The sequence below is a fragment of the Pantoea sp. nfd-35 genome (assembly GCF_056892255.1).
In genome coordinates this window covers 173,015-230,685 of sequence record NZ_CP122404.1, presented here as the reverse complement: position 1 = coordinate 230,685, position 57,671 = coordinate 173,015, and the positions used below count along the sequence as shown (strand labels likewise).

Annotated in this window: 51 protein-coding genes and 1 pseudogene (2 of these 52 running past the window's edge); 26 read left to right on the top strand and 26 right to left on the bottom strand. The window is 52.1% G+C overall.

The genetic code is table 11. From position 1 onward, the window contains the following. On the bottom strand, positions 1-41 hold the beginning of the coding sequence (locus P9J57_RS21485; RefSeq protein ID WP_014333202.1) for a carboxymuconolactone decarboxylase family protein. It extends 274 nt beyond the left edge of the window; only the first 41 of its 315 coding nucleotides appear in the window; it begins with the start codon at positions 39-41; the stop codon falls past the left edge of the window. Positions 42-141: 100 nt separating this feature from the next. Here P9J57_RS21485 and P9J57_RS21480 point away from each other — a divergent pair, with 100 nt between their 5' ends. Further along, entirely contained in the window at positions 142-1,020 is an 879-nt protein-coding gene (locus P9J57_RS21480) for a LysR substrate-binding domain-containing protein (RefSeq protein ID WP_014604659.1), read from the top strand. 280 nt (positions 1,021-1,300) lie between these two features. Here P9J57_RS21480 and P9J57_RS21475 read toward each other — a convergent pair whose 3' ends face one another. Genes P9J57_RS21475 through P9J57_RS21455 form a run of 5 tightly spaced genes read right to left on the bottom strand, consistent with a single transcriptional unit; the run spans position 1,301 to position 6,364 of the window. Beyond that, positions 1,301-2,209, bottom strand: coding sequence for a metallophosphoesterase (locus P9J57_RS21475; protein WP_104933842.1), 909 nt, complete (start codon positions 2,207-2,209; stop codon positions 1,301-1,303). Between the two features lie 11 nt (positions 2,210-2,220). Next, positions 2,221-3,039, bottom strand: a complete 819-nt coding sequence (locus P9J57_RS21470; protein WP_013027924.1) for a carbohydrate ABC transporter permease — start codon at positions 3,037-3,039, stop codon at positions 2,221-2,223. Next, the gene (locus P9J57_RS21465; RefSeq protein WP_210476279.1) at positions 3,036-3,953 is read right to left on the bottom strand and encodes a carbohydrate ABC transporter permease; all 918 of its coding nucleotides are present in this window, start codon (positions 3,951-3,953) and stop codon (positions 3,036-3,038) included. Before P9J57_RS21465 ends, P9J57_RS21470 begins: the two co-directional genes overlap by 4 nt. A gap of 4 nt (positions 3,954-3,957) precedes the next feature. Continuing rightward, positions 3,958-5,235 carry an ABC transporter substrate-binding protein gene (locus P9J57_RS21460; RefSeq protein ID WP_072139163.1) on the bottom strand — a complete coding sequence of 426 codons (1,278 nt, stop codon included), beginning with the start codon at positions 5,233-5,235 and terminating at the stop codon, positions 3,958-3,960. A 25-nt stretch (positions 5,236-5,260) separates the two neighbouring features. Beyond that, positions 5,261-6,364 (bottom strand): ABC transporter ATP-binding protein, encoded by a 1,104-nt coding sequence (locus P9J57_RS21455; RefSeq protein ID WP_014333208.1) that lies wholly within the window; start codon positions 6,362-6,364, stop codon positions 5,261-5,263. A gap of 501 nt (positions 6,365-6,865) precedes the next feature. On the opposite strand from P9J57_RS21455, the gene P9J57_RS21450 reads away from it, so the two are divergent. Continuing rightward, a complete protein-coding gene (locus P9J57_RS21450; protein ID WP_104933840.1) occupies positions 6,866-7,453 on the top strand; it encodes a TetR/AcrR family transcriptional regulator in 588 nt (195 codons plus the stop codon). Next, positions 7,453-8,385, top strand: coding sequence for a DMT family transporter (locus P9J57_RS21445; protein ID WP_014333212.1), 933 nt, complete (start codon positions 7,453-7,455; stop codon positions 8,383-8,385). The genes P9J57_RS21450 and P9J57_RS21445 overlap by 1 nt, the downstream gene beginning before the upstream one ends. A 456-nt stretch (positions 8,386-8,841) precedes the next feature. Here P9J57_RS21445 and P9J57_RS21440 read toward each other — a convergent pair whose 3' ends face one another. Further along, positions 8,842-10,506: a methyl-accepting chemotaxis protein gene (locus P9J57_RS21440; protein WP_104933839.1), complete on the bottom strand. Its 1,665-nt coding sequence runs from the start codon at positions 10,504-10,506 to the stop codon at positions 8,842-8,844. 341 nt (positions 10,507-10,847) lie between these two features. Here P9J57_RS21440 and P9J57_RS21435 point away from each other — a divergent pair, with 341 nt between their 5' ends. Next, a complete protein-coding gene (locus P9J57_RS21435) occupies positions 10,848-11,405 on the top strand; it encodes a GNAT family N-acetyltransferase (protein ID WP_014333214.1) in 558 nt (185 codons plus the stop codon). Between the two features lie 194 nt (positions 11,406-11,599). Here P9J57_RS21435 and P9J57_RS21430 read toward each other — a convergent pair whose 3' ends face one another. Beyond that, complete coding sequence (locus P9J57_RS21430) at positions 11,600-12,232, bottom strand: LysE family translocator (protein WP_013027933.1); 633 nt, start codon at positions 12,230-12,232, stop codon at positions 11,600-11,602. A gap of 317 nt (positions 12,233-12,549) precedes the next feature. Between P9J57_RS21430 and P9J57_RS21425 the strand changes: the two genes are divergently transcribed. Continuing rightward, complete coding sequence (locus tag P9J57_RS21425; RefSeq protein ID WP_014333215.1) at positions 12,550-13,290, top strand: nitroreductase family protein; 741 nt, start codon at positions 12,550-12,552, stop codon at positions 13,288-13,290. Between the two features lie 60 nt (positions 13,291-13,350). Here the strand turns inward: P9J57_RS21425 and P9J57_RS21420 are convergent, their stop codons facing one another. From P9J57_RS21420 to P9J57_RS21405, 4 genes are all read right to left on the bottom strand, one after another. After that, entirely contained in the window at positions 13,351-14,892 is a 1,542-nt protein-coding gene (locus P9J57_RS21420; RefSeq protein ID WP_014333216.1) for a sensor domain-containing diguanylate cyclase, read from the bottom strand. A gap of 265 nt (positions 14,893-15,157) precedes the next feature. Beyond that, a complete protein-coding gene (locus tag P9J57_RS21415) occupies positions 15,158-16,516 on the bottom strand; it encodes a c-type cytochrome (protein WP_019105914.1) in 1,359 nt (452 codons plus the stop codon). Continuing rightward, positions 16,509-18,113 carry a GMC family oxidoreductase gene (locus tag P9J57_RS21410; RefSeq protein ID WP_014598283.1) on the bottom strand — a complete coding sequence of 535 codons (1,605 nt, stop codon included), beginning with the start codon at positions 18,111-18,113 and terminating at the stop codon, positions 16,509-16,511. Before P9J57_RS21410 ends, P9J57_RS21415 begins: the two co-directional genes overlap by 8 nt. A 24-nt stretch (positions 18,114-18,137) precedes the next feature. Beyond that, complete coding sequence (locus P9J57_RS21405; protein ID WP_014604669.1) at positions 18,138-18,641, bottom strand: sugar dehydrogenase complex small subunit; 504 nt, start codon at positions 18,639-18,641, stop codon at positions 18,138-18,140. Between the two features lie 458 nt (positions 18,642-19,099). Here P9J57_RS21405 and lplA point away from each other — a divergent pair, with 458 nt between their 5' ends. After that, positions 19,100-20,116, top strand: coding sequence for a lipoate--protein ligase (gene lplA, locus P9J57_RS21400; protein WP_104933838.1), 1,017 nt, complete (start codon positions 19,100-19,102; stop codon positions 20,114-20,116). A gap of 87 nt (positions 20,117-20,203) precedes the next feature. On the opposite strand, the gene P9J57_RS21395 is transcribed toward lplA, so the two are convergent. Then, positions 20,204-21,094, bottom strand: a complete 891-nt coding sequence (locus P9J57_RS21395; protein ID WP_029569643.1) for an ABC transporter six-transmembrane domain-containing protein — start codon at positions 21,092-21,094, stop codon at positions 20,204-20,206. A 94-nt stretch (positions 21,095-21,188) separates the two neighbouring features. Between P9J57_RS21395 and P9J57_RS21390 the strand changes: the two genes are divergently transcribed. The 5 genes from P9J57_RS21390 to P9J57_RS21370 all read left to right on the top strand — a co-directional run bounded on the left by P9J57_RS21390 (position 21,189) and on the right by P9J57_RS21370 (position 26,387). Further along, a complete protein-coding gene (locus P9J57_RS21390; RefSeq protein ID WP_014333223.1) occupies positions 21,189-21,773 on the top strand; it encodes a TetR/AcrR family transcriptional regulator in 585 nt (194 codons plus the stop codon). A 466-nt stretch (positions 21,774-22,239) separates the two neighbouring features. After that, entirely contained in the window at positions 22,240-23,622 is a 1,383-nt protein-coding gene (locus P9J57_RS21385; protein WP_014598279.1) for a diaminobutyrate--2-oxoglutarate transaminase, read from the top strand. A 14-nt stretch (positions 23,623-23,636) separates the two neighbouring features. Then, positions 23,637-25,103, top strand: a complete 1,467-nt coding sequence (locus tag P9J57_RS21380; RefSeq protein WP_072137399.1) for a pyridoxal phosphate-dependent decarboxylase family protein — start codon at positions 23,637-23,639, stop codon at positions 25,101-25,103. A 305-nt stretch (positions 25,104-25,408) separates the two neighbouring features. After that, positions 25,409-25,879: a DUF1203 domain-containing protein gene (locus tag P9J57_RS21375; protein ID WP_019105907.1), complete on the top strand. Its 471-nt coding sequence runs from the start codon at positions 25,409-25,411 to the stop codon at positions 25,877-25,879. A gap of 220 nt (positions 25,880-26,099) precedes the next feature. Then, on the top strand, positions 26,100-26,387 hold the full coding sequence (locus P9J57_RS21370; protein ID WP_014333227.1) for a VF530 family protein: 288 nt from the start codon (positions 26,100-26,102) through the stop codon (positions 26,385-26,387). A gap of 80 nt (positions 26,388-26,467) precedes the next feature. Here P9J57_RS21370 and mqo read toward each other — a convergent pair whose 3' ends face one another. Beyond that, the gene (gene mqo, locus P9J57_RS21365; RefSeq protein WP_483279519.1) at positions 26,468-28,117 is read right to left on the bottom strand and encodes a malate dehydrogenase (quinone); all 1,650 of its coding nucleotides are present in this window, start codon (positions 28,115-28,117) and stop codon (positions 26,468-26,470) included. Between the two features lie 380 nt (positions 28,118-28,497). Continuing rightward, positions 28,498-29,442, bottom strand: coding sequence for an Rpn family recombination-promoting nuclease/putative transposase (locus tag P9J57_RS21360; protein ID WP_013027946.1), 945 nt, complete (start codon positions 29,440-29,442; stop codon positions 28,498-28,500). A 268-nt stretch (positions 29,443-29,710) separates the two neighbouring features. Here P9J57_RS21360 and P9J57_RS21355 point away from each other — a divergent pair, with 268 nt between their 5' ends. Together P9J57_RS21355 and dcuR are read left to right on the top strand one after the other, a co-directional pair. Then, positions 29,711-31,342 (top strand): sensor histidine kinase, encoded by a 1,632-nt coding sequence (locus P9J57_RS21355; RefSeq protein WP_483279518.1) that lies wholly within the window; start codon positions 29,711-29,713, stop codon positions 31,340-31,342. Next, positions 31,339-32,058 carry a two-component system response regulator DcuR gene (gene dcuR, locus P9J57_RS21350; protein ID WP_013027948.1) on the top strand — a complete coding sequence of 240 codons (720 nt, stop codon included), beginning with the start codon at positions 31,339-31,341 and terminating at the stop codon, positions 32,056-32,058. The genes P9J57_RS21355 and dcuR overlap by 4 nt, the downstream gene beginning before the upstream one ends. Here the strand turns inward: dcuR and P9J57_RS21345 are convergent. Then, positions 32,052-33,020, bottom strand: a complete 969-nt coding sequence (locus tag P9J57_RS21345) for an FAD:protein FMN transferase (RefSeq protein WP_483279517.1) — start codon at positions 33,018-33,020, stop codon at positions 32,052-32,054. The two genes, dcuR and P9J57_RS21345, sit on opposite strands and share 7 nt — an antisense overlap. A 66-nt stretch (positions 33,021-33,086) precedes the next feature. Beyond that, positions 33,087-35,864, bottom strand: a complete 2,778-nt coding sequence (locus P9J57_RS21340; RefSeq protein WP_207806255.1) for a flavocytochrome c — start codon at positions 35,862-35,864, stop codon at positions 33,087-33,089. 590 nt (positions 35,865-36,454) lie between these two features. Here P9J57_RS21340 and P9J57_RS21335 point away from each other — a divergent pair. Together P9J57_RS21335 and fumA are read left to right on the top strand one after the other, a co-directional pair. Next, the gene (locus P9J57_RS21335; RefSeq protein WP_013027951.1) at positions 36,455-37,963 is read left to right on the top strand and encodes a DASS family sodium-coupled anion symporter; all 1,509 of its coding nucleotides are present in this window, start codon (positions 36,455-36,457) and stop codon (positions 37,961-37,963) included. 156 nt (positions 37,964-38,119) lie between these two features. Next, positions 38,120-39,766: a class I fumarate hydratase FumA gene (gene fumA / locus P9J57_RS21330; RefSeq protein WP_014598272.1), complete on the top strand. Its 1,647-nt coding sequence runs from the start codon at positions 38,120-38,122 to the stop codon at positions 39,764-39,766. 53 nt (positions 39,767-39,819) lie between these two features. Here fumA and P9J57_RS21325 read toward each other — a convergent pair whose 3' ends face one another. Together P9J57_RS21325 and P9J57_RS21320 are read right to left on the bottom strand one after the other, a co-directional pair. Next, on the bottom strand, positions 39,820-40,473 hold the full coding sequence (locus tag P9J57_RS21325) for an SDR family oxidoreductase (RefSeq protein WP_105082620.1): 654 nt from the start codon (positions 40,471-40,473) through the stop codon (positions 39,820-39,822). An 87-nt stretch (positions 40,474-40,560) separates the two neighbouring features. Then, a complete protein-coding gene (locus P9J57_RS21320) occupies positions 40,561-41,625 on the bottom strand; it encodes an SDR family oxidoreductase (RefSeq protein ID WP_210454122.1) in 1,065 nt (354 codons plus the stop codon). Positions 41,626-41,724: 99 nt separating this feature from the next. Between P9J57_RS21320 and P9J57_RS21315 the strand changes: the two genes are divergently transcribed. Next, positions 41,725-42,627 carry a LysR family transcriptional regulator gene (locus tag P9J57_RS21315; RefSeq protein WP_483279516.1) on the top strand — a complete coding sequence of 301 codons (903 nt, stop codon included), beginning with the start codon at positions 41,725-41,727 and terminating at the stop codon, positions 42,625-42,627. A 296-nt stretch (positions 42,628-42,923) separates the two neighbouring features. Further along, complete coding sequence (locus P9J57_RS21310; protein ID WP_105082619.1) at positions 42,924-43,709, top strand: CDP-diacylglycerol diphosphatase; 786 nt, start codon at positions 42,924-42,926, stop codon at positions 43,707-43,709. A 5-nt stretch (positions 43,710-43,714) separates the two neighbouring features. On the opposite strand, the gene P9J57_RS21305 is transcribed toward P9J57_RS21310, so the two are convergent. Further along, the gene (locus tag P9J57_RS21305) at positions 43,715-43,894 is read right to left on the bottom strand and encodes an alpha/beta hydrolase (protein WP_019105900.1); all 180 of its coding nucleotides are present in this window, start codon (positions 43,892-43,894) and stop codon (positions 43,715-43,717) included. A gap of 21 nt (positions 43,895-43,915) precedes the next feature. Continuing rightward, positions 43,916-44,404 carry an alpha/beta hydrolase gene (locus P9J57_RS21300; protein WP_483279515.1) on the bottom strand — a complete coding sequence of 163 codons (489 nt, stop codon included), beginning with the start codon at positions 44,402-44,404 and terminating at the stop codon, positions 43,916-43,918. A gap of 346 nt (positions 44,405-44,750) precedes the next feature. Here P9J57_RS21300 and P9J57_RS21295 point away from each other — a divergent pair, with 346 nt between their 5' ends. Both P9J57_RS21295 and proP read left to right on the top strand, forming a co-directional pair. Beyond that, on the top strand, positions 44,751-45,953 hold the full coding sequence (locus P9J57_RS21295; RefSeq protein ID WP_014598266.1) for an MFS transporter: 1,203 nt from the start codon (positions 44,751-44,753) through the stop codon (positions 45,951-45,953). A gap of 362 nt (positions 45,954-46,315) precedes the next feature. Next, positions 46,316-47,791 carry a glycine betaine/L-proline transporter ProP gene (gene proP / locus P9J57_RS21290; protein WP_210476277.1) on the top strand — a complete coding sequence of 492 codons (1,476 nt, stop codon included), beginning with the start codon at positions 46,316-46,318 and terminating at the stop codon, positions 47,789-47,791. Positions 47,792-47,851: 60 nt separating this feature from the next. Here proP and P9J57_RS21285 read toward each other — a convergent pair whose 3' ends face one another. Continuing rightward, positions 47,852-48,388 (bottom strand): YbhB/YbcL family Raf kinase inhibitor-like protein, encoded by a 537-nt coding sequence (locus P9J57_RS21285; protein ID WP_014598264.1) that lies wholly within the window; start codon positions 48,386-48,388, stop codon positions 47,852-47,854. A 368-nt stretch (positions 48,389-48,756) separates the two neighbouring features. On the opposite strand from P9J57_RS21285, the gene P9J57_RS21280 reads away from it, so the two are divergent. Further along, positions 48,757-48,930 (top strand): GhoT/OrtT family toxin, encoded by a 174-nt coding sequence (locus tag P9J57_RS21280; RefSeq protein WP_014333244.1) that lies wholly within the window; start codon positions 48,757-48,759, stop codon positions 48,928-48,930. Between the two features lie 326 nt (positions 48,931-49,256). Here P9J57_RS21280 and P9J57_RS21275 read toward each other — a convergent pair. Beyond that, positions 49,257-49,454 (bottom strand): annotated as a pseudogene (locus P9J57_RS21275) (VasL domain-containing protein); the annotation flags it as partial. 77 nt (positions 49,455-49,531) lie between these two features. Beyond that, entirely contained in the window at positions 49,532-50,950 is a 1,419-nt protein-coding gene (clcA, locus tag P9J57_RS21270; protein WP_024471503.1) for a H(+)/Cl(-) exchange transporter ClcA, read from the bottom strand. A gap of 258 nt (positions 50,951-51,208) precedes the next feature. Here clcA and glsB point away from each other — a divergent pair, with 258 nt between their 5' ends. Next, positions 51,209-52,129, top strand: a complete 921-nt coding sequence (glsB, locus tag P9J57_RS21265) for a glutaminase B (protein ID WP_014598235.1) — start codon at positions 51,209-51,211, stop codon at positions 52,127-52,129. Between the two features lies 1 nt (position 52,130). On the opposite strand, the gene P9J57_RS21260 is transcribed toward glsB, so the two are convergent. After that, entirely contained in the window at positions 52,131-53,072 is a 942-nt protein-coding gene (locus P9J57_RS21260; RefSeq protein WP_013027987.1) for a D-2-hydroxyacid dehydrogenase, read from the bottom strand. A 185-nt stretch (positions 53,073-53,257) separates the two neighbouring features. Between P9J57_RS21260 and P9J57_RS21255 the strand changes: the two genes are divergently transcribed. Together P9J57_RS21255 and P9J57_RS21250 are read left to right on the top strand one after the other, a co-directional pair. Beyond that, positions 53,258-53,686, top strand: coding sequence for a DUF2946 domain-containing protein (locus tag P9J57_RS21255; RefSeq protein WP_024471501.1), 429 nt, complete (start codon positions 53,258-53,260; stop codon positions 53,684-53,686). 63 nt (positions 53,687-53,749) lie between these two features. Further along, complete coding sequence (locus P9J57_RS21250; RefSeq protein ID WP_207806231.1) at positions 53,750-55,486, top strand: DUF2534 family protein; 1,737 nt, start codon at positions 53,750-53,752, stop codon at positions 55,484-55,486. 59 nt (positions 55,487-55,545) lie between these two features. Here P9J57_RS21250 and P9J57_RS21245 read toward each other — a convergent pair whose 3' ends face one another. Further along, positions 55,546-55,764 carry a MerR family transcriptional regulator gene (locus P9J57_RS21245; protein WP_042676311.1) on the bottom strand — a complete coding sequence of 73 codons (219 nt, stop codon included), beginning with the start codon at positions 55,762-55,764 and terminating at the stop codon, positions 55,546-55,548. Between the two features lie 149 nt (positions 55,765-55,913). On the opposite strand from P9J57_RS21245, the gene P9J57_RS21240 reads away from it, so the two are divergent. The 3 genes from P9J57_RS21240 to P9J57_RS21230 form a co-directional block, all read left to right on the top strand. Further along, the gene (locus P9J57_RS21240) at positions 55,914-56,462 is read left to right on the top strand and encodes a YtfJ family protein (protein ID WP_207806232.1); all 549 of its coding nucleotides are present in this window, start codon (positions 55,914-55,916) and stop codon (positions 56,460-56,462) included. Between the two features lie 243 nt (positions 56,463-56,705). Next, positions 56,706-57,614, top strand: a complete 909-nt coding sequence (locus P9J57_RS21235; RefSeq protein ID WP_014333254.1) for a polyprenyl synthetase family protein — start codon at positions 56,706-56,708, stop codon at positions 57,612-57,614. A gap of 9 nt (positions 57,615-57,623) precedes the next feature. Then, on the top strand, positions 57,624-57,671 hold the start of the coding sequence (locus P9J57_RS21230) for a glycosyltransferase (RefSeq protein WP_019105893.1). 1,248 nt of this gene lie beyond the right edge of the window; the window shows 48 of its 1,296 coding nt (coding positions 1-48); the start codon lies at positions 57,624-57,626; its stop codon lies off the right edge, out of view.

Here is a 57,671-nt window from a genome sequence, read left to right as displayed (position 1 = left end):
ATTCCGGCCATATTTTCCCGACTCACCTTTATCGTGTTCATTTTTGTTTCTCCTTGAGGATGTGGTAGAAAGATAGGATGCTTTGACGATCTATAAAATCAGAAATATTGGGACCCTGAATCCCATAAAACGGGATGAAAAATGGCGAAAAGACCGGTTACGTTCGATGCTGAAACATTACGAACCTTTGTCACCGGTATTGAGTTGGGTAGTTTTGCTGCTGCTGCAGAGCGCCTGGGGCGTTCAACATCGGCGGTAAGCGCTCAGCTTAAAAAGCTTGAGCAGCAGGCAGGCGCCGCGCTGGTGCAAAAATCAGGACGACATCTGGTCCTTACTGCCCAGGGGGAAATGATGCTTGCCTATGCGCGCAGGCTGATGAGTCTCAACGACGAAGCTTACCAGGCAGTGAAATCGGTGGGCATCCGTGGCGAGGTTCGGCTGGGATTGCAGGAAGATTTTGGAGAATCACTTCTCCCCTCTCTTCTTGGGCAATTTTCACGTGCGCACCCCGACGTACAGGTCTCCGCGACCGTGACCCGCAACAAGCCTCTGCTGGATGCAATACGTCACAATGAACTTGATGTTGCCCTGAGCTGGCAGGGTGACGAGAGCACCGCCTACAGCGAGTCGCTCGGGTCATTACCACTCTGCTGGATTGGCGCAAAAGATTTCGATATCGGCGCATTTATCGATCGGAACCGACCTCTGCCGTTACTGGTTTTTGAAGCACCCTGTCTGATGCGTAGCGCGGCGACAGCGGCCCTGGACAGCATGAATATCCCCTGGCGCATTGCGTTTACCAGCAGAAGCCTGAGTGGGATATGGGCGGCCGCGGCGGCCGGGCTCGGAATGACGTTGCGAACACAAACGGGCATGCCGTCATCACTCGCGATATTTGACCAGCAAAAATTGCCAGATACTGGCGCGATTGGCGTTCGTCTGCATCAGTCTGAAAAAAACGTATCAGCCGCAGCAGCCTCGCTTTGCCAGATGATAAAAACGCACTTTCATGGCACATAAGCCAACTACCGCGCCTGAAGAAATCCAGCCAATAGACAGCATCAATCGATGACCGGACAGGCAGGTATTTCTGGCGGTTGAGGCTGAGCACAGGGCTGTCAGATTGTGGTCGTTTAAACAACGCCCTGCTTTTTGTCCGGCCCGGCTTTGGCACCTCTCCTGCTTGCTGCATTAATCCTGACGCGGGCACCTGAGTAAGGCCACTTAGAGTATGATGTAACTAAAATCGTTACAGAAGATACTGTGCTCACACTTTTGTGACATTCATCGCAAATGCTGTTTACCCCCGGCTTATCTCTCCACCATAGCCTTGTACGCTGAGCGTATCACCGTCTGCTTCCACCCACGCGAAGGGCACAACTGAAGGGCCGTCGAGCATGCCCTTCATGATAAAAAAGTCGGTGTCCAGAATACGGGCATAGCCTCCGCGATGATCGTGTCCGGCAAAACAGGCGCGCACCCGGTAGCGGGTGAATAAATTAACCAGCGCGTCGGCGTTCATTAACATATGCGTATTCCCGGGAGCCAGCGGATAATGCCCGAATACCACGATGCTTTCTCCGCACTGCTGTGCCGCCTGTAACTGCTGCTCTATCCACACCAATTGTTGCGCGCCCACGGCACCGTTCCAGGGCTGCGCGTGGGGTTGATGCTCATGTTGCAGCCGGGCCAGCAACGCTGCCGCCTGTTGGCGATCGGTGCCGTTGAGCGCATTGCAGTAAAGACTCATATCATTGCCATCGTAGACAATGAAGCGCCAGCCGTTAAAACGGAAAGCGTAATAGCTCTTGGGTAGGGGAACCTTACCTTCAAGTCGTGTGGCAATCGTCTGCGCATCATGATTACCCAGCACCACGGCATGGGGATGCTTTAATTCTTGATATACCGGCAATACCGCAGCATAGCTGTACCAGTCGCGATCGACGAGATCGCCCAGGGTCACCACAAAATCGAGCGGCTGCGCGTTGAGCGCCGTGATGGCCTGGTGCAGTTTTTGTAGTCCGTTGCGATAGTAAAGATGGTTGTCAACATCCGGTTCGATATCCGCATATTGCGGGTCGGCGATCAAACCAAAACGAACAACGTTGTTCCGCGCAGGTAAGGGACGCAGCAACGGCGGTTGATACAGCGGTGCGACGTCCGCCAGCAGTTCGCGCTGCTGCAGACTAAGCGAGTGAGGCGTTAACATTGGCGTTCACCTTAACGTATACCGGCACGCATGAAAGACTGAATAAACTGACGCTGAAATATCAGAAAGAGCAGCAAAAGCGGCAGCGTTGTCATCAATGTTGCTGCACCAATAAGCGCCCACTGCACGCCCTGCTCTGGCGCGGAAAATAGCTGCAGCCCGACGGTTAAGGGCCGTACCTTAACCGAGTCGGTAATCACCAGCGGCCAGAGAAAATCATTCCAGTGAAAGCTGACAGAGACTAACGCAAAGGCGATATAAATCGGTCTGGCCAGCGGGATGTAGATCTTACGTAAGATATAAAACCGGCTGGCGCCTTCCACGATCGCCGCCTCTTCCAGCACTAAGGGGATGCTTTTAAACGTCTGGCGCAGCAGGAAGATAGCAAAGGCAGACGCAAAATACGGTAAGGCAATGCCGGTCAATGTATCGCGCAGGCCCAGTGCGCCAATGGTTTTATAGTTATTCAGGATCAGCACATCGGGGCTGATCATGAGCTGCAACAGGATAAGGGCAAACAACATGCCCGAATACTTCAGGCGAAAACGGACCAGTGCGTAAGCCGCCATCGTGGCCAACACCAGCTGGACTGTAACGATCATCATCACCAGCAAAATCGTATTCATGAAGTAACGGGCAAAGGGGGCAGCATGCCAGGCGTTAATAAAATTTTGCAGCGTCAGCGGCGCAAAAAGCCTGAAGCTGCCCTGCTCTGCCGCGGGATGTACCGCAACCCACAGCGCCACCAGGATAGGGAGCAGCCATAGCAGCGCCGCTAACCAGATAATCAGATTCAGGCCGAGGCGGCCAACAGAAAAGGAAGGCTTCATTGATAATGGGCTCGTTTATCCATCAACTTAAATTTAACTAGCGCAATCGCCGCCAAAATCAGCAGCAATACCACGGTCATGGCCGCCGCTGCCGGTAAATCCCAGTAACTGAATGCTGTGCGATAGATGTAAAACAGCAGCAGGCTACTGCTGTTGTCCGGGCCGCCGTTCGTCATCGCAATAACCTGATCGACGATGCGAAACGCATTCATGGATGCATTGATCAAGACAAATAACGTGGTCGGCATCAGCAATGGCCACTGGACGCGCCGGAAGAAATAGCCCTTTGATGCCCCTTCGATTTCCGCCGCTTCACGCAGGCGCGGATCAATCTGCTGCAGGGCAGCAAGATAGAAAATCATAAAGAAACCGGCCTCACGCCAGACTGAGACCGCCATCAGGCACCACAGGGAGGTGCCCGGCTCGCCAAGCCAGTTAACCGGAGCAATGGAAAACAGCGACAGAAGTTTGTTCAGTAAGCCCAACTGTGGCGTGTAAAAAAACAGCCACAGGTTAGCAATCGCAATCATTGGCAGAAGAGAGGGAATAAAAAAAGCCGCACGTATCACGGCGTTAGCCGCCAGTCGTCGGTTAACGGCCAATGCCATGAGCAGAGCCAGCATCACCGCCAAAGGGATAGTGACCAGGGCATAAAGCAGATTGTTCCACAACGACCGGATAAACACATCGTCATCCAGCAGCGCAACGTAGTTATCCAGCCCAACAAACTGGGCCGGATGACCGTTACGTGAGGCGCTGAACAGACTTTCCCACACCGTCGCCAGAGCAGGATAATGGGTAAACAGCAATAAAAAACCCAGTGCCGGTAAGATCAGCAAATAGCCGCACAGCTGTAATGATCCGACGCCTGAGCGTAAAGCAGGGGATGCTGTTGCAAGTGTGTTCATCGCCATCGTATTACTGGTAAGCCTTCAACAAACGATCGGCCTGCTTCTGGGCGGCTTCCAGTGCTTCTGCCGGTGTTTTCGTCTGGGTTATCGCGGCTTCAATGGCGTGGTTCAGCGCCTCCTGAATTTGCACGCTGTTATAGGTCGAGAGTTCTGGCTGGGCATAGTTAAGTTGCTCACGTGCCACCAGCGCCTGCGGAACCTGTTTCACATAGTCTTTCATGGCTGGCGTTTCCCAGGCGGCGGGTGAAGTCGCGACATAACCGGTAGCAATACTCCAGCGAGCAGCCTGTTCAGGGGCGGTGACCCAACGGATAAACGCCATGGCGGCTTTCTGCTGTGCCGGGGATGCATTTTTGAAGACATACAGATTACCGCCACCGGTCGGGCTTCCGCGCTGTGTCTTTTCAGGAAGCATCGCGACACCAAACGGGAACGTCGCATTTTTACGCACCACGCTCAGATTACCCGTGGTGGTCACCATCATCGCGGTTTTGCCACTCAAAAAATCTTGTGGCGTGGTGCCCCATGCCACGGCGCCTTTAGGTGAAACGCCCTCTTTCTGACCGAGATCGGTTAGCCACTGTAGCGTTTCAATGTTCCCAGGCGTATTAAAATACACGGCCGTGCCCTTGCCATTATCAAGATGCGCGCCGTTGGTCGCAGCAAACCCCTGAAACACCCAATAGCCATTTGGCGTAGTCGGGATTTCGATGCCCCACTGGCTGACGTTTTGCCCGTCTTTCACGACCAGCTTTTTGCCAAAGTCCACCACCTGCTGCCAGTTCGCAGGCGGCGTATCAGCATCCAGACCCGCTTTTTCAAACGCCTGCTTATTCCAGTACAGCACCACGGTCGAGCGCTGAAAAGGAACGCCCCAGACTTTTCCATTGATATGGCGTAAGAAAGCAGGATAGAAACTGTCGATCCATTTTTTACCCTCATCGTCTTTGGCCAGATCGCTGGCCGCGACAATCGCCCCCGCATCCATCAGTGAATAAGCTTCGATATCGCCAATAACGGCCATTTGTGGCGCATTACCGCCACGAAAAGCGGTCAATGCTTTGGTCACCGTCGTGGCGTAGTCACCGGTATAGACCGGCTGAATACTGACTTCGGGATGAATTTTTTCGAAATCGGCAACCAGTGCTTCAACGGTGTGGCTGATCGCGCCTCCCACTGCGATGGGATAATACATTTGCAGTTTTACCGGATCGGCAGCAAAAACTGACGCGCTGGTTGCGATAAGCAATGCAGGAAGCAGATGTGACAGACGAATAGCAGACATGATTTTCCCTTAGGTAAAAAGATCGTTAAACCGCGTATTTTTTGGACGAAACAGACATCAGCTGTTCTGCATGCAAACAGCGTTTACCGCTATCGGTGGAAAACAGGTATTGCTTATCAGCAGGCCATTGCAGCCCCACCAGGCTTCCCTCACTGAACCGTTTCATTCCTGCTACCGTCACCGTTAATGTTTCGTGGCTGTGAGCAAGCTGGCACATTAATAAGGTATCAGCCCCCATATATTCGTAACTCACCACGCTGGCCGTCAGCACCGCGCCATCAGCGTTAATAAGCTGAATATCTTCAGCCCGAATGCCCAGACTGAGTGCGCCGGCGGTGAAACCTTCGACGACAGGCTCCCTGAGCGGACTCAGATAGTGGTTCGCGTTGTGGCAGGCGAGCGGCAGGATGTTCATGGGCGGTGCGCCAATAAACTGTGCCGCGAACACGCTGGCAGGGTTGTTGTAGAGATTATCAGGTGTGTCGTGCTGCTCAATTCGTCCCGCGTTCAGCAAAATAATGCTGTCCGCCATGCTCATGGCTTCTGTCTGATCGTGGGTGACATAGATCATTGTCAGACCCAACTTCTTCTGTAAGGCACGGATCTCACGGCGCATGCTTTGGCGTAGCTTGGCATCAAGGTTAGAAAGGGGTTCATCCATCAGGCAGAGCGTATTGTTGGCGATAACGGCTCGCCCCAGTGCCACCCGCTGTTGTTGACCACCGGACAACTGGGACGGCAAGCGATCCAGCAACGCCTCCAGTTCCATCAACTTACTGACCCGACTCAGACGATCGGCAAACGTGAGCTTATCTTCACCGCGGGCTTTTAAGCCAAATAACAAATTTTCTTTAACGCTCAGGTGAGGAAAAAGCGCATAAGACTGAAACACCATGGAGAGCTTGCGTTGGGAGGGGGGCAAATGGGTGATATCCACATGATTGAAACTCACCGAACCCGTGTCGGCCGTCTCCAGGCCGGCAATAGTGCGCAGCAGCGTCGATTTACCACAGCCTGAAGGCCCCAACAGTGCAACGAACGTCCCTTCGGCGGCGTCAAAATGGATATTATCCAGTGCGATTTTCTCGCCCCAGCTCTTGGTGATGTGATGAAGCGCCAGATGGCTCATACATGCGCCGCTTTGCAAATAAGAATTGCAGTAAGCTAGCCGAGAAAAATGAACGATTTATGGCTGAAAAATGACAGAAAAAAGATGCACCCATTGATTAATCATGCGGGCTTATCCTTCCCTGCCTTACCAGGCCGCCGTCGCGACCGAGCTTTTCCTCTTGTTCCTGACAGCGAATGAACGCAGAAAGCGGCCTCCTGACAACCTGTCGTGCCCATAAGTGACGTTGAACGTCTTGATTGACCAGCCGAGACTGCATGCGATTCTGCTGCACGACAGGGCTGGGGCTAACGTAATACGTTCGGCAGCACCCCGGATGCTATAAGAAATGACCAGACGCACGCAAAGCGCCAGAGACTCACACAACGTCTCGGAATCCTCGCTGCAGCCACAGAGAAAGAGCTACAACGACTGTTCACTGCCGGAAACAGACACAGGTTGAATATTTCCGCTTAGTAGGTAGACTGGTATACATACATACCACTAACAAAGGTTATCGTCATGCCAACTCAATCTGCCAGCGCAGAAACTGCTTATGATAAGTTGCTCTGTGCGGCGCGCGTGCTGTTTTACAACCACGGCATTAACGGGACAGGTATCGATGCCATCGTAAAGCGGGCCGGGGTCGCCAAAAAAAGCTTATATAACAACTTTGCCTCTAAAGATGAGCTGGTCGCGATTTATCTCAGGGTTCGTCACGAGGAATGGCTTGCCTTGTACAAAAATCGTCTGGACCTTGCCATGACGCCGAAAGAACGGGTACTGGCCGTATTCGCGGCTTATGAGGACCATGCTGAATTTGCCTATGAAAACGGGTTTCGCGGATGTGGCCTGCTGAACGCAGCGGCAGAGTTGCCCGCCAGCGCGCCGGGACGACAGGCCGTTCGTGAGCACAAGGAGGAAGTGGAGGCGATTCTGACCGCGCATCTGACAGACCTGATGATGGGTGATGCAGAAAGCGCGCGCAAGATGGCACGGCACTTCGCTTTTCTACTGGAAGGCAGCATTTCACGAGCCGGGCTGGAAGGTAACAGCGACTGCGTGAGTCAGGCCAGTATAATTGCTGAACAACTGATGGAGGCATACTGATGCCTGCATCCGGACACCAAACGGGTGGCGCAACGGCCGTCATTATCGCGGCTGTGCTCTGGGGAACGACCGGTACAGCCGCCACCTTTGCCCCGGCTTTAAGCCCGCTCGCCGTGGGCTCGGTGGCAATGGGCATCGGTGGACTGTTCCAGGGACTTATCGCTGCAACCCCGCTTATTCGACAGCGGCGACTGATTTTTCGGCATTGGCCTTTTCTGCTGACGGGCGCCCTCGCAGTGGCGGTTTATCCGCTCGCTTTTTATGCGTCTATGCGCTATGCCGGGGTCACTGTCGGCACTGTCATTTCCATCGGCTCTGCCCCGCTACTGTCAGCCCTCATTGAGTACCGTCTTGAAGGCGTACGCCTCACAAAGCAGTGGGCAGGCGGTGCCGCTACAGGGCTTGCCGGCATGATCCTGCTTTGCCTTGCGGAAAGCGGTGGGCACAGTACTGGACAAGGTTCTGCAATGACGGGCATTACGCTGGGGCTGCTGGCTGGTTTTACCTATGCCCTTTATTCGTGGTCTGCGCGGCGGTTAATGCAGGGCGGCATAGCTCCACGCGCGGCAATGGGGGCGACCTTTGGGGCGGGCGGTATCCTGCTTGTCCCTGTCCTTCTGATGACCGGCGCACCGCTTCTGGAAACCTGGAATAATGCCGCCGTCGGGATATATATGGCGCTGGTTCCAATGTTTCTGGGATATCTCTGCTATGGCTACGGACTGGCGCGCATCCCGGCCAGCATGGCAACCACGATCACGCTGCTGGAGCCGGTCGTCGCCGCTCTGCTGGCCGTTCTGCTTGTCGGGGAAAGGCTGCCGCTTTCAGGTTGGGCCGGTGTAGGACTCATTATTGCCTGCCTGGGTGTGATCACCTTTCCAGCGGGCAAGCGCGCCTCCCCTTCAGCCCAACGCCGGGCTGATAACCTTTAATCTGGGGGCAGGAAAAAGGAGGAAAAAGCGGCCTTCGATGCATCCTGGGCTCTCGACGTACGCACGGGCGCTCTCATTAAGCTTGAGGAAAGCAAAACCCGCCTGGAGAATGATAACTGACTCCATCCCTGAACCTGAGCAGAGGTGTCCTGTGGCGCCTGTATCAACAATAACGTCCAGGATTTACAGGGCCCCAGGGTAATCTGCATAGTCAGTCCGGGTACGATGAAGACAGGACCAGAGAAATCGAATGTTCTCCTGCCTGGCGTCTCCGAGGGTTCAGGCGGGACGATACCTTTCGCTTTTTGCTCATGGCTGACATTACCAACATCAGCCGCGATGTCTCAGCCCTCTCGGTCTGCACTTATCAAATATAAAACGCCTGTTGCAGGGCATCAGGCGTTTAAAAGCTGCCAGATTTCGATCCTTATCAGAACCTTTTATGGCCTACTTTTATCAGAACTGCTCCCAGTTTTGATCCTGTCCGCCAACCACTGCGGTCTGCGGTTTCTTAAAAACCGGCGACGATACCACTGCGGCGCGGTTTTGCTCCCGATTATTACTGGATAACTGACCCGCAAGCGTAATCGTGAAGGCACCCACTAAATGACCCAGCGTGGAGGCCTGATCTATCAGAGAACGCGATGCTGCGGAGGCCTGCTCAACCAGTGCGGCGTTTTGCTGTGTCGCACCGTCCATCTGATTTACGGCCTGATGGACCTGGCTGATGCCTTGCGACTGTTCTCCGGCGGCTACGGATATTTCATCCACCAGATCAGTGACCTGCCGCACCGCATCATTCATGCGTGACATGTTAGAGCCTACCCCTTCCGCCTGCTCAGAACCGGCCTCGACAAAGCCCATTGATGACTCAATCAACTCCTTGATTTCACGAGCTGAAGAGGATGAGCGCTGTGCAAGATTACGAACCTCACCCGCCACGACCGCAAATCCCCGCCCCTGCTCACCAGCACGTGCAGCCTCAACGGCGGCATTCAGCGCCAGGATGTTGGTCTGGAAGGCAATCCCTTCAATGAGTGCAATGATGTCAGTGATTTTGGCTGAGCTTGCCCTGATGTCACTCATAGTGGACAGTAGTGTGCGGACACGACCAGCACTGTCTTCTGAGATATCCCGGGCGTTTTTCGCCAACTGACTGGCAAGACGCGTATTTTCAGCGGTCTGACGGACGGTTTCGCTAAGCTCGGACATACTCGCTGCTGTCTGCTCCAGGGAGGCCGCCTGCTCTTCCGTACGGGAGGACAGGTCTTCATTACCCGCCGAAATCTGTGCAGAAGCAGAGCTTACCGACTGAGCAGAAGCTTCCACCTTAGACAGTGAATCTGAAACATTCTCAATCAGATGGTTGAAGGCCCTTGCCGTCAGGCCGATTTCATCATGACGTGACTCATCAACCCTGAGAGTCAGGTCGAGTTTTTCACTGGCCTCTTCCATGGTCTGACGCATGCCGTTCAACTGACGGCGTATAGACATGATGGTTTTGATCGTGAAAAAACCCAATACAAGGATGACGGCGCCAGAGCCGGCAATCAGTCCCCATAGAGTCGTATAGTAGATATGGGTATTGGTTTCATCCAGTTGAGTGCCGATATCAATATTTATCTGCAGTTGCTTACGGTAACTGCTTGTAAGCGTGCGAATGGCTTCACTCAGATTTTTACTGCTTTCATCTGAGTTCGCCGTCGATGATGACTGGGGAATCCTGTTGGTCTGCAGGAAAGGCAGCAGCCTGTCATGAATGTTTTTAATCATGACGAACGCCTCTTTGGTCAGCCGCAGATCTTCGTCGCTGGATATATCATTCTCAAGATAATGCTGATTGAGGGTATTAAGGCGCTCAACCGTTTTGTTCATGTCTGATTCAATTTGCCCCTGCCTGGCAGGGTCTTTTGCGCCCTGATAGTCGTATAGCTTAATGAGAAGTTCATTGTTCTCATCAATCAGTACGTTTAAGTCGATGATCGAAGGTATGGCGTTAATCTGAACATAGTGAAAGCGATACTGGAAGCCAGTAACGACCACGATGGAAATAATAACCATAGAAACGAGAGAAGCTGAGAGCAGAGAAAACGTAAGATAAAGTCGCTGTGAAATTGTCATAACTCACCCTGTGTGTATTTAAAAAATAAAAAACCAACGCTTAGTAAATCGTCGAAATCAACTAAAACTTGATTTTTTTAGAGAGAGGCTGGTGAGTTATGGAGATGAGTAGAGTGAGAATGTGCAGGGCCTGAACATAAACGTGAATATCGCGTAAAACCCAGGGCTAACAAAGCCGCGAAAGGCTGCTCAAGTTTCGCTTTCTGCTGAATGTGGACATTGCGCAATAAGCTGGCTGTTTTTTGCCTGAATGGGCACGGCTCACCCTTTTCACTCAGTTAGGCTAATGCCGCTTTTCATCGCTTATGATAAAAAAGATAACCCGCACTAAGGAGATTTTTATGTATCTGGATGATATTCCTTCTTCTTTTCGGCAGCATGACATGCTTTATCTGACAGCGCCTGACCTGGGCCGTGCAGAAGAAATGCAACGAAAACTGAATGCGTTCAGCTCACTTCATCATGAGTTCTTACTCTGGTCTCCGGGTTTTCACTCTATTGATTCAGTTGAGAAAAACATGGCAGATGCCGCAGATAACTTCCTGAATGACAGAGACGAATATAAGTTTTTAATCATTGAACGCAAGTCAGATGAACTCTTAGGCTGCATAAGCTTGTTCATCCGCAATCAGGCTATCCCTTACGTCGAAATCGGCTACTGGCTTGCAACCAATGCACTGGGCAAAGGCATCATGCCCGAAGCGTGCAAATTGGCCACTAAAATAGCCTCCGATTTTTTGCACGCAAAGAGAATTGAAATTCGTGTCGCGGGACGTAATGTGCGGAGTCAGTCCGTTGCATTAAAATGCGGTTTCAAACTGGAAGCCAGACTGGTTAACGAGCGCCTCGACAGCATGGGAATGACTGACGATACCTTGATCTACAGATATGGCGGTTGACTCTCCCCATCCTGTGAAGTCAGCCTTTCGCTGAGCGCGGCTCTAGACTGTTACGCATGTCCGCTTTATGCCGGGACGGGTCGTTACCCTCAAATCAACCCATCTGTGTCCTCTCACCCACGGTTTCCCTTTCCGGCGAGCCACAGGAGAAAGAACGAATGATTAAGCGCGCCCAGGGTAAACAGTCAGGCTGCTTATTTGGTGAATGATGAGGAGATTAGTTTGATACCCAGTATGCCCAGGACCGCTGAGGAAACGCGATCAACTGACGTCTTGATACGTAAATATACCTGACGCGGTTTCTCGGCAGACAGCGCGACAGAAACGATGGAGTACCAGACAAAATCGATCAAAAAGCTCATCAGAGGGATGACGACATAAAACAGTAGCGGGATATTTTTAGGCAAAAGGGCACTAAAAATAGAGGCAAAGATAATGGCTGTTTTGGGATTGCTCAGTTGTGTTAATAACCCATCTCTGAATGTTTTTAGCCATGTCTTGCTGTGCCCATTTTGTCCATTCAACGCGAGGTGTACAGGCTGAGATGCACCTTTGAAGATGTTAAAAGCCAGCCATAATAAGTAAAACCCGCCCGCCACCTTCATAACCACAAACAGTTCCGGCACCAAAAGTAGCAGCCTCTGTAGCCCAAGCATCGCGACCAGGGCAAAAATCGCAGCACCAACGCCAGTGCCTAAAGCGGTCACGATTCCGTGAAGACGAGAATGCACAACAGCATTTCTGGCAACATAGATAAAGCTTGGGCCGGGGCTTATCACCCCCATAATCAGAACGGCAGCAATGGCCATAAGGCTTGAAATCAACATCCTGGACCTCGGTAGGGAATAATCAGAGCGGCTATTCTAAAGGAAATGATCCGTTTTCACAGGGTGGATTGTGTTGTCTCCGGGATTCGAAAACGAAACAGGCCCGCTGAAGCAGCTTCTTGCTCGTCACCATCGTTCATCGCTCACCACCCAGGCGCATCGGTTTAATACCTTTGCTGGTTACCCACGAACAGCCTGACTCACCTGTTAAATTTGTTATTAATCGGCAGCTTAAAGCCAGTGCGGTTAAAGAGGTGCCAGTCTGTATTTGCTATCCTTGGAAAACGAATTCTTGGGTTACCCTTTTTGGAGCAATAATGAGCGATATTATTAATCTGTTCACCAGCCATAAAAGTGAGCGCAGCTTTGCCGATAAACCTGTTGACGATGCCATCCTTGATCGCATTATCAGCACCGCCTATCGCGCCCCTACCTCCGTTAACTCACAACAGGTTTCACTGGTCGTTACGCGGGATGCCGCTCAACGTCAGGCCATTTCAGAGATTGCCGGTGGACAGCCCTGGATTGCCAAAGCGCCCGTGTTTATCACCGTCGTTCTCGATATGCATAAATCCCGGGTCGCCATGGCGGCTGTGGGCAAAGAGCAGGTTGCTCAGGACAGCATTGAAAGTATTGTTTCTGGCGCGACTGACGTAGGCATTGCACTAGGCAGTATTATGGCCGCTGCGCGGGCGGAAGGTTTAGGCATCGTGCCCATCGGGGGAATTCGCCGCGATCCGGACGCGATGATCGAACTGCTTAATTTGCCGGAATATACTTTCCCTGTCGCGGGCGTCGTTATCGGTTACGTCGACCAGCCTGCTTTCCAGAAGCCGCGCCTGCCTCTGCAGACCTTCCGTCACGAAGAAAGCTATCACACCGAAGGTCTGGAACAGCAGATCGCCGCTTACAATGCCGAAATGGTTCAGCACTGGCAAGCCACCGGGCGAGCAGACGGCGAAAGCTGGAGCGACAGCGTGAGCGGATATTATCAGCACATCTATTTCCCAAAAGTCCTGCCTGCACTGCACAAACAGGGATTTGGTAGCGACAAATAACCGTTATTCGTCCGGGCAATGCCCGGGCGATGTCTTTCCCTCTGGCTCAACTCTCACAGGCTAACCCCTTGCCCCGTTTCGCCCCTCGTGTTTGGCACGATAGAGCGCTTCATCCGCCCGTTTAATTAATCGTTCCGCCCTTTCTGGCCCTTCCCCTGCCACCGTTGTTGCCACGCCGGCACTCAGCGTGACGCACCCGGTTTCCAGCCCTGTCGAGCTGTGCGGTATCGCTAACTTCCTGACGGCCTCAACCACGCTTGAGGCTATTTTTAACGCATCCGCGGCGCAGGTGTCGGCTAACACGATGGCAAATTCTTCTCCGCCATAGCGTGCGGCGATATCGATGCGGCGCTGGGCAAACGTCTTCAGTAAGCGTCCTACTTGTTGTAAACAGGCGTCACCCGCGACATGGCCGTAGGTATCGTTGTAGCGTTTGAAATAATCGATATCGAAAAGGATTAATGATACCGGCCCACCGCTACTGCGGCCGTGCAGCAGGCTTTTTATCAGAAAGTGGTCAAAGTACCGGCGGTTAGCCAGCCCCGTGAGCCCATCGCCGTTTGCCAGATTCTCCAGTGAATGGTTCGCTTCGGTCAGTTCATCCCTGAGATGGGTTAATTCAATTTGATAGCGTAAGCTACGTTTGGCTTCATGCCGTATCAACATCCACAGCAGAATGATCGCCATCAGAAGCACCATGCTTAATACTACGCCCTGAACCCGGCTTTCGGCCCAGCTAATCAAAAGCCCCTCTTTGTCAAATCCTGCAGCGACAACCAAGGGGTAACGGCTAGAACTGGCGAAACCAAAAATGCGGGTTACGCCGTCAACCTTCGCTTTCCACTGGCCGCTGCCGCGTTCGGCATTGGCTAACAGCTGGTGAAAAAGCGGGCTGGAGGAGAGATTTTTACCGATGTAGCTGTTCGACAAAGGACGAGCATAGAGCACGGTGCTGTCTGCCAGCATCAGCGCCAGTAAGTCCTTGGGACCAATAACAAAATAATCGTAGTAGTGACGAAAGTAATCGATGCTCACCGTGGCAAGGAGTACACCACGGAATCCCTGGTAGTTATCACTGACGCGCAGCGAAACAGGAATAACGTAGCGGCCCGAACTGCGGCTTCGTAATGCAGGCCCCACGTGCAGGCTGTTGCGTGGATTGTTGCGATGATAGCTGAAATACTCCCGGTCGGCGTTATTTCCTGAAAACGACTGCATTAACGAACTGGCGACCCATCTCCCCTGCGCATCGTAATAGAAAATACCCTCCAGCTGCGGCAGGCGGCTCTGTAACGTCCGCATGATGTCGTTGAGGGTTGAGACATCTCCGCCCGTCTCTGCCTGAGACTCGATTTCACGCTGGACTTCACGCAGCGACAGTTCCGTTTGCAGAAAGGTATCTTCGGCCTGACGGGCCTGAGCCAAAGAAAGATCAATGGCGCGTTCTTCAGTGATACGAACCGTTCTTTGCCAGTCCTGGTAAAGCGTCCAGACATTGATCACAATAACGCCAATCGTCAATAAACTTCCCGCCAGGGTAATGCTTCTGAGCAGTGGTGAAAGGCGCATCATCGCCGCATCTTTTTTTCGACGTAATTCCATGCTGGTTAACCCTTCTCTCGCCACGGGATAATGCAACATATCAGAAACAACGTGTTATCAATAACATCCTGACAGGCCATTTATATCTGCTGTTTTCAGTTTAGATTAAGACAGGAACGCCAGCCTCGCCTTGCGCCTGTTCAGAGTACAGGCAGCAGGCTCTGATAGCAGGCTGATGGTGCCAGCCTCACCGGTCGGGCGTATCGGGGAACTCGCAGATGTCGAGGCTGCGCTCCACGTCATCCATGACATGGAGAAGGAGAGGTTAACGTCGGCGGCGCCACCACCAAAACAGCAGCAGTCCGATCGTCAGCACAACTACTGCCAACCCTGCGCGGGCTATCGGTAAAAGCAGTGACGGCTCGCCGCCCTGACGCAGTGATTTCACCCGTTCCGGGGTTATGCGCACGGCACTGTTGCCTATATCCTGCATGACATAATTCGTGACGTCGGCAATTTGCGTATTATCCAGCGTATGGGCAAAACCAATCATGCCCTGACCGTTTGCGGGCCAGACACCTTCAAGCACGGCCATGGCAACGTTATCGGCCGTAGGCTTTTCCAGGATAGGATGTTTACTCAGGGCAGGTAAACCATTCAGGCCCTGTCCCTCAAGGTTATGGCAGGCGGCACAGTTGTTGCGGTATACGCGCTCGCCATCCGTTAAATCGGACAGCATGTCTGGCGTATCATCTCCGGTCACCGGCGTGAGTCCGCTAGCCGGTTCCTGAACATCTGAATCCGCGTCAGCCTCGCCTTCTTCCTGATCGGCGGCAGGCATCAGGTAGGTTGCTATGGCCGCCCGATCTTCCGGCGTCATACGCGAAAAGCTCTTGTCTATCGCTTCAAGCATCGGCCCCGCCGCCGTCGCACCGTTATCGGCGTGACCGCTCGCCAGATAAGCTGCCAGCGATTCCCGTGACCACTGATCGTCACTCTGTAAGGTATTGGCGGTGATGTCAGGCGCAAACCACGTCCCTAAAGAGGCGCCCTGTAACGATTTGCTCTGCTGCTCAGCCATTAAAAAATTGCGCGGCGTATGGCAGGTGCTGCAGTGCGTTAGCCCTTCGACCAGGTAAGCCCCCCTGTTCCATTCCGCGGACTGGCTGGGATCGGGCTTGAAGGGTTTTGTGTCCAGGAAGAGGAAATTCCACGCCGCCATACTTAAGCGAAGATTAAACGGAAACGGCAAATCGGTTTTTTCTGGCTGGCTATCGACCGCTTTCACACCATGCATAAAGTAAGCATAAAGCGCAGACACATCGCTATCACTCACTTTGGCATAGGCGGTGTAAGGCATAGCCGGATACAAATGACTGCCATCGGCACGAATGCCCCTGCGTAGCGCATCGGCAAACTGTTTTTCAGTGTAGTGACCAATACCGGCTGTTTTCGAGGGCGTGATATTGGTGCTAAAAATAATGCCTAAAGGGCTACCGATGGCATGGCCGCCGCTGAACGGCGCTTTGCCTTCCTCTGTGTGGCAGGCCGCACAATCCCCAGCCACAGCAAGATATTCCCCTCGTTTTATGAGGTCAGTCTGGCTTTCCGCCCACGCGCTACTCTGAGTTGCAGTCAGCATTAGCAGCGTAGCGGGCAGCAATCGGCTCAATCGCTTACCCATGCTGTGTCTCCTGCAAAATCTTATCAGCGGTACGCAGCGCAAGCGCCATGGCGGTGAGCGTGACATTACAGGTGCCGACCGTTGGCATCACGCCAGTACCGACCATAAACAGGTTTTCATGATCGTGCGCCCGTCCCCAGACATCGGTTACGCTGGTTGCCGGATCGAGTCCCATCGACAACGTACCGATGATATGTTGACGGTTCGAAAATTTACCGCTTTTGCTGTGTCGGATATTGGTCGCACCCAGTTTTGCTGCTATCGCATCGTAGCACTCTCGCGTTTTTTCCGTGCCCTTCTGCACATAGTCATCCACATCCCAGAACAGCGCAGGCGTGGGTAATCCTAATGCATCTTTATTGCTGCTCAGGGTCACGCGGTTATCGGGATTGGGGAGCTGTTCCAGCGCATTTTTAATGCTCAGTCGGCGGGCCGCACGAAAACGAACCTGCTCCTGGAGTTTTTTACCAAAGTATCCCTCTTCCAGCACTTCCTTCGTCACCGCTGCCACCTGTGATGCATTGGAGATATCCAGACGGAATGGCGCATGTTCGCGGCGGAATTCGCCGTCTCTGAACTGCCCTATTGAACAGGGACTGACAGGTCCGCGTCCGGGCCAAATCTCTTCATCCACGTCGAAGGTGACGCCAATGGCGGGATGGTCGCAGAGATTACGACCAACATTGTCACGGGCATTGCCAATCCCGTGCGGAAATTTATCGCTGGTCGACATCAGTAAAAGCTTTGGCGTTTCAATCGCATTGGCCGCCAGAACAAATGTCTGTGCCGTAATGCGATGGCTGGTTTTATTCCAGTCATAATAGTGGGCGGCAACAATTCTACCCTGCGCGTCATGCTCAAGCTTATACACGACCGCCTCGGTGATCACCTGAACGCCTGTGTCCTCAGCCTGCTGAGCGGCCAGACCGCCGTGATACTGAGCATCAATCGGACACACCGGCATACAGTTGTTGTTACCGCAGCAGGCCGGGCGACCATCGTAACTGCGACTGTTGCGTCCCGTGCTGTCGTCCAGCACGGTGAAGTCGGGTGCCAGTCTGGCCGTGACGCGTTGCTGAAGCCATGAAGCCGGCACGCGCGTCATCGGAAACGGTTTACTGCGTGGCGAGCCGTTATCAGGCGAACCGCCGACGCCGGCAATGACCTCTGCCTCATAGTAATAGGGCTCCAAATCCTGATAGCCGATCGGCCAGTCTTTGCCCACGCCATAAAGGGTATGCTGCTGAAAATCATTTGGCACAAAGCGCCACAGCTGAGCAGCCCAGTGCCAGCTGGTGCCGCCAAAAATACGGATGTATTGCGCATTAAACGCCTGCGGACCGAGCTGTTGCAGATAATCATTAGGCTCAGGCGTATAGCGTGGCTGAGGTGCCATGGGAGAAAAGGGATAAGGTGACATAAAGTCAGACTTAAAGGCGGAACTGCGAAAGCGCTCGACCAGCTCATCGCGCCCAATTTTCGGCCCGGACTCAAGTAATACAACGGATTTACCCGCTTTGGCCAGTCGGGTAGCCAGCAAAGCGCCATTTACGCCCGCGCCTATCACAACGACATCCGCCGACTCATTCTTCTTCATTGATGACATTACTCATAAAAAGGATCACGGTTGACTCGCCCAGCTGCCGCAGACGCCATAGGAGAAGCTCGGCGGTACCAGTTTGTCATTCACAATTTGATTCGCGAGCGTGTTAATGTAGGTGATGTAGCGTGCATTTTTGCCTTTGCCCACAACCCCGGTGTACCAGCCGCTCAGGATAGTGCCCGCCAGCTTCGCGCTACCTGCGTCACTCTCAGCAAACGGCAGGCGTTCCTGTTGCAACAGATCGGGCTGATGGGTCAGCAGGTTACTCAAACGCAAAAGCGCAGAGGAGAAATTCTTTTGGGTCTGACTCAACGTGTCATACAGCGCAGCACCCACGGTTTCGTTAAGTTCATCCTGCTGGGTAAGCTGCTGAGAAACTTGCATAAAGATATCCAGCTCATCTGTCTGGGCATCGGGCTGGGCGGCGTTGAGGCGAGCAAGAGGGAGCAGATGTCCGGCAGCGCTGGTTACAGCAACCAGACCGACCATCTTCAGCACGCGTCGGCGTGAATAGTGATTCATCATATATTCCAGTAAAAGCCACCTGTCGCTGGCAGCAAATCAGCCTGCGTAATACGGATTATTATGCTGGCAGCGCGCATAATATTTGGGCCAGGATTCACAGCAATTCCCTGCCGCGTTCGCACCTGAAGCCGCTGGTTAAGCGCCAATTCAACAGCATAATGGTTGGTGAGTCTGCCATCTGCCGCTTTCAGTCTGCGGGATCATGAACGTCTCTTTCTCAATGATCCACTGGTAATTAACTAAATGTTAACAATCCGCTGAGGATAAACCAGATAGTTGCTTGGGTTATAAATATATTAAATCGATATTAAACAAATTTGATACAAAGCGGAACTGAGAGCACGCTGGCCCATGTGGCATTTTCAGGCTATGGAGGGCGATCGTTGTCTTTGAAGCGGAGTGAAGTAAACTGCCATTCTGCAGCGGCACACGTTCTCAAGCAAACGGAGTTGATCATGCCCCCATTACGTTTACTGTTATCAGAATCGAACGATCCCTGGTTTAACCTGGCGGTAGAAGAGTGTATTTTTCGCCAGATGCCGGCTAACCAGCGCGTACTGTTTTTGTGGCGTAATGCGGAAACGGTGGTCATTGGTCGGGCGCAGAACCCGTGGAAAGAGTGCAATACACGTCGTATGGCAGAGGACGGTATTAAGCTGGCGCGACGCAGCAGTGGAGGCGGCGCGGTGTTTCACGATCTGGGCAACTGCTGCTTTACCTTTATGGCGGGCAAGCCAGGTTACGATAAAAGTGTCTCAACCGCTATCATCCTGCAGGCACTGGCAACGCTGGGCGTCAATGCGCAGGCTTCAGGACGAAACGATCTGGTGATCGACACCGGTGACGGCGTGCGCAAAATATCCGGCTCTGCTTATCGCGAAACGCCCGACCGTGGCTTTCATCACGGCACAGTTCTAATTAATGCCGATCTGTCGCGCCTGGCTGATTATCTCAATCCCGACGTGAAAAAGTTACAGGCAAAAGGCATCGCCTCCGTGCGAGCACGCGTGACAAACCTGCAAACGCTGGTGCCCAATATCAGCTACGAACGCCTTTGCCATGCCATCACGGAAGCCTGTTTTGAACACTTTGCCACTCGCTGTGAACCCGATGTTATTTCTCCTGATAACCTGCCGGATCTGCCGGGCTTTGAACAACAGTTTGCCCGTCAAAGCAGTTGGGCGTGGAATTTTGGCCAGGCGCCAGACTTTTCGCATCTTCTGGATCATCGCTTTGTATGGGGCGGCGTGGAGATACATTTTGATGTTGAACGGGGCGCCATTAGCCGCTGTCAGATATTTAGCGACAGCCTGAACCCTGCGCCACTGGAGGTGCTGGCCTCCCGCTTACAGGGTGCAGCCTATCAGCCTGACGTTATGGCTCAGCATGTAGAAACGTTGAAAACGGACTATCCGCTGCAGCAGCACGAACTGAATGAGCTTGCACAATGGCTGGTGACAAGTCTCCGCTGACAGTCCGGTGAGCGAGGTAGCGTTTGCCCGGCTCAGCAGCAGAAATGGGCCGCGTCAGACGATTGCCTGCGGCTGCCCAGGTTCAACTTAGCTTCCCGTATTGACGCGTTTGCCGATATCTTTCAGTTGCGAATATTTTTCAAGCAATCGCGGTCCATCATCCAGGCTCATGGCAAACATCCACAGATAGGTCATGACCGAATAGATGTGCCCTGCGTCACCCATCCCTTTACGGGTCATGGACAGGATGGTAAAGGCAAACAGCAGCGCCGCTGCTGTACCTATCGTTATAAAACCTAACGCCTCGCGATCGGATAGCCCTATGCGTAATCGCGCCAGTACGCCGTAGTGTTTCGCCAGAGCGGGTGCCTGGGCAACGGTGACCAGGCTAACCTCTTTTTCAAGCCGGTTATTCAGACGGCCAAACAGCGCTTCGTTCTTGCGCGAGAAGCCCGGCAGAAAGCAGGCAAGTATCAACAAAATGATCAGACAGCCCACGCCCGTCCAGAACTCAATTACCAGAAGCATAATGGCTGCGCCGCTAATCGATGCCAGAGAGGTGATCAGCGTTGGCAGATGCAGCTCAAAAAAATCGACAAACTCACGTGACAATGTCACGCGAGCGGCGATAGTGGAAGCATTTTGCTTCTCGTGACGTTGTGCCACGATAACCGGCACGGCCAGTTCGGCATAAATACGGGCGAAGGTGCGGGTATCAACGCTGCGTCTTGCGGCGCCTATTGCCCACATTGCAAAGACCATGACCGCATAAAGCACAGCATGAAGCGCCTGCCCGGTGACAATGGCGTTAATGGCGAACCCGGCTAACAGCGGATAAAGCAGGTAGGTAACGTTTTCCGCCACCACTAACAGCAGGGTAAGAAAGAGCTTTTTACTGTGACGACGTCCCAGCATCTTGAGGGTGGCAATGGCATTTTGCGGCGCCGTCTCCGGCGTTATTGTTTTGTGAGAACACATGATTTTCTTTTGGTAAACGGTTAAAATTGAGCGGTCGCTCAATAGCCAGCGCATCGTATTTGAGCGATTGCTCAAAGTCAATCCAGGAGTCATAATGAAAGCATCAACGGCAACATCTGGAGAAACACGCAAAGAGACGATTATTGCGGGCGCCATCGCGCTGTTTATCGAGAAGGGAATTGAAAAAACCACGACACGTGACTTAACGGAATCGCTGGGTATTTCACGCAGCCATATTTATCACTACTTTCCTGACTGGCACACGCTCACCCTGACTGCGCTGGAGCACTTTATGCAGCGCGAGTTGGATGATTTCACCCTTGAGCTGGCCGCGCTGGATCCTGTGCAGCAACTACACTCTATGATTGAAGGCCACATTCCTGACACATCAGATTCAGTCTGGCGGCTTTATGCTTCCTTCTGGCAAATGGCCAGCCATAATGCCGATTACGCTGAACTGGCCGACAAGATTATCGCCGGTTGGGATGCGTTGCTCTGCAAGATTATTCGCGCGGGCGTTGAACAAGGGTGCTTGCATACGGATGATGTGGCACGCAGCGCACGCCAGCTTAACGCCTTACTCAACGGCTACGCCGATCTGCTGAGTATTACGTCTTCACCCGCGCGAATTGAGCAGGCGTTGGCCGACATTCACCACTTTGTGCAATTTATGCGTTAACGGAGCGGGAAGTCAGTAAAGCGCCGTTTTCTTCTTTATTGCCATTAATTAAATGTTAAATAGAAGTTATACGAATGATGTGCATTACGCTTTAAATGTGTCATTCAAATGGCGCGCGCTTTACATTTTGTGGCTTGATTAATCACAAATTTTATCGCTTATTCGCGCAGAAATGCTTGCTAACACACTTTATTTTTCTCGCCCAGACTGATGCCGAAATGCGATAAGCAGGTGTTTTTTGGCGCTTTATTGTTTACAGGTTTTGATAAAAGTGGCTGCCCTGGCCGTTAATTTGGGTCTAAGTCGCTGGTTTATAAAGTAAATACATTAACAAATCCTCATAAAATTAATCATTGAGTCCTGTGATAAAAACCAATATATTGGCCGCGTTTTTAACACTAGCTCTAAATTTTATTCACTTATCCAACTGCAGCGTGATGCCACGCCCGGTTGTAGGAGAGATATGATGACGGATAAAGTCCGTATTGATAGTTTGAATGCGAATACATTAAACGGTAACAATGAGTCTTATCTGGCCCGCCAGGCCGAGTTTGAATCAAATGTTCGAAGTTATCCGCGTAAATTACCATTAGCGATTGCGAAAGCTAATGGTGTCTGGATCACAGACGTCGAGAACAAACAGTATCTTGACTGTCTTGCCGGTGCCGGAACGCTTGCGTTAGGTCATAATCACCCTGACGTACTGCAAAGCATCCAAAATGTCATTACCAGCGGCTTGCCGTTACATACTCTGGATCTGACCACGCCACTCAAAGATGCGTTTTCAGAATACCTGCTCTCCCTGTTACCGGGTCAGGGCAAAGAATACTGCCTGCAATTCACCGGTCCTTCCGGCGCGGATGCCGTTGAAGCCGCTATCAAGCTGGCGAAGAAACATACTGGCCGTTCAGGGGTGATCAGCTTCTCCGGGGGTTATCACGGCATGACGCACGGTGCGCTTTCTGTCACCGGTAACCTGTCACCGAAAGAAGCCGTTAACGGCATGATGCCTGAAGTGCAGTTTATGCCTTATCCGCACCTGTACCGTTGCCCGCTGGGCATTGGTGGTGACGCGGGCGTAAAAGCGCTGACCTACTACTTCGAAAACCTGATCAACGACGTTGAAAGTGGTGTGCGCAAACCTGCGGCCGTGATCCTCGAAGCAGTTCAGGGTGAAGGCGGCGTGAACCCTGCCCCGGCTGAATGGCTGCAGCGCATCCGTAAAGTTACCCAGGAACACGGTATTCTGCTGATTCTGGATGAAGTTCAGGCAGGTTTTGCCCGCACTGGTAAATTCTTTGCGTTCGAGCATGCCGGTATTGAGCCCGATATCATTGTAATGTCAAAAGCCGTCGGCGGCGGTTTGCCGCTTGCCGTGCTGGGGATCAAAAAGCAGTTTGATGCCTGGTCACCTGGCCACCACACCGGGACATTCCGTGGCAACCAACTGGCCATGGCAACCGGCCTGACCACGCTGAAGCTGCTGAAAGAAAACAACATCGCTGGCAGCGTCGCTGAAAAAGGTGAGTGGCTGAAAGGCAAACTTGCCGAACTGCAGAAACGTTATCCTGCCATCGGTAACGTTCGCGGTCTTGGCCTGATGATCGGTATTGAAATGGTCAAGCCGAACGAAGCGCAGGATCATATGGGCTGCTACCCGGCCGATGGCGATTTATCGGCTCTGGTTCAGAAGAAATGCTTTGAAAACGGTCTGATCCTTGAGCGCGGGGGACGTCACGGTTGCGTATTGCGTCTGCTGCCTTCCCTGTTGATCAATCATGACGAAATGCAGGTTTTCCTGGATAAGTTCGAAAGCGCCCTGCTTGCCGCTGGCGTCGAAGCAGTTTGAGTGGAGTAAATTCGATGTCACGGTCAAATCCGATTCTGGCGTCCTCAGTGCAAAGCACTGAGGCTTACCAGCAGGCTATCGCACAAAGCAGTGCGGCAGTGGTTAAGTGGCTGGAACAGCCTGAAATGTATCAGGGTAAAACAGTTGCTGAACTGCGCGAACGTATCCAATTGGACTTTAATCCCGAGGGCCTGGGCAACCAGGCCGCCATTGAGCGCGCGATTGAGTATTTCCTGAAAGACAGTCTGTCGGTCCATCACCCACAGTGTGTGGCGCATTTGCACTGCCCGAGTCTGGTCATTAGCCAGGCTGCCGAGGTGCTGATTAACGCGACGAACCAGAGTATGGATTCCTGGGATCAGGCGCCTTCTGCCACCCTGATTGAAATGAAGCTGATTGAATGGCTGCGTTCACAGGTGGGTTATCAGGCAGGCGATGCCGGTGTGTTCACCAGCGGCGGCACCCAGAGCAATCTGATGGGGCTGATGCTGGCGCGTGATGCCTTCTTTGCCCGTCAGGGCCATTCTGTTCAGCAGGACGGACTAATCGGCGATCTCAGAAAGATCAAAGTCTTTTGTTCAGAGAATGCCCACTTCTCCGTGCAGAAGAACATGGCGCTCCTCGGCCTGGGCTACCAGTCCGTGACGTTAGTGAAATGCGATGAGTTTGCACGCATGGACATAACCGATCTGGCTGACAAACTGGCACAGGCGAAAGCCAATAATGAACAGGTGCTGGCCATTGTCGCGACAGCAGGCACCACCGACGCCGGTGCTATCGATCCGCTGCGTGATATCGTCAAACTGGCCGCAGAGCAGAAAATCTGGGTGCACGTTGACGCGGCCTGGGGCGGTGCATTGCTGCTGTCAGAGAAGTATCGTCATTATCTGGACGGGCTGGACCTGGTGGATTCCGTTACGCTGGACTTCCACAAACAGTTTTTCCAGACCATCAGCTGCGGTGCTTTTCTGTTAAAAGAAGCCCGTCACTATGAGCTGATGCGCTATCAGGCGGCATACCTGAACTCTGAGTTTGATGAAGCACAGGGCGTGCCGAATCTGGTTTCGAAATCGTTGCAGACCACCCGTCGTTTTGATGCGCTGAAACTGTGGATGGGGCTGGAAGCCCTCGGTCAGAAGCAGTACGCCGCCATTATAGACCATGGCGTAACGCTGGCTCAGCAGGTGGCGCAGTTTGTTGAGCAGCACGACGCGCTGGAACTGGTTATGAAACCTCAACTGGCGAGCGTCCTGTTCCGTTATCGTCCACAACAGATGGCGGAGTGGAGCGATGCCGACGTTGCGCTGTTCAATCAGCGTATTGGCGATGCTCTGCTGGAATCAGGTCGCGCCAACGTTGGCGTGACCGAGCATAACGGCGTTACCTGTCTGAAAATGACGTTGTTAAATCCAACCGTGACGCTGGAAGATATTACCGTCCTGCTGGCACTGCTTGAGAAAACAGCCCAGTCATTACGCTAAGTGCTTCATCATGCCGGTGACATTGTCACCGGCATAGCGCTTTTATTTCCCATGCTGCTGGCGCATGAGTCCGCTGCACCCTCCCTCTGAATGCCTCCCTGCCCCTTTAATCAACAGGTTATCATCTGTTTGGACGTCACGGCGTTGATGGACTTGCCGTTTGCAGGTCTCTGAAGGGCGAAGAAAAAGCGCAGCACCTATGGGATATCGCGCAGCACCGGTGTGATCATCTCCGTGGCCGAAAACAGCGAGAACGGCTGACGCAGAAACGTTATCGTCCTTCTGTTGATAACCGGAGGATCACAATGACCTATCAAATCTCAGGCCTGAAAGCCGATGCTTTCACTCACCTTTACGGACAGAACGAGCGCTATTTAAAACAACATGGCGTAATGAGGCTGAAAGTAGAAAACGCTCCTGGCTATCCCGACAGAATTTCACTGCGTGATATCCCGGCGGGTGAAACCGCGCTGCTGATTAATCATCTCTATCAACCGGCCCGAACGCCTTATTATGGTTCTCATGCGATCTACCTCTGGGAGCACTGTACCCAACAGGGCATTTACATTAATGCATTACCCCCGGTCATGACGCACCGGCTTCTTTCGTTACGGGGCTTTGATGCGCAAGATTTACTGATCCAGGCAGACGTCTGTGAAGGAAAAGCAGCAGACGAAATGATAACGCACTTTTTTAGCCACCCGACGGTGCGCTATATCCAGGTCCATAACGCCAGGCAGGGATGTTATTCCTGCCGGGTAGATCGTTGTGAGTAACGGGCCTGGCAGTGACCGGGGGAAGGCGAAAGGTGCGCTTCGTCTGTTTTGTTCCCGAAGTCGGTGAGGCGCAGAGAGTGAAATGATACAGCGCGCTCAAATGGCCCAAGAATGCGTGCAGCAGATTTTCAGAACAGACAGCGAATATGTTCAGTCAGCGCTTGCACCCTGAGGCACCATACTGCAGGATCGGTTTTTTACCGCATTTATCGGAAAGACTATGACCGTTCACGCCTCTAAAGATCCCCTGCATGGCGTTACGCTTGAAATGCAGGTCAACAGCCTTGTCGCACAGTATGGCTGGCCTGAACTGAGTAAGCGCATCAATATTAACTGTTTTAAAAACGACCCCAGCGTGAAGTCCAGCCTGAAGTTTTTACGCCGTACGCCGTGGGCGCGGGCAGAAGTGGAAGCGCTCTATCTGGCTTCGCTGAGTGAATCTCAGCCGGATTCTGCGCCCCCAGCCAGTGATGATCCCTGGGCTAACTGGCGCGAAGATAAAACCTGAAAACGTGTTAACGCCCTTCTAAACAAAAAAAAAGCCCGCGTCACAGATGGCGCGGGCTTAGTTTCGTTCAGATGACTGTATTACAGCGCCATATCGTGCTTCGCCGAGACTGGGGCTTTTTCGCTGTTAGCAGCGGGCGCTTCAGTTGGCTGATTGCCCATCTGAATAACCGGCGGCTTGGTCAGCTGCAGCGTTGCTGCCGTTTCATCCCAGACCTGCTGCGTGAGCGCAGGGTTGTCGTTCAGTTTCTGGCCGTAAGCAGGAACGATTTTACGGATTTTTTCCTGCCATTCTGCTGACTTGAATTGTTCAGGGAACAGTTTCTGCATCACATTGATTGCGATAGGTGCAGCCGTGGATGCGCCAGGCGATGCACCCAGCAATGCGGCAACGGTTTTCTGCTGATCGGTCACAATTTCCGTACCCAGTTTCAGCACGCCGCCTTTATCCGCATCCTTTTTGATGATCTGCACGCGCTGACCGGCCTGAATCAGTTTCCAGTCTTCTTTCTTCGCTTCAGGATAGTACTCTTTCAGCGCGGCAAAACGGTCATCATCGCTCAACATAACCTGACCGATCAGGTATTTGACCAGGTCAAAGTTATCCATGCCTACGTGGGTCATCGGCATAAAGTTGTGCGTGGTCGTTGTGCTCAGTAAATCAAACAACGAACCATTTTTCAGGAACTTGGTTGAGAACGTTGCGAAAGGTCCAAACAGCACGACACGCTTACCATCAAGGTAACGGGTATCCAGATGCGGAACCGACATCGGTGGCGCACCCACGGAAGCCTGACCATACACTTTTGCCAGATGGCGATCGGCAATGGCGCTATTCTCTGTCACCAGGAAGGATCCCCCTACCGGGAAACCTGCGTAATTGTCGGCTTCCGGAATACCGGTTTTTTGCAGCAGTTTAAGCGCACCGCCACCTGCACCGATAAAGACGTATTTCGCGTCTACGGTACGTTCGCCGCCATTTTTGGCGTCTTTAATGGTAACGTGCCAGGAATTATCACTGTTACGTTTAAAATCGGTCACTTCCGAAGAGGTTTCCAGGCGGAAATTATCGTTCTTCTTCAGGCTGCCAATTAACTGACGGGTGATTTCACCATAGTTAACGTCGGTTCCTACTGGCGTCCAGGTAGCAGCCACTTTTTGTTGTGGATCGCGACCTTCCATAACCAGCGGCGCCCACTGCGCGATCTGCTTGTGATCGGTTGAGAACTTCATGCCCTGGAACAGCACAGTTTTCTGCAGTGCGGCATAGCGTTTCGTCAGATAATCAACGTTATCGCCCCAGACAAAGCTCATGTGCGGCGTTGAGTTAATGAACGAACGCGGATTATTTAACACGCCGTCTTTAACCTGAGAGCTCCAGAACTGACGAGAAATCATGAAGGCTTCGTTGATTTCCAGCGCTTTGGTCACGTCAATAGAACCGTCTGCACGCTCTGGCGTGTAGTTCAGTTCCATGTTGGCTGAGTGGCCGGTACCGGCGTTGTTCCAGCCGTTAGAAGATTCCAGCGCTACGCCATCAAGTTTCTCAACCATGATCTGTTTCCAGCCCGGTTGCAGCTCTTCCAGCAGGGTGCCCAGAGAGGCGCTCATGATACCGCCGCCAATCAGCAGAACATCTGTTTTTTCTGGTGAATTTTCAGCGTGGGTCACTGAAGAAACGAGTAACGCTGCAAGCGACAGTGCAGGTACAAATTTAGTTAATTTAATCATTAGGGATCTACGATTTCGTGGAGAACTAGTTAAAAAAAGTTCCGAAACTTTAAAATATTGTTATTTCGTAGTTAATATGAAAATAGTTAAAAAATTAAAAGACAGGGTTTTGCAGTTAATTTAGTTACAAAAGATTAACTTTGTTATCGATATATTTTAACCACACAATAAAGGGGCGTTTCGAAATATACAATGCCCTAACACAAATATTCTCTGTGCGACGAATAAACGGAAATGGCGGCGCCTGACCGGAAAGTGGGGTTATTTACTGCGACAAACGTGCATTAACATGCACGGAACAGGATGAGGCGGTTGACGAAAAAGTATGGGCAGTACACGCAACCTGATGTCCCTGCACGATACGCCTTCAGGGACACGGATTAGTGGCGAATCAGCGCCAGTTCGTCTTCACTCAGGCCGGTCATCTTCATAACCGTCTCACGGTCAAGACCGCTTTGAAGCATAGTGCGGGCGATTTTCAGCGTCGCTTCGCGCTCTCCCTCTGAGCGGCCTTCTTCGCGACCCAGTTGGATGCCTTTTTCCATGCCTTTTTCCATGCCTTTTTGTTCGAGCTGCTGCGCAATGGTCATCAGTGCGTCTCCGTGTTGTGGCACGCGATGTGCCAGTTCTCTTACCAATGCTTCGGCGTCGGCGGTTTCTCCCGCCTGCACGATATAGTGTATCAGCGATACGACCTGTGATGAAGAAAGATAGCCCGCCAGTAAGACCGGGACAAGCTTATCAACCAACTCCGCTAAATCGCGCTGGTGGATATGTTTCTGAAGCAGGGTTAACGCGGCCATACTGCGGTGCTCTGCAATCTCCTCGTCAGGAATAATCGTGACATCCACCAGCGGAAAAGCCGTGCTATAGAGCCGGTTGGCCAGCGCAGGATCGGTAAATTCATCCAGCCAGCGCGTGGAATAAGGATAAGGACGACGTTTCCCGGTATAGAACAAGACAGGGATGACCAGCGGCAATTTTTTATGGCCGGCTTCAAGGTGGCGCTGCATCGCCGCCACGGCATAACGCAGCAGCCTGAATGCCATGTGCTTATCCGGTGAGGACTGATGTTCGATCAGGACGTGAACATAGCCGTCATCGCCTTGTGCGGTTTTCAGGCTGTACAACACGTCGCTGAAATATTGTCGTAGATCATCTTCAACGAAAGATCCGGATTCGAGTTTTAACGTGCTGAGATCGCACACGGCCCGTAATTCCGCAGGCAGGTGCAATTCCATAAAATCACGCGCAATCTCTGGCTGCGTAAGAAACTGGCGGAAGGTGGCATCGTGAGGCGTGGGTGTACTGTTTTTTTTCTTCATCTGTCCTGACTCTGCAAGCGCAACTTGGCGTAATGCTTACCGGCGCGAAAACGAATATGTCGATTCACACATACATTTTGTCCAGCACTCTCTGATTTACCTGCCATGCAGTCAGTATGATTTACAGGCGTTGTCCGTCATCATGCCAGATATCCACGGTTAAAAGCACGCTAACCTGCTTAATTTACTGGATTTCAGGCGCAAACTGTACTGGTGCCACGACTTCGCGTATGTTGCAACGCGTACCTCAACACATCTGATGCTGACTATGAATGACTCCCGGCCACAACGATCGTTAAAGAAGCGCCCAATGAAGCTCAGCACCCTGTCGTCATTGATGATGGCGGCCGTGCTGATGACCGTAATATTAAGCGTCCATCTGCTTTATTACATCCAGATCGATAACTTCACCCGTTCGCATTTGAAAGATAAAGCGATGGCAGTGGCGCGCACTCTGGCCGACAGCCCGGAGATTCAGCAGGCCCTGACGCGGCCAGACGGAAGCACCATCATTCAACCGATCGCGCAGGCAACGCGAAAACGTAACGATTTGCTGTTTGTCGTCGTCACCGACATGCGCGGTATTCGCTTCTCTCACCCGAACCCTGAAGTGGTTAATCAGCACTTTGTCGGGAACGATATTAAACCGGCGTTACGCGGCAGGGAGAATGTCGCGGTGAATCATGGCGTACTGGTTGAGGCGCTCAGGGTATTTACGCCCGTTTTCAATCAGGCGCATCAGCAAATTGGCGTGGTGGCCATTGGGATCTCGGTGAATGATGTCGCGGCGCAAATTGCGAAAAGCCGCTGGAATATTCTCTGGACCGTGCTGTTTGGCGGGCTGGTTGGCATGCTCGGCATATTAATCTTAGTGAAACGCTTAAAGCACATTTTACTGGGATTAGAGCCGTATGAGATTTCCAGCTTGTTTGAAGAGCGTCAGGCTATTCTCGATTCGATTAAAGAAGGTGTGATTGCGGTTGACGATCAATCCCGCGTCAGCCTGATTAATCAGGCTGCGCAGCAGCTGTTAAAAGAAACCACCCGCGAAGCGTTTCTGAGCGGTGACCGCGTGCCGGAAAATGCACAGATGCTGACGCATTTACGCGATGCATTGCACGAAGGCAAAGCCTCTTATGACGAAGAGCTCAACGTACGTGGCAAAATACTGATCAGTAACACCGTGCCGGTGCGCAGTCGTGACAGTATTATTGGGGCAGTGAGCACATTCAGGGATAAAACAGAAATCAGCCAGCTAATGCAGCGTCTCGACGGCATGGTAAACTATGTCGATGCACTGCGGGAGCGATCCCATGAATTCATGAACAAGCTGCATGTGATTCTTGGTCTGCTGCACATGAAAAACTATGCGCAGATGGAAGAGTACATCCTTAAAACGGCCAATAACTATCAAACGGAAATAGGTTCGCTGCTACAGAAGATTAAGTCGCCTGTTATTGCAGGCTTCCTGTTGAGCAAAATTAACCGCGTAACAGATGAAGGCCACCAGCTGATCCTGAGCGAAGCCAGCTATCTGCCCGACAAAGGCAGTGAACAGCAAATCGCAGCACTTATCACGGTACTGGGCAATCTGATTGAAAACGCGCTGGAAGCGCTTGATCCGGAGATGGAAGGGGAAATCCATGTCATGCTGCATTATCAAAACGGCTGGCTGTCGTGCGAGGTCAGTGACGATGGCCCCGGTATTCCTGCCGATCAGCTCGCCGCCATTTTCGAACGCGGCGTCTCTACCAAAGGTGAAGATCGTGGCGTTGGACTGTTTTTACTCAAGCAACAAACGGAAAGTCTGGGCGGTAACGTCAGCGTGGAATCAGAACCGGGCGTTTATACCCAGTTTCTGGTTCAGCTTCCGTGGGAAAGAGGGAATATTAGCGAATGATCAATGTGTTAGTCGTAGACGATGATGCCATGGTGGCCGAACTGAACCGATGCTATATCGGGCAGATTGACGGTTTTACCTGCTGTGGTACCGCGTCCACCTTACAGCAAGCCAAAGAGCGCCTGTTGCAGACAGATCCGCCCGTTGATCTTATTTTGCTGGATATCTATATGCAGCAGGAAAACGGACTGGACCTGTTGCCAGAGCTGCGCAGTGCGGGGCGTCCGGTTGACGTCATTATCATCTCATCCGCTGCCGATGCGGCGACCATTAAAACGTCGCTGAACTACGGCGTTGTGGATTATCTGATAAAACCCTTTCAGTTTTCCCGCTTTGAAGAAGCGCTGACCGGATGGCGTCAGAAAAAACGGCTGATGGATAATCATCAGTTTTACCAGCAGGCCGATGTGGATCAACTGCTGCATGGTAATCAGGCCAATGCCAGCGAGACAAAACGCCTGCCAAAAGGGCTGACGCCGCAGACATTACGTACGCTGTGTTTGTGGATTGATGCGCACCCCGGTACCGAGTTTTCTACCGATGAGCTGGCCACTGAGGTGAATATTTCTCGCGTATCGTGCCGTAAATACCTGATTTGGCTGGCGCAGAGCAATATTTTGTTTACCAGTATTCACTACGGCGTCACGGGACGTCCGGTGTATCGCTATCGTCTGCAGCCGGAGTACCACACGCTTTTACGCCAGTACTGTCAATGACGGAGCTGAAAGCGGTTATCCAGTAAGGTGAAGTGAAAGTGACGTTGTGACGAGCAAATGACCTGCTTGTCGCGCGTCACGAAGACAGCCTCAATATCAGGATGGCTTTTCAGATACGCAATGCCCTTCTCAACGCCCATGCCATAAATCAGCGTGGTATAAATATCACCGTCGATCGACTGGTCGGAAATAATGGTCACGCTATACAGCTCATTATCCAGCGGATAGCCGGTATGTCTGTCAAGAATATGGTGATAACAGACGCCATCCTGTTCGAAGTAACGTTCGTACATCCCGGACGTCACAACGGATTTGTTCACAACATGAATGACCCCAATCAGGGCATCCTGGGCCGCAAAAGGGGTTTTCAGACCGATTGCCCATCCCTGCTGCGGCGCATCACGAGGTGCGCCTAACGTTTGCACGTTGCCGCCAAGGTTAATCAACGCGCTATCGACGCCCTGCTGCTGCAAAAAGGCCTGCACCCGATCGGCAATGTAGCCTTTGGCGATGGCACCCAGATCAATTTCCATCCCCGTTTTGTTCAGAAACACCGAACGCGTGTCCGCATCAAGCTGGACATTTTCAGGACAGGTTAAGGGCAACGTTGCCAGTATTGTCTCCCGCGCAGGTACGCAGTCACCCTGAAAGCCAATTTTCCAGCATTTCACCAGCGGGCCAATCGTGAGATTAAAACTGCTGTCTGGTAACAGACTGACGTTAAGTGCGCGCTGAATTAAATCAAAGACGGGTTGACTGACGCTCACGGGATGCTGACCGGCAGCATGGTTAATCGCCATCACTTCGGAGTGCGTCCGGTTAACCGTCAGCAGATTTTCGTACTGTTTGATTAATCTGAAAGCCTGTGCCGCAAGCTTTTCGTCGTGCTCGAATAGCTTAAGCAGAATGGGCGATCCCATCAGGACGGCGGAATAAGCACAGACTTGCGACTCGGTTTGCATAAGCGACACCGCTCTGGGAGGGAATAAAACCGGCACCTGCATGCGGGCAGATGCCGGCGGTGACGACTAGCGTTTGGCTAACGCCGCAGCGTTGGCACCTGCCAGAATACCAAAGATGATGATGTCCGCAACCGCGTTACCACCGATACGGTTTGCACCGTGGATCCCGCCGACAACTTCACCGCACGCCCAGGCACCGTGGATTGGCTGTTTATGGCTGTCGAGCACGGCTGTGGTGGTATCAATGGTGACGCCACCCATTGTGTGGTGAACACCGGGCGCGATGCGGATCGCATGGAAAGGGCCCTCGTTCAACGGATGACGCAGCGCGGTCTGACGATCGAAGTCCGCGTCTTTCTGCTTTATCACAAAGCCGTTATAGCGATGCAGCGTTTCTTCCAGCGTCCGGTGTTCCATATTCAGTTTCACCGCCAGCTCGCCTACGGTTGGCGCGCTGATGACAAATCCTTTGGCAATATACTCATCGGCCGCTTTGTTATTCATACGAACCTGCTCATCGAAGACAATCCAGGCGCTTTTCTCCGGCAGTGCAATAATCTGCGCAGAAACTTTATCGCGGGTTTCCATCTCATTACAGAAGCGCTGTCCCGCCTGGCTGACCAGAATGGCCCCACCGCCACGAATAGACTCTGACACCAGATAGGATGTGGTTTGCTCAACCGTTGGGTGAATCTGAATCTCGCCCATATCCACAGTATCCGCACCAATTTTTTGCAGCATCGCAATGCCTGCGCCAGTGGCCCCTTTATGGTTGGTGGTGACAAAGCCATCCAGCTCAGGGCGGTATTTCACCACCATTTCCCGGTTGGCGCTGAAGCCACCTGTTGCGACGATGACGCTTTTCGCATTGAGAATACGGCTGTCGTTGTATTCATCCACCACTTTGACACCGCTGACCGCGCCGTTGTCGAACAAAATTTCCTCTACGGCGGTTTCAAGCAGGACGTCAATATTACGGTTATTGATATTTTTCACTAACCCACTGATCAGGAAGCCGCCAACGGCCGAACGGTCGGCAGGACGGTGCGTACGATCAATGCTCATGCCGCCGGTGATGGTGATGTCATTCAGTTCGATACCGTGATCGGCCAGCCAGTCAATGGCTTCAGGCGCCAAATCAACGAACTCGCGCAGCAGGGTCGGGTTGTTTTTGTACTTACCGCCCTTGAGCGTTTCCTCATAAAACAGTTCTTTGCTGTCTTCGATACCTTTCAGTTTCTGAAAACGCGTCTCGGCGGCGTTCATCCCTACGGATGCTTTGATCGTGTTACCGCCGATAGTGGGCATTTTCTCAATGACAACCACTTTGGCACCTTCATCATGCGCCTGAATGGCCGCGGCCAGACCGGCACCGCCGCTTCCCACGACCACCACATCATACTGTTGCGGTGCATTGGGATTACCGCCCTCTTCAATCACATGGGCTTTATTTGAAGTGGTCATTGCACGCGATACTGCTTTTTTCAGGGCCTCACTCTGCGTGGTCGCGCCGGTGATAGCATCAACGTGTGGGCTGTTAGCCACCAGAATACGATTACGCAGGCTTTCGAAGGTGGTAGTGAAGTCAACGTCCAGCGTGTCGTCCGGTACCAGCGAGATATCTGTAATACGGTCGGTATCTAGCGTGACGTTGATCTTCAGCTTAAGCGCTTCGGCCTCAACTTTTTCCTGATAAACACCGGCTTTGTATTTGCGTCCCGACTCACTCATATCGCGAATCATGGCGTCAACCAGCGAGAAACGCCACAGCGGTTCAGGGATCAATAACGCTTCACGCTGGTTACTGTCGATGTAAAGTTCAAGATGCTCATTATTGATAATGCGATCTGTCCAGTCGGGATAAGCGATGCAGGCTTTACCAATCGCAACCAGGTCATAGCCTTTTTCCAGCGCTTTTTCCGCATCTTCTTTGTTTACCACACCGCCAACGCCAATGACCGGCACTTTCGCCAGCGTTGGGGACCGCATGTTAACAAACTTCTCAATCAGCGGGGTTGGATCGGTGGTATCAACGATAGAGGGGCGCATAAGCTGCCCAACAGAAAAGTGGACATAATCGAGCCCGCGTGCCGCCAGCTTTTCCAGTAGGTACAGGGTGTCATCGAAACGGATGCCCGGGACTTCAAGTTCTTCAGGGGAAAAACGATAGCCGATGATGAACCCGTTATGTGCAAATCGCGCGGCCATTTTATGGGTAATTTCGAGGACTTCCAGCGGAAAGCGGGCACGGTTATCGCGACTGCCGCCCCATTTGTCATCGCGTTGATTGGAATTGGGTGAGTAAAATTGCTGTATCAGATAGGTGTTTGCGCCATGAATTTCAACGCCATCAAATCCGGCTTTAATGGCGCGGTTAACGGCGTCACCAAATTTAGTGATCATGGTATCCACTTCTTCTGCCGTTAGCGCGCGCGGCGTCGTGGCACCCTCACGAGGTGCGGCAATGGCGCTTGGGGCGACAGGGGTTTTCCCCCCTATCAGCTCAGGCTCAACCATGCGGCCGCCGTGATAGATCTGCAAAATCGCTGTCGAACCTTCCTGCTTGATGGCGTCAGCAATTCGCTTTAGGCCCGGAATTTTGTTGTCGCTGTCGATGGCTATAGCCCCTGGAAACGCGGGACCTTTTGGATCGATAAAACAGCATTCAACAATGACCGTTCCGATGCTGCCAGCACGGGCACGATAATATTCAACCAGTTCACTGGTGACCGTTCCGTCATAAAAACCGGTGCAGGTTGTCATGGGTGCCATGATCAGGCGATTTTTTAAAACTGCGCCACGCGGCAACGTAATGGGATTGAGAATGGGGGTGAGTGTATTCATTGCGATTAACTCCAAAAATTCAAAACTCGGGAATTCTGTGCGGACGCTTTTTTTATTAATAAATAAGTGGTCCGATGTCATAACGCTAATATACCAATTATTTTAGTTTCATAAGTTTTAATTTTAGTTTTTTAACTTTTAAATATTTCAGGTTTACTATTTGATTAAAGCAGGATCGTGATGTATATTTATTGTTAATCAATAGTTAAAGAAAATCAATGAGAATTGGGAAATTAAAAATACTACAATAAAAACAATATCTTAAACATATAATTTTGTTGCTCGCCCTTCCCTAAGTGAAGCTTAAAACCCTTATTCTTGCAGTTTAAATATTTGGCTCTAGGTTATTAATAATTTAGTTGTTAAAAATTTAATCGTATATTTTAACTTACTTGATCTGGATCAATATTCTGTTTTTAATTAATCGCATCATATCCACATGATCTTTTATAAATGCCTCCATCGCACCAGAGGACAAGTTAAAGAATTATAAGGCATCACGGTTTATTCTCATAATTTAGAATAAAAAATCCCTATGGACGAATTGCCGGGACGCTGCTCGAATTATCCTTAACACGTAGAAAAATACTATGAAAACACTCTCAAACGTCAAAGAGCCTCCAAAAGCAGCCCCTGCAGCTGCGGGCAAAAATAAAGCACTTATGCTTCTTTTGCCGGTTTTGGTCGCCGTCCTGTTGTTACTCGTCCCCGTGCCAGCGGGTCTTGAACCTTATGCATGGCACTTCTTTGCCATCTTCGTCGGCGTCATCGTCGGGCTGATTTTTGAACCCTTGCCCGGCGCAGTGATTGGTCTGACCGGCGTCGTCGTCATCGCCTTGTTCAGCCAGTTCCTGCTCTTTAGCCCGGCAGAACTGGCCAACCCCAAATTTAAAGTGGCGAGTGAGTCATTTAAATGGGCGGTCAGCGGCTTCGGTAACTCAACCGTCTGGCTGATTTTTGGCGCATTCATGTTCGCTGCGGGCTATGACAAGACCCAGTTCGGCCGCCGTCTGGCATTGATTCTGGTGAAATACCTGGGCCGCCGGAGTTTAACCCTCGGCTATGCCATCACCTTCGCGGATTTGCTGCTGGCCCCTTTCACCCCGTCGAACACGGCCCGCAGTGGCGGTACCATTTATCCCATCATTGCCAATCTGCCGCCGCTTTATGGTTCAAAACCCAATGACCCCAGCGCGCGTAAAATTGGATCTTATCTGATGTGGGTTGCTATCACCGCCGCCTGTATCACCAGCTCCATGTTCCTGTCCGCCCTGGCCCCCAACCTGCTCGCCCTTGCGCTGGTCAAAAGCGTCATTGGTTTTGATATCTCCTGGGGAATGTGGTTCCTTGCCTTTTTGCCACTGGGCCTGCTGTTGATTCTGACCATGCCGCTGCTGGCGTACTGGTTCTATCCGCCTGAAGTGAAGGTGAATGATGAAGTGCCTCGCTGGGCGATTGCTGAGCTGGAAAAACTGGGTAAGTTGACCCGTAATGAAATCCTGTTACTGGTGTTTGTTGTCTGTGCGCTACTGATGTGGATTTTTGCCACTGCCTGGATCGAACCGGCCATGGCCGCTCTGCTGGTGATTATCCTGATGCTGTGGACCGGGGTACTTAACTGGAACGACATCACCAGCAATAAAGCCGCCTGGAACACCTTTGCCTGGTTTGCCACACTGGTTGCGCTGGCCGATGGTTTAGCACGCGTAGGCTTTATCGCCTGGCTGGGCAAAGAAGGGGGAATGTTACTGCAGGGATACGATCCTCAAGTGTCGGCTGTGGTGCTGTTGATTGCCTTCTTCCTGCTGCACTACCTGTTTGCCAGTACCACCGCGCATACGACCGCCTTGCTGCCTGCGATGTTAACCATTGCCGCTTCCATTCCAGGTATTAACATGCCCGTGTTTTGCCTGATGCTGTGTACTTCACTGGGTGTGATGGGGATTATCACCCCTTACGGTACCGGCCCAAGCCCTATTTATTACGGCAGCGGCTATCTACCTACGAAAGATTACTGGCGTCTGGGCACCATCTTTGGCGCTATCTTCCTGATTGCTATGATGCTCATCGCCTACCCCTGGATGGTGTGGATGTTCTGATTGTGTCAAATGCATTTCGACGCGTCATACGATAACATGCCAACACTTGCCAGCCTGTGCTTATGGCTGGCAAGCATAATAAACAACTCATTCGCCTTTGATGTTGCTCCTGTCAGCCTGCGTTAACGGAGCCAGCACGTCATTAAGTGAGATACTATGTCGAACAAACCTTTTTTTTATCAGAATCCCTTTCCTCTTGCCCACGAGGACACCGAATACTATTTGCTTAGCCCCGACCACGTTTCCGTGGCTGAGTTTGACGGCCAGTCCATATTAAAAGTGGACCCACAGGCATTGACGCTGCTGGCCCAGCAGGCCTTTCATGATGCGTCTTTTATGTTGCGCCCGGCCCACCAGCAGCAGGTTGCGTCAATTCTGGCTGACCCTGAAGCCAGCGATAACGATAAATACGTCGCACTGCAGTTCTTACGAAACTCCGAGATCGCCGCTAAAGGTGTCTTGCCAACCTGCCAGGACACCGGCACTGCCATCATCATGGGCAAAAAAGGCCAGCGAGTGTGGACCGGTGGCGGTGACGAAGCCGCGCTGTCGCAAGGTATCTACAATACCTATATTGAAGATAACCTGCGTTACTCCCAAAACGCCGCGCTGGATATGTATAAAGAAGTGAACACCGGTACCAATCTTCCGGCGCAGATTGACCTCTACAGCGTGGACGGTGATGAATACAAATTCCTTTGCATCGCCAAAGGCGGCGGTTCCGCCAATAAAACCTATTTGTATCAGGAAACCAAGGCACTGCTCAGCCCGGGCAAGCTGAAAAATTATCTGGTCGATAAAATGCGTACGCTGGGTACTGCGGCTTGTCCTCCCTACCATATCGCCTTTGTCATTGGCGGCACCTCTGCCGAAAGTACGCTGAAAACCGTCAAGCTGGCATCGACTCACTACTATGATGGTTTACCTACAGAAGGTAACGAGCATGGCCAGGCGTTCCGTGATGTTCAGCTTGAGCAGGAGTTACTGGAAGCGGCGCAGCAGCTTGGGCTGGGAGCACAGTTCGGCGGCAAATATTTTGCACATGATATCCGCGTAGTGCGTTTGCCTCGCCACGGCGCATCCTGCCCGGTTGGCATGGGGGTTTCGTGCTCCGCTGACCGCAATATCAAAGCTAAAATCAACCGCGAGGGTATCTGGATTGAAAAACTGGAAGCCAATCCTGGGCGTTATATCCCTGAGGCACTGCGCAAGCAAGGTGAAGGCGAAGTGGTCCACATCGACCTGAATCGCCCGATGAATGACATCCTTGCCCAGCTTTCGGAATACCCGGTTTCGACACGTTTGTCCCTGACCGGGACCATCATCGTTGCGCGTGACATTGCCCATGCCAAACTAAAAGAACGCATTGATAACGGCGAAGGCTTGCCGCAGTACATTAAAGATCACCCTGTCTATTATGCGGGACCGGCCAAAACACCGGAGGGTTACGCATCTGGCTCACTGGGCCCGACGACGGCAGGCCGCATGGATTCGTATGTCGATCTTCTGCAGGCAAATGGCGGCAGCAAAGTCATGCTGGCAAAAGGTAACCGTAGCCAGCAGGTCACCGATGCCTGCCACAAGCACGGCGGTTTTTACTTAGGCAGCATTGGTGGTCCGGCTGCCGTTCTGGCGCAGCAGAGCATCAAGAGTCTGGAGTGCGTGGAGTATGCCGAACTGGGGATGGAAGCTATCTGGAAAATAGAGGTCGAAAATTTCCCGGCCTTTATCCTGGTGGATGACAAAGGAAATGACTTCTTCCAGCATATCGAACGTGAGCACTGCTCGCGCTGTGTGAAATAAACACGCGGCGGTAAACATGATGAAACGGCCCCGTTACAGGGGCCGTTTTTTTATCATCGTTGCAGACGGAACATGGCGTCGCTTATGCTTTCGTCGCCTTCGGTCAGCTCAATAATTTTGCGCGAAATTTGCGGTGTTTCGACCAGAGCCACCAGCGTGGCGGCCACATCCTCACGCGGGACCGACCCGTAAGGAATGGCAAAATCTGCACGTACGGTGCCGCGGCCCGCCACATTGGTTAGCGTACCGGGACGAAGAATTACCCAGTCGAGTTGGCTTTCGACCAGGCGAACATCGGCCAGCCGCTTCACGCGCATGTAATTTTCGAAACCTTCAGATGTCTCTTCGCCACGTGCGGCATCCGGGAAGACTGAGACCAGCAAAAACCGCTTCACACCGGCCTTTTCGGCTGCGGCAACCGCCAGGGACAACCCCTCGCCGTCAATGGCGTTGGTCAGCTCAATACCCGCGCCTCCCGCCCCAGCGCTAAAAATCACCACATCGTGGCCGGCCATTTCCTGCGCCAGTTGATCCACGGTCAGCTGCTGGAGATCCCCCGCCACGGGAACCGCTCCGGCGGATTTAAGTGCTTCAGCCTGCTCAGATTTACGATGCAGTGCAGAAACCGCATGTTGCTTAGCGCTGAGCTGTTTCGTCAGATGAGAGCCAACGTTGCCCGCCGCGCCAATAATAAAACATGTCGTCATCGTCCTGCTCCTTTGAAAAAGTCAGATATCAGTATAGACAATAAGCGCAGCGGTAATGAGCGCCCGTTGGGGCGCTCCAGGACATGATTAAGGAATGATTTTCTCATGCTTCAGCTTATCGAAAAGCTGAGTGAAGGAATCCAGAGTGCTCCGGTAGCCGGTAAAGCCCGCCTTGCGACTTTTACTCATGTCGGTGAAGGCTTCCATGGGTCGCCCCAGATCCGCGTCGGTGTGCCACCATGAGGCCAGACGCGTGATATCCTGTTCACGCAGGTTTTCACGCTGAGCAAGCGCCTGCCATACGCTGGCCGCCTCCTGCATGCGCCCGTCAAGCGGCATCATTTTTGCCGGATAAGCGGCAGCCTCGAGACCAAAATACGCCGCCAGTTTTGGCCACATCCAGTTCCAGCGGAAAACGTCACCGTTTACCGCGTTGAAGTCCTGATTTGCCGCGGCCGGGCTGGTCGCCGCCCACTCAAGTTGCTCAGCCAGAAGACCGGCGTCGGTCATATCCACCACGCCATTCCATTGCTCGGGTGAACCCGGGAAGATAAACGGCCAGCCTTTTTCTTTACATAAGGTGGCGTAAACGGCCAGAGTCTGCCCCATGTTCATGGCATTTCCGAGCGCATAGCCAATGATGGTATGCGGACGGTGGACGCTCCAGCGATAGCCATATTTTTCGGCGCCAGCGAAGACTTCATCCTCCTGGGCATAATAGAAGTTGTCTACCGGCTGACGACCCTGCTCTTCGCGGAAAGGCGTGACCGGCACAGCGCCTTTGCCGTAAGCTTCAAATGGCCCCAGATAGTGCTTAAGGCCCGTCACCAGCGCCACATGTGCGCCCTGGAGGCGTTCGCCAAGCGCTTCAATAACGTTGCGGATCATGCCGCCATTGACGCGGATATTCTCTTTTTCACTGTCCTGGCGCGCCCAGACGCTGAAGAACACTGCATCAGGTTTGACCGCTTTCAATGCCGTTTTTACCGCGTCAGGATCGGTTAAATCTGCGGTGAGGTTGCTGCAGCCCTCAGGTACCGCGCTGCGGCCCCGTGACAACCCGCTGACCTGCCAGCCTTCGTTATTTAGCCTTTCTGCTAACGCTCGACCAATCACACCACTGATTCCAACAATCAAAGCCTGCTTTTGCATGTTAATTCTCCTCTTTTTGCGTAATGTTAAGCGTAATAGAGAATTTCATTCCTATTTTGGGTAATAATTCACATCATTATCAACCTGAGTTCATCAATCATGCACGATCAGCGTCTTAAAGACATTGTTCCTTTTGTGGCCAGTGTAGAAAGCGGGAGTTTTACCGCTGCGGCTGCCCGTTTACATGTCACGGGTTCTGCCATCAGTAAAAGCGTTAGCCGACTGGAGATGCGACTGGGCTCGCGCCTGCTCGAACGCACAACGCGAAAACTGCAACTGACGGATGCGGGCAGCGCCTATTACCAAACCTGCTTACGCATCATGGAAGAGCTGGCCGAAGCAGAAGCCGTCCTGGCTGCGCAACGGATTATTCCTTCCGGCCGTCTGAGACTAGCCGTGCCGCATACTTATGGTCGGCTGAACGTGATGCCGTTGCTGATTCCGTTTTGTCAGCAGCATCCCGAGCTTGAATTGAGAATGAGTTTTTCAGATCGCTTCATCGAGCTGTTTGATGAAGGCATCGACGTTGCGGTCAGAATTGGCGGCTCAGATGATTTACCCGCATCAATGGGCTGCCGTCATATTGGTCGTGAACGCATGGTGTTTTGTGCCTCGCCAGCGTGGCTGGAACGCGAAGGACGGCCGCAAAATGAACAGGCACTCATGCAGCATCGGGCGATTCTGTATGAACGGGCCGATAACACGCCAAAACCCTGGTTATTTAGTGGTAAAGACGGTCATTCGTACTGGCGGGACGTTCCCTTTCGCATGGCGCTGGCTGATGTGGATGCACAACTACAGGCAGTAATTGCCGGATTAGGCGTTGCACAAATGCCCTCGTGGCTGGTACAGAACGCGGTTGACAGTGGTGAACTGGAAATCTTACTGCCGCAGCAGCAACCCGAGGGGCTACCACTCAGTGTGATTTGGCCCCGGCGTAAGCAGCTTCTGCCTAAAGTGGATGTTTTATTAACCACGCTAACGCAGTTAACCATTCGTTGATTGCGAGAGAATTTAATCGCTTTTTCACAGGGTGAGTAATGAGATATGGCGGATAATATAACGTCATTATAACGTTTATGCCTGTGCTGCCAGAATCGGATGGGCAGGTTAGGTCATAATATGTCAGTACTTTCTGGTCAACCCAATGGTGTTTATAACGGAGTGGCGCTAACGTAGAGGCATTCCAATCCGCTCAGGCGTAGGGACAAAGGCGATATGGCAGCAAGGGCGGTGAGCGTTAAAAAAATCAAAGGTTGTGAAACGTTGCCGGTATCTGACAGTGAACGGCTGCGTTTATGCTAAGTCTGCTCTTTCGCCTGATGATACTGACCATAATGGCACTTACGCTGGCGGGTTGCGCACGCTCAGATGCATTATGGGCGGTGACCGACAACGTTTGCATGGTGAACTATCACTACACTGGCCACCCGTCACCCTGTCAGCAGATCTATATTCCAGAGGGCAAACGGCAGGGTTTTAGCATTATTCAAAACCCTCGTTATCCCTATCATTTCATTCTGGTTCCCACGATTCCGGTATCCGGTATTGAAAGCCCGTGGCTATTCATGCCTGGCCGTCCAGATTATTTCGGCTACGCCTGGCTGATGCGTTATCAGTTGATGTCTCAATACGGCAGGCCTGTGCCGGAGGACATGCTGGGCATGGCAATCAACTCGGCTTGGGGCCGCAGTCAGAACCAGCTACATATCCACCTCACCTGCCTGCGAGAAGATGTTTACAGGCAGTTAAGGGCTGAACGTCCCTATATTCAAGATGCGTGGCATCCCCTGCCCGATAAGCTCTTAACGCATACTTATTACGCTCGCCGTGTCCTTCAACCTACAGCGATGGGCATTTACCCTATCGCATCCGTTGCTCACTACTTTCGCCTGACGCCGCCTATGCTGGCTGAATATGGCGTGGCGTTAGTGCCGACAACGTTCTCGGGTGAAAAAGGGTTCATCCTGCTGGCAACCCGTCGCGGCTGGGATAAAGGCAATCGCGCCTCCGTTGAGTCTATACTGGATAAGCGATGTGACATTCTGGGTTCGGGATCCGCAAAACCCTTACGTTTTAGATAATTAACTCACTTATGTAAAATGCGCTGAACCCACGCCCTCAACGCCTGATGTTCCCGAGGATGATGAAAATAGTGTTCGGCTCCTTGCACCGTCGTCAGTACCGCTTTGTGGCGGTGTGCAAAGGTGACAACCGCACTGAAATCGGCAATCTGGTCCTGGCTTCCAACCATAATATTCAGGGACAAGTTTTCTCCCGAAACCCGGTGCTATTGGACATACGCAAGATAATCGGCTCGAAAAACCGTGCCGTCAGAAGCAATGATGGCCTTCTCGCGATTGAGCCGGGTTTCATCAACATCAGCCTTGACCATCATTTTTCTGATGAGACTGTCGAGATCGATAACAGGCGAAAGAAATAATGCCTGACATATTTTTATTTTCTGAGCTGCAATCATGCTAAAACTGGCACCAATGCTGCAGGCAAATAGTGCCGTTGCACTGAATCGTTTCTGAGCATAAGCAAGCATGATTTTAATGTCATCAACGGCTTGTGCTACATGGCATTCAGACTCTACATGACGCCTTTCACCCTGAGCAGGAAGATCGAAACTCAGTATGCTATATCCCGCTTTTACAGCCTCAGATGCCAGAATCTCAATGCATTGATCTTCTTTATGGGAAAAATAGCCATGTACAGCAAGGATGAGCTTACCGCCTGCCCGATTACCCCAGTGAACGCAAGGAATGCCCTGCACATGGCTTCGTGTCTTTAATATAGGGCTTCGCCTTCTTCAGTCTCTCACGTCCTCTGAGTCTAACCGGGCTCACAGCAGAAAATTTTGATTCTGGAACGCCTTAAACGGGACAGTTGTCGACGCCGCCAGAGAATGTGGACAACAGTGTGGCCCTGCATGGATACCTCTCACCGCAGAACGGCCTTCAGACCGCACCGCCGCTAGACCAGATTACATAAAAAGTGAATTTTTTCATTTTGTAACTTTAACGTTATGTTACTTGGTATTTTTGCTGCCATGATTCATTGCGTTACTTATTGAAATGTGTTGATCACCCAAACCTTACTATTGCTACAGGGAAAATCACATGTCACAACGGTCACTTCAGGCACTGTGTCTGATGAGTTTTTTTCTGGCCGACGTCAGAGACGGTCTGGGACCATTTTTAGGCATTTTTCTGACAGAACGCCACTGGAGCCCGGATGAAATAGGCCTGGTCATGACGTCAGGCGGCATTGCAGGGCTCCTCTCAACGTTGCCCGCAGGCGTGGTGGCGGATGCAACGCGCTATAAACGTCTTGTCATCCTGACAGGATGCATCGTGATTACCGTTGCGACCTTATTACTCTGGTACAGCAACCAGTCCTGGACGGCGATCATTTCACAGATCGTTGCCGGTATTGCTGCCGCTTTTATTGGCCCGACCGTAGCAGGGATAACGCTGGGCCTGACGGGGCAAAAAGGGTTCAACCACCAGATGGGGCGGAACGAGGCTTACAACCATGCCGGAAACACCCTGGCGGCTGTACTGGCAGGATTCGCAGCCTGGAAATGGGGGCTCGGCGCCGTTTTCATTTTAATGATGATAATGGCCGTCTTTGCCGCCATCGCGACGTTGGCGATACGTGGAGAGGATATCAATCATGAGGTTGCCCGCGGATTAGAAGACAATCAGTCTCAAAAGCCGACGCTGAGCCTGTGGATCCTGGCGCGCAAACCCGCACTGCTGGTAACCGGTCTGACTTTACTGCTGTTTCATCTGGCCAACGCCGCACTGTTGCCCATGCTGAGTATGCGCGTTGCCTCATCAACCGGGCCAGATGCGGTCGATCCCGGTTTGTATGCTGCGGCAACGGTTGTTATTTCTCAGCTGGTGATGATCCCTGTCGCGATTTACGTTTCACGCCGTGTGGATAAAATTGGCTATCGCTATTTGATCATGACGGCCCTGTTAATGATGCCGCTTCGGGCGCTTATTGCGGCAGAATTTCCAGAGACGCTATTCGTTATTCCAGTCCAGGTGCTTGATGGCATTGCGGCAGGAATACTGGGCGTTGCCGTGCCGGGCTACATTGTCTCCCTGCTGCGCGGAAGCGGGCACGTTAATGCGGGCCAGAGTGTGGTGATGCTAATGCAAGGCGTAGGTGCCTCCATGAGCCCGGCGATGACGGGGCTGATTGTGGCTCGCTATTCCTACAGTATTGCCTTTAGCGCACTGGGTTGTATCGCCCTGGTGGCCTTACTGCTGTGGTGGAGTACCGGACGAACGCCGGCGGCTGAACCGGCATAATTAAGGGTAATCTGCCAGCAATCTCACGCTGGCGGATTCTGGTTTGCCCCTGAATACCGCATGCAATAGGCGAATCCGCCATCCTGAATGCCGTTTAAAAGGGACTCAGGCACCATCATATGTACCAAAATGTAAACAAAGGTAAAAAATGATTTGTGCCTATCTCACTTATTAATCACTCTTTTTTCCTGATTACTTGCAAAAAATTACATTCATGTACTATGTTTTCTCGCTGCGGTTAAGAACGCTCTATCATTAATGTCACTGGCCTCTTATAGCTTTCTCTTCCTTTATTTCCGTTAACCTCGCTGACTGGCTGCGAAAGCTATAGGTCGTCTTCATTTAAGTAGTTTGAGGAAAATATGGATACAAACCGTTCATCGTCACCCAGGCCTAAAAAACATTTCTGGAATAAAAAGCAAAAAAAACTCACGGTTGATGACATAACCGTTATCGATAATAACATGTTAAAACGCGCTGTCGGTGCCGCCGCATTAGGTAATGCCATGGAGTGGTTTGACTTTGGCGTCTACAGCTACCTGGCTGTCATCATTGGTAAGGTCTTTTTCCCCGATGCCAATACGGCAATTCAGTTGATCGCGACCTTTGGTACCTTTGCAGCGGCGTTTTTAGTCCGCCCACTGGGCGGTCTGGTATTCGGTCCGCTGGGTGACCGAATCGGACGTCAGAAAGTGCTGGCCATCACCATGATCATGATGTCGATAGGCACATTTTGCATCGGCATCATTCCATCCTATGCCTCAATCGGCATCATGGCACCCATCCTGCTGCTGGTGGCCCGACTCGTTCAGGGATTCTCTACCGGTGGCGAATATGGCGGTGCAGCAACCTTCATCGCAGAGTATTCGACAGATAAACGTCGTGGTTTTATGGGAAGCTTCCTGGAGTTCGGTACATTAGGCGGCTACCTGCTGGGTGCCTGTCTGGTGACCGTAATGACGAGCTTTATCTCATCAGAAGCCATGATGTCCTGGGGCTGGCGCGTGCCCTTCTTTATTGCCGCGCCCCTTGGCTTGTTCGGCCTGTATGTGCGTTTGAAACTCGAGGAAACACCGGCTTTTAAACAACATATGCAGAAGCAGGAGGAGCTGGAGCAGAGTAAACCGCGCCTGACGCTCTTCAAGATGTTAAGTAAGCACCGCGTGCCCATGATGAAGTGTATCGGGCTGGTCTTATTGTTTAACGTTTCCAACTACATGCTGACCTCGTATATGCCCAGCTATCTTACCGGCGTACTGGGTTTACCTGAGCTCAGCGGGCTGCTGCTGGTGATGATCGTGATGTTTGTCATGATGCCGTTAACGCTGATGTGGGGCCGCTGGACCGATCGAATTGGTCGTCGCCCGGTGATTGGTTTCGGTGCAGTGGGCCTGATCCTGCTCGCTATCCCCAGCTTTATGTTGATCGGTTCACATAATATGTGGGCAGTCTTTGCCGGCCTGCTCATACTGGGTATTCTGCACACCTGCTTCAGTGGCACCATGCCCTCAACGCTACCCGCGCTTTTTGCCACTGATATTCGTTACAGTGCACTGGCGATCGGCTTCAATCTTTCGGTTTCACTGTTTGGCGGCACCACGCCTTTACTTACCGCATGGCTGGTTGATACCACGCAAAATACCATGATGCCGGCGTACTACATGATGGTTGCAGGGGTGGTGGGATTACTGACGATTCTGACGGTACGTGAAACGGCCCGTAAGCCCTTAACCGGCTCTTCTCCTGCTGTCGCAAGCGAAGCCGAAGCCCAAAGCCTGATTAATAAAATGGACAGAAAGGCTGAATCCGATCGACCCGCGCCAGCTGACGCGAAATAACCCGCCGTTTTCATCCAAAACACCCTGTCCGCAGGGTGTTTTTTTATGTGTACATTCAGTCTAGTCATTACCAAACCGGACCACCGTGCTGGCCGCACCCAGGGCATGTCCTTTGAGTTTCTTCAACAGCTCGTCATGAGTCAAACCCGGTTCAAGCGCAGAGGGTGCAAGATCCGTGGCAATCAGCACGAAGTTATAGTGGTGAATGCCTGAACCGACAGGCGGACAGGGGCCGTAGTAATGGGCGGTGCCCGGTGAGTTTTTCCCACCCGTGTAACCTTTCCCCGTTGTCAGTTCACCCTGAGCAAAAGCACTGCGTTCAGAAGCAATGTTGTAAGCCACCATATGACTCACCCCGAGACCTTTAGCCCCCACGGGATCGGTCATCAGTAAGGCAAAGCTTTTGGTACCGGCCGGACTCTCTGACCAGTTAAGTTCGGGTGATACGTTTTCGCCGGTACAGGCCGCATTACTTTTATTCGCACCGGCAAATTTTTTATCTAACAAGCCATTATCGCTGAAGTCTTTCGACTGCAGGGTTAAAGCCAATGCAGCAGGACATAAAAAGATTAACAACAGATAAGGAAATTTTTTCACCTGATACTCCTGTGTTATCGAGAGGTTATCCTGGGACGAGAGCGAAATTCATCCAATCCACAGTGAAACAGTATATGTCTCAAAACCCGACAGAGAAGTGCGACAGGAACCCACAGAAAAGAGGAGAAGAGAAATAAAAACCGCAGTTCGCCAGGGACGACAGGCCTTCAGGATCGGCCTGTGAAGGGGAATAAGGCTTATTTTACTGTCATCTTTCAGGGTGAAATCGCCAGTATTTAGCGCCAGATTGCCGGTAGCAAACCGGTCTGACGCCTTTTTTTTATTTACACAAAAGGCCTGATACTTGATCTGAATCACAAAAATCCGCATGATCTGCATCAAACATTTAAACAGGTATTGAGGCAAAAATGACACTTTATCAACACATGCTGGTCTTCTATGGCATTGTTGCCTCGGTAGCGGCACTCATCACCTTCTTTATCGCCAAAGACAAGCTCAGCATCAAACTGTTGAGTGCTTTTCTGGTTGGTGCAACTTGGCCTATGAGTTTTCCGGTAGCATTAATGTTCGCGCTATTTTGAAATTTTTCTCTTGTAGGTCAGATACATCGCTGACTGCTGAGCGGTCTTCACACTTCAACAAGACACCTTCACCAGACAATTTTGCATAAACTTCCCTTGGCGCAACAGCTGCCCTGTACTGTTCTGCAAAACCCGCTTTTTCTTGCAAGCGATGGCTGCAATCATCGCCACAGCGTGCCGTTCCGATAGACGCCTTTTGTCATGCACCGCACTTGCTGACTTGCTGACGTCGCAAGATACCTGTTTTGGCAGCGCGGGATCGCCCGCTACCGAAAGGGAAAATCGTAGGGTAACAGACTGAACATCTTGAAGTTTTTGCCCCACCTTTATTGTGAACCTTGGTGTTTTATTTCAGCATAACGGGCCGTCAGTTGCTTCAGGTGCATTTCCAGTTGGGAGCGTGCAGCGGCAGGTAAAGGTTCGCCCGCAGGATGTAGTGACAATGCCCGTAGTTGCTCTTCAACCGGTATGGATTGGTTAAAGGACTGCATAGTGGAAAAAACCACTGATTTCAGCTCGCTAACCCGTTTCAAGAATGATTGCCGTCCGACCTCAGGCCAGATTCCCGGCGTTAATATCTGCACAATTTCGCCCTGCTCACTCAGGCCCGATCGTGCGTTGCATTGGCCTCCGCCTCACTTTGTTGCTGCTTTGCCAGAGTCCGGGCGAGAAGCGTTGAATACAACGGCGTTCCGCCGAAATATTGCGCAGACAGGGTAGCCCCAAGACAGGTAATAATCATTGGCAGAATAAGCTGATAATTATTCGTCATCTCCAGCACCAGAATAATGCCGGTCAAGGGTGCGCGTACCGAGGCCGCAAATAACGCCCCCATGCCCGCAACGGCAAAGGTTGCCGCTTCAAGATGATACGCCGGAAACATCGCAACACAGAGTTGACCGACGCTGATGCCGAGTAATGTGCCGAGCGTCAGCATCGGCGCGAAAATACCGCCTGGCGCCCCGGATGCGAAACACAGCAAGGTGGTCAGCGCGCGAAGAAAAAACAGGGAGAGTAGAGCGGCGGAGGTATATGTACCGGCTGAAAAGTCGGGAATTAACGTAATACCGCCAGTGACGGCCTGAGGCAGTACCAGCCCCAGCAGACCGCATAATCCGCCCAACACTGCACCGCCCAGCACCCAACGCGAGGTTTGGCCCTTGTGAAGAGTCTGAAACAGATCTTGCAGCGTGAATATCAGACGATTAAAGGCCACACCGCAGCCACCAAATAAAATCCCTAACAGCAAATATAACCACAGGGTTTGTATCGGCGCATCTTTCAGTTGCCCGATGTTAATGATGGGTTCGTTACCGTTCAGCGCGCGAAAAACAATGCTTGAGGTAATGACCCCAACAAACACGGCTTTGATAGAAATAAGGCTAAAGCGAAACTGCAGGCGCATTTCTTCAATGATGAACAGAATGCCTGCCAGCGGGGCATTAAAGGCGGCGGCCAGGCCTGAAGCAGCACCGGTAGCCAGAATAGTATGACGGGATTCAGAAGACCGCATGCGGAAGATATCCAGACACATGCGTCCAATGTTACCGCCAATCTGAACTGTCGGCCCTTCTCGCCCAAGCACCATGCCCGAGCCCAGCGCGCCCAGCCCCCCAACGAACTTCACCGGTAAAACTCGCCACCAGCGTACGGGCCTTAACTCCTCCAGCGCACCTTCAATTTCAGGAATGCCCGATCCACCCGCTTCAGGCGCAAATCGCCTGACAAGAAAATAGCCTGACGCTGCCAGCCCTGCGGAAAAAATAAAGGCAAACAAGCCCATTAACAAGGCATTGTTTTCAAACTGGCTCAGCCAGTGGAGGCGGGAATGTATGACCCAGCTTACCGCTCTGTCGAATGCCACCGCCGTCAGGCCTGTTAATACGCCCACCAGCGCGGCGAGCAGTAATAAGGCAACCGGCGTTTTATCTCGCCGAATAAGATATTGTAACAACCGTAGCCGACGGGGGCGAAAAAGACCGGGTCGGTTTGAGACAAAAGCGCGCATGCCTGACCTCAAAATTAGCGTGCTGAACAGCACCAACAATGCAAATTAAATCCAGAGGTTATCGCATCCCCGCCATAATTCCTCGCTTTTATTTATCTCCGAATTTTACTAAATCAGCAACCTGCTGCTGCATAAGGGATGATGTAGGGTAATCATCACGCCTGATAAAATTTCAGGCCTCCTCTGACAATTTTATCTGCAAGCCATTGATTTGCAGCCTGAGGACGCTCATCATCCTGCGCCATCAACGATCTTTCTGGAGACGCGTGTGTGACCACTCTCAGTAATTCACTGCTTGAAGCCGTTCTTGAGCAGGTCCGTCCGTTAGTTCATCAGGGCAAAGTCGCTAATTACATTCCGGCGCTGGCTGACGTCGCGGCCGACCATCTGGGTATAGCGGTCTGTTTACGTGATGGCACAGTTTTTCAGGCAGGCGATGCTGAAACTCGTTTTTCGATCCAGTCCATTTCGAAAGTGCTCTCACTCACCGTCGCGCTGACGCGTTATGAGGATGCGGAGATATGGCGGCGAGTGGGTAAAGAACCCTCCGGTCAGCCTTTTAATTCGCTGGTTCAGCTTGAACTGGAGCAGGGAAAACCCCGTAATCCCTTTATTAACGCCGGGGCGCTGGTGATCTGCGATTTGCTTGAAACCCGGCTGACAGCACCGCGTCAGCGTATGCTGGAAATAATCCGTCAGCTCAGTCAGCAATCGGATATTCAGTACGATCGTCACGTCGCCCGTTCTGAATACGAACACTCTGCCCGCAACGCGGCTATCGCCTGGCTGATGAAGTCATTTGGTAATTTTGACAACGACGTCACCAGCGTTATGCAGACTTATTTTCACTACTGCTCATTGTCCATGAACTGTATTGAACTGGCTCGCAGTTTTATTTATCTGGCTAATCAGGGAAAAACCCTGGATGGCGCGTCCCTGATTTCGTCCCGCCAGGCGCGGCAGATCAATGCGCTAATGATTACCAGCGGTATGTACGACGGGGCTGGCGAATTTGCCTGGCGGGTGGGCATGCCCGCCAAATCCGGGGTTGGCGGCGGTATCATTGCCGTCATTCCTGGTGAAATGAGCATCGCGGTCTGGTCACCCGGATTGGATAGCGCGGGCAATTCGTTAGCCGGCACCGCCGCGCTGGAGTGCCTGACTGACAAACTCGGCCGTTCGATATTCTGATTCAGCTCACGACATTCACGGGCCGGTTTTGCTCAAATCCCGCCAGGTTCACCATGAGTCCCTGAAGCAGATTGTGCATGCCGCTGTTACTCGCCCAGGCAATGTGCGGTGTCAGGAGAAGATTGGGGATATCGGGCTGGAGTAGAGGGTGATCCCGCGCAGGGGGTTCACTGCTGAGAACGTCCAGCGCTGCACCGGCAAGGGTGCCATTCCGCAGGGCATCTGCCAGTTGCGCCTCGTGAATTAAGCCGCCCCGCGCGGTGTTAATCAGTAACGCCTGGGGTTTCATCTTTTCCAGCGTCTCGCGATCGATCAGATGACGGGTTTGCTCGCTAAGAGGGCAGTGCAGTGAAATGATATCGCTGGAGGCCAGCATCGCATCAAAGCTGACATAGCCGTCACGGATCCTGCTGCTGTCTTTGCGTTCGGCATAAAGCACACGCATTCCCAAGGCCTGTGCCAGCCTGCCGACTGCGCTGCCGATGTCGCCCTTTCCAACAATACCCAGCGTTGCGCCAGCAATATCCTGAATCGGCGCCCGGTGCAGGCAAAAATGAGAGGATTCAGGCCAGGAGTGACGCGTGCTGTTGGCGTATTCCACGATCTGGCGCCGCAAGGCAAAAATAAAGGCTATCACGCCTTCCGAAACACTTTGCGTTGAGTAACCCGGAATGTTGCTCACCACAATGCCACGTTCTTTGCAGGCTGCAATATCAATGCAGTCATAGCCCGTTGCCGTGACACAGATGTATCGCAGGTCGGGGAGCTGTGCCAGCGTCGCCGCACGTAAGGGCACCTTGTTGGTGATGGCAATGGTCGCCCCCTTTAGCGCTGTAACGATCTCGTCTTCGGCCGTGTCCGTTCGAAATTGCCAGTCACTACACCAGGCGGGCTGAGTCGGTGGCACGGGCAATGTGTCGCCATCGAGTGTTACGATTTTCATTAGATCTCCTTTATTACGATATCACCAACAAATAATGTTATTTAAATGTACGGCATGAGTAACGATAAAGTTAACTTCAAAGCCAATTTGAGTGAATGTGTTCAAAAGGTGCGACTTTCGATGGCTTAAATGTCATTTTTTTTAACCCTTTTATCTCCGTCGCGTTACACTGCCGCCCTGAAATTGTGAATAACTATCCTGTTCTGATGATGAAATCCACCCGCTGTAAACAACAACGACTGAGCGCCTGTATTGCGATACTGGCTGTACTGCTGTTGTTTATTGCACCTGTGGTATCAAAAAATCTTGCTGAACGCCATGATGCGATGACGATGTCAGGCATGAGTGCGGATATGCCGATGATGGATCATCACAGCGATATGGCGATGACCGATCACAGTATGATGAACGACGGCCTCGCCTGCGGTTATTGCGATCTGCTGGTGCATGTTCCGTTAATGTTGTGGGTATTTATTCCCTTCATCTGGTTGATCTGCCTGACCTGTCGCGCTCCTCCGCCCCGGCACATTGCGCGCCTGGCGTTACCGCGCCTGAACGGTATTTATCGACCCCGCGCACCACCGTTGCCCCGGTTGTTTATTTCCTCGATGTGATCTTTTCTTCTTACGCCATGGCGCAGGAGGAAAAGCCCGGTATTCTGAAAATATGGAATCGCTATGACTTTTTCACGGGAAAACAATCTTCCTCAACGCGGGGCGATGTTGAATGTTCTTCGTCGTTTACATTTTTATATTGGCCTGTTTATTGCGCCCTTTATTTTTGTTGCGGCATTAACCGGCACGCTGTATGTCATCACGCCGCAGTTAGAGAACCTGATTTATAAAGATGCTCTCACCACCAACGCCCAGGGCACTGCAAAGCCGCTTTCCGATCAAATTAGTGCGGCCAGGCGTTATGCCGGTAATGCCCGGATTTATGCCGTAAGGCCCGCTCCGGGCGAACACGACACGACGCGTGTGCAGTTTTCAGAGCCGCAGTCAGGCCCTTCAGAATCGCGTTCTGTTTTTATCGATCCTTATACGCTCGCTGTAAAAGGGGACATGACGGTTTATGGCACCAGCGGCGTATTACCTCTTCGCATGTGGCTCGATCAGGTTCATCGCGGTCTGCTGCTGGGCGATGTTGGCCGTAATTACAGCGAACTGGCGGCGTCATGGTTATGGGTTGCGGCACTGGGTGGCATTCTGCTGTGGCTGGGGACGCGTCCGCGGCACAAAGTCAGACAGCCGCGTTCTGGCTTTTTATTAACGCGTTCCTGGCATATTACGCTCGGCTTAGTCCTGTCCCTTGGTCTGGTCTTTTTCTCGGTAACGGGATTAACCTGGTCACAGTGGGCAGGCAGTAATATTGATAAAATGCGCAGCGATTTTGGCTGGTTGACGCCTCAGGTCAGAACAGCGCTAAATGGCGATGCACCGGTGGTGGCTGCCGATCCTCATGCCGAACATCATGCCACGATGGACGGTATGGCAATGGGCGGCACACTGACCGGCATGCCGGGTCATAAGACCGACAAACCCGTTATCCTTAATCAGCCTGATGCTGACTGGGACAGGGTTGAGGCGGCCGCACGTAGCGCAGGTATCAAGGCGGCGAAAATTGAATTACGCCAGCCGAAAAGTGCCGGTCAGGCATGGACAGTGAGTGAGATCGATCGCCGCTGGCCAAGTCAGGTCGATTCGGTTTCCGTTAATCCTGATGACTTCAGCATTGTCGATCACGTGGAGTTTGCCCATTTTCCGCTGGTCGCGAAGCTGACACGCTGGGGCGTGGATGCACATATGGGCGTGCTGTTTGGCCTACCGAACCAACTCATCCTGGCGCTGTTTGGTACGGGGTTATGTGCGATGATCGTTCTGGGTTATCGCATGTGGTGGATTCGCCGCCCGGCATTACCGCAGGCCAATCCCGCGCAAACGCTGCTGGCAGCATGGCAGGTCTTACCGCGCTATCAGCAGGGGGCCAGCCTGATCCTGGCTCTCGCATTCGGTTATGCGCTGCCGTTGATGGGCGTGAGTTTACTGGCCTTCTTACTGCTTGATATCCAGCGCTGGCGGAAAGCACAGCGTGCTTCACGTCAGGAGGTTGTCACGCCGCTGGATAAACAGTCTCCATTGGCGATTGTTCAATCCCGGTTTGCCGTTAAGCGTAAAGAGATGCGTTATTTCCTGCGCAGCGTGGTCATTCTGGCAATTATTGTGGGAACCGTTATGGCACGCGCCATGGTGAGTGGCGTAATTGAGCAATACAATATTCCGTTCAGCGACTGGACGATAATGATGTATATCACTCAGGCCATGATGATTCTGCTTTATACCACCGTATTTACCGGCTTAATGTCGATTCCACTCTGGTATTTTTTCCTGGGTGAAAGTGACGAGCAGGGCAAGTAATAAAAATGCCCGCATTATGCGGGCGTTTGATGAATCAGAATGCATGGTAAGCCGGGTCTTTAATCATGATGGATATCGTGAACGCGTTGCAACGCGTGTTTTAACTGGCTGACATCCTCTTTTAACCAGTGCCGTTGCGTCAGAGGCAGATGATCCAGTCCTTCGGGAATCGGCACACCCTCTAACGCCCCCTCATTACAAAGCGCCCTGACCAGGGTTGCCTGCGAAACCCCTAGATAGGCTGCCATTTCAGATAATGTCATACGATCTGAGTGCATTTTTCACCTCCTGATCTTCACTTGCTGATGCATTTTTGTTCAGGCCTCCCCCGGCTATATTGATCTCAAACAGGATTGGGCATAAAACAGTTGAAAGTGAATAAAGTTGCTAAGCTGGTAACTCAGATCCTAAAAACAGGGATAAGACTGTGCAACGTTATGGATTGATGGCGCTTTTCCTCGTTTCCTGCTGGGCCAGCGCGCATAACATCGTCATCGGGCAGCCCCTTCCGTCGGTTTTTATTGCGGATAAAGGTGAAATGCGGCTGGAGGGCGGCAAGGTTAACTATCAAAAATGGAACAGCCTTTCTCTTCCGGGTCGGACACGTTTAGTTATTCATGTTGCAGGACGATTGTCGGCCAAAGAGCAGTCCGCCCCGCTTATTGCGGCCCTGCAGCGCGCCAACCTGCCACAAGACCGGTTCCAGACCACAACCATCGTGAATACAGATGATGCTTTGCCTGGCAGCAGTCTGTTTGTGATTAACAGTATCCGCTCCAGTAAAAAAGCCTCACCATGGCAACAATTTATTATCGACAGTAGCGGCGTGGCACAACATCGCTGGCAGCTTAAGCCAGAAGGTGCCGCTGTCATCGTGCTGGACCCTGATGGTCAGGTAAAGTTTGCGAAAGACACGGCGCTCAGTGCGGATGATGTTTCTCAGGTCATTGCAACATTACGTGCGCTGACAGGCTGACCCCTGGCAACCCGGTAAAGGTACCGCACGGTCTGCCAATCCGACGGAGGTTTATGAATTTTCCACCTTTTCCACAAGCTCAACTAGTATTAACGATGTGGATTTAGCAAAAAAAACCTGTAACCCTAAATGTAAAATAACGGGTAAGCCTGCCAACCATGTTATGGCAGATTAAGCGTCTTTTTGAAGGGCACCGCATCTTTCGCGTTGCCGTAAATGTATCCGTTTATAAGGACAGCCCGAATGACGGTCTGCGCAAAAAAACACGTTCATCTCACTCGCGATGCTGCGGAGCAGTTACTGGCTGATATTGATCGACGCCTTGATCAGTTATTGCCCGTGGAGGGAGAACGGGATGTTGTGGGTGCCGCGATGCGTGAAGGTGCGCTGGCACCGGGAAAACGTATTCGCCCCATGTTGCTGTTGCTGACCGCCCGCGATCTGGGTTGCGCTGTCAGCCATGACGGATTACTGGATTTGGCCTGTGCGGTGGAAATGGTCCACGCGGCTTCGCTGATCCTTGACGATATGCCCTGCATGGACGATGCGAAGCTGCGGCGCGGACGCCCTACCATTCATTCTCATTACGGAGAGCATGTGGCAATACTGGCGGCGGTTGCCTTGCTGAGTAAAGCCTTTGGCGTAATTGCCGATGCAGATGGCCTCACGCCGCTGGCAAAAAATCGGGCGGTTTCTGAACTGTCAAACGCCATCGGCATGCAAGGATTGGTTCAGGGTCAGTTCAAGGACCTGTCTGAAGGGGATAAGCCGCGCAGCGCTGAAGCTATTCTGATGACGAATCACTTTAAAACCAGCACGCTGTTTTGTGCCTCCATGCAGATGGCCTCGATTGTTGCGAATGCCTCCAGCGAAGCGCGTGATTGCCTGCATCGTTTTTCACTTGATCTTGGTCAGGCATTTCAACTACTGGACGATTTGACCGATGGCATGACCGACACCGGTAAGGATAGCAATCAGGACGCCGGTAAATCGACGCTGGTCAATCTGTTAGGCCCGAGGGCGGTTGAAGAACGTCTGAGACAACATCTTCATCTTGCCAGTGAGCATCTCTCTGCGGCCTGCCAACACGGGCACGCCACTCAACATTTTATTCAGGCCTGGTTTGACAAAAAACTCGCTGCCGTCAGTTAAGGATGCTGCATGAGCCATTTCGCGGCGATCGCACCGCCTTTTTACAGCCATGTTCGC

What these genes read in the sequence shown, in the direction of transcription:
- P9J57_RS21480 (WP_014604659.1), top strand. Translation starts at nt 142, where the DNA reads ATGGCGAAAAGACCGGTTACGTTCGATGCTGAAACATTACGAACCTTT.
- P9J57_RS21475 (WP_104933842.1), bottom strand. Translation starts at nt 2,209, where the DNA reads ATGTTAACGCCTCACTCGCTTAGTCTGCAGCAGCGCGAACTGCTGGCG.
- P9J57_RS21470 (WP_013027924.1), bottom strand. Translation starts at nt 3,039, where the DNA reads ATGAAGCCTTCCTTTTCTGTTGGCCGCCTCGGCCTGAATCTGATTATC.
- P9J57_RS21465 (WP_210476279.1), bottom strand. Translation starts at nt 3,953, where the DNA reads ATGGCGATGAACACACTTGCAACAGCATCCCCTGCTTTACGCTCAGGC.
- P9J57_RS21460 (WP_072139163.1), bottom strand. Translation starts at nt 5,235, where the DNA reads ATGTCTGCTATTCGTCTGTCACATCTGCTTCCTGCATTGCTTATCGCA.
- P9J57_RS21455 (WP_014333208.1), bottom strand. Translation starts at nt 6,364, where the DNA reads ATGAGCCATCTGGCGCTTCATCACATCACCAAGAGCTGGGGCGAGAAA.
- P9J57_RS21450 (WP_104933840.1), top strand. Translation starts at nt 6,866, where the DNA reads ATGCCAACTCAATCTGCCAGCGCAGAAACTGCTTATGATAAGTTGCTC.
- P9J57_RS21445 (WP_014333212.1), top strand. Translation starts at nt 7,453, where the DNA reads ATGCCTGCATCCGGACACCAAACGGGTGGCGCAACGGCCGTCATTATC.
- P9J57_RS21440 (WP_104933839.1), bottom strand. Translation starts at nt 10,506, where the DNA reads ATGACAATTTCACAGCGACTTTATCTTACGTTTTCTCTGCTCTCAGCT.
- P9J57_RS21435 (WP_014333214.1), top strand. Translation starts at nt 10,848, where the DNA reads ATGTATCTGGATGATATTCCTTCTTCTTTTCGGCAGCATGACATGCTT.
- P9J57_RS21430 (WP_013027933.1), bottom strand. Translation starts at nt 12,232, where the DNA reads ATGTTGATTTCAAGCCTTATGGCCATTGCTGCCGTTCTGATTATGGGG.
- P9J57_RS21425 (WP_014333215.1), top strand. Translation starts at nt 12,550, where the DNA reads ATGAGCGATATTATTAATCTGTTCACCAGCCATAAAAGTGAGCGCAGC.
- P9J57_RS21420 (WP_014333216.1), bottom strand. Translation starts at nt 14,892, where the DNA reads ATGGAATTACGTCGAAAAAAAGATGCGGCGATGATGCGCCTTTCACCA.
- P9J57_RS21415 (WP_019105914.1), bottom strand. Translation starts at nt 16,516, where the DNA reads ATGGGTAAGCGATTGAGCCGATTGCTGCCCGCTACGCTGCTAATGCTG.
- P9J57_RS21410 (WP_014598283.1), bottom strand. Translation starts at nt 18,113, where the DNA reads ATGAAGAAGAATGAGTCGGCGGATGTCGTTGTGATAGGCGCGGGCGTA.
- P9J57_RS21405 (WP_014604669.1), bottom strand. Translation starts at nt 18,641, where the DNA reads ATGAATCACTATTCACGCCGACGCGTGCTGAAGATGGTCGGTCTGGTT.
- lplA (WP_104933838.1), top strand. Translation starts at nt 19,100, where the DNA reads ATGCCCCCATTACGTTTACTGTTATCAGAATCGAACGATCCCTGGTTT.
- P9J57_RS21395 (WP_029569643.1), bottom strand. Translation starts at nt 21,094, where the DNA reads ATGTGTTCTCACAAAACAATAACGCCGGAGACGGCGCCGCAAAATGCC.
- P9J57_RS21390 (WP_014333223.1), top strand. Translation starts at nt 21,189, where the DNA reads ATGAAAGCATCAACGGCAACATCTGGAGAAACACGCAAAGAGACGATT.
- P9J57_RS21385 (WP_014598279.1), top strand. Translation starts at nt 22,240, where the DNA reads ATGACGGATAAAGTCCGTATTGATAGTTTGAATGCGAATACATTAAAC.
- P9J57_RS21380 (WP_072137399.1), top strand. Translation starts at nt 23,637, where the DNA reads ATGTCACGGTCAAATCCGATTCTGGCGTCCTCAGTGCAAAGCACTGAG.
- P9J57_RS21375 (WP_019105907.1), top strand. Translation starts at nt 25,409, where the DNA reads ATGACCTATCAAATCTCAGGCCTGAAAGCCGATGCTTTCACTCACCTT.
- P9J57_RS21370 (WP_014333227.1), top strand. Translation starts at nt 26,100, where the DNA reads ATGACCGTTCACGCCTCTAAAGATCCCCTGCATGGCGTTACGCTTGAA.
- mqo (WP_483279519.1), bottom strand. Translation starts at nt 28,117, where the DNA reads ATGATTAAATTAACTAAATTTGTACCTGCACTGTCGCTTGCAGCGTTA.
- P9J57_RS21360 (WP_013027946.1), bottom strand. Translation starts at nt 29,442, where the DNA reads ATGAAGAAAAAAAACAGTACACCCACGCCTCACGATGCCACCTTCCGC.
- P9J57_RS21355 (WP_483279518.1), top strand. Translation starts at nt 29,711, where the DNA reads ATGAATGACTCCCGGCCACAACGATCGTTAAAGAAGCGCCCAATGAAG.
- dcuR (WP_013027948.1), top strand. Translation starts at nt 31,339, where the DNA reads ATGATCAATGTGTTAGTCGTAGACGATGATGCCATGGTGGCCGAACTG.
- P9J57_RS21345 (WP_483279517.1), bottom strand. Translation starts at nt 33,020, where the DNA reads ATGCAAACCGAGTCGCAAGTCTGTGCTTATTCCGCCGTCCTGATGGGA.
- P9J57_RS21340 (WP_207806255.1), bottom strand. Translation starts at nt 35,864, where the DNA reads ATGAATACACTCACCCCCATTCTCAATCCCATTACGTTGCCGCGTGGC.
- P9J57_RS21335 (WP_013027951.1), top strand. Translation starts at nt 36,455, where the DNA reads ATGAAAACACTCTCAAACGTCAAAGAGCCTCCAAAAGCAGCCCCTGCA.
- fumA (WP_014598272.1), top strand. Translation starts at nt 38,120, where the DNA reads ATGTCGAACAAACCTTTTTTTTATCAGAATCCCTTTCCTCTTGCCCAC.
- P9J57_RS21325 (WP_105082620.1), bottom strand. Translation starts at nt 40,473, where the DNA reads ATGACGACATGTTTTATTATTGGCGCGGCGGGCAACGTTGGCTCTCAT.
- P9J57_RS21320 (WP_210454122.1), bottom strand. Translation starts at nt 41,625, where the DNA reads ATGCAAAAGCAGGCTTTGATTGTTGGAATCAGTGGTGTGATTGGTCGA.
- P9J57_RS21315 (WP_483279516.1), top strand. Translation starts at nt 41,725, where the DNA reads ATGCACGATCAGCGTCTTAAAGACATTGTTCCTTTTGTGGCCAGTGTA.
- P9J57_RS21310 (WP_105082619.1), top strand. Translation starts at nt 42,924, where the DNA reads ATGCTAAGTCTGCTCTTTCGCCTGATGATACTGACCATAATGGCACTT.
- P9J57_RS21295 (WP_014598266.1), top strand. Translation starts at nt 44,751, where the DNA reads ATGTCACAACGGTCACTTCAGGCACTGTGTCTGATGAGTTTTTTTCTG.
- proP (WP_210476277.1), top strand. Translation starts at nt 46,316, where the DNA reads ATGGATACAAACCGTTCATCGTCACCCAGGCCTAAAAAACATTTCTGG.
- P9J57_RS21280 (WP_014333244.1), top strand. Translation starts at nt 48,757, where the DNA reads ATGACACTTTATCAACACATGCTGGTCTTCTATGGCATTGTTGCCTCG.
- P9J57_RS21260 (WP_013027987.1), bottom strand. Translation starts at nt 53,072, where the DNA reads ATGAAAATCGTAACACTCGATGGCGACACATTGCCCGTGCCACCGACT.
- P9J57_RS21250 (WP_207806231.1), top strand. Translation starts at nt 53,750, where the DNA reads ATGACTTTTTCACGGGAAAACAATCTTCCTCAACGCGGGGCGATGTTG.
- P9J57_RS21245 (WP_042676311.1), bottom strand. Translation starts at nt 55,764, where the DNA reads ATGCACTCAGATCGTATGACATTATCTGAAATGGCAGCCTATCTAGGG.
- P9J57_RS21235 (WP_014333254.1), top strand. Translation starts at nt 56,706, where the DNA reads ATGACGGTCTGCGCAAAAAAACACGTTCATCTCACTCGCGATGCTGCG.